Source organism: Palleronia aestuarii (genome assembly GCF_003253995.1).
Lineage (GTDB): Bacteria > Pseudomonadota > Alphaproteobacteria > Rhodobacterales > Rhodobacteraceae > Palleronia > Palleronia aestuarii.
This window is the reverse complement of record NZ_QKZL01000001.1, coordinates 275,422-333,092: the sequence shown is the minus strand read 5'-3', so window position 1 is coordinate 333,092 and position 57,671 is coordinate 275,422. Positions and strand designations below refer to the sequence as shown.

Below are 57,671 nucleotides of genomic sequence, written 5' to 3'. Positions count from 1 at the left end.
ACGGGCGCCATGGGCGGTTGGCTTCGTCGTCCTTCACCTGCCGCAGACGGTCCTCCCCGATCGCCGCGCGCACGGCACGCAGGACATCCGTCAGCCCCTCGCGGCTCACGCCCGACATCATCAGGACGGGTCCCGCGACCGCCTCGAGGGCGGCCTTCGCCTCCGCGCGCTCCTCGTCGTCGAGCGCGTCGATCTTGTTGAGCGCCGTCACCCGCGTCTTGTTTGCGAGTGGACCTCCATAAGCCTCGAGTTCGCCCATGATGGTGCGCCAATCGGCCACCGGATCCTCCGCAGTACCGTCGACGAGGTGGAGGAGAACGGCACAGCGTTCGACATGGCCGAGGAACCGGTCCCCGATGCCGCGCCCTTCATGCGCGCCCTCGATGAGGCCCGGAATGTCGGCCATGACGAATTCCGCGCCATCGACACCCACGACACCGAGATTGGGGTGCAGCGTCGTGAAGGGATAATCCGCGATCTTCGGCCGCGCATTCGAGGTCGCGGCGAGGAAAGTCGACTTCCCGGCATTGGGTAAACCCAGGAGCCCCGCATCGGCGATGAGCTTCAGCCTCAGCCAGATCGTCCGCTCCACCCCGGGCTGTCCGGGATTGGCTCGGCGCGGCGCCTGGTTGGTGGACGACTTGAACCGCAGATTGCCCCAGCCGCCATTGCCGCCTTCGGCGAGCACGACGCGGTCGCCTTCGGTGGCGAGATCGGCGATCAGAGTTTCCTCGTCCTCGTCGAGGATCTCCGTCCCCACGGGCACGCTCAGGACGACATCGTCGCCACCTGCACCGGTGCGCTGCTTGCCCATGCCGTGCTGCCCGTTCCCGGCACGGAAATGCTGCTGGTAGCGAAAATCGATAAGCGTGTTGAGACCGCTCACCGCCTCCACGATCACATCGCCGCCGCGTCCGCCATCGCCGCCATCCGGCCCGCCGTACTCGATGTACTTCTCCCGCCGGAACGACATCGCCCCTCCGCCGCCGGAGCCCGATCTGATATAGACCTTGGCGAGATCGAGAAACTTCATGGTGCGGCCTTCCGGGTTGACGCTAGAGGCGATAGAGCAGGAACCCTGCGGGCTCAAGCCGCCCCGCGCCCGTCTGTCCCACCGGGCTCAGCGCGGTTTCAGCGAATAGGTCCAAGTCGGAACCAGAACGCCCCGCGCGACGCAGAACGCCTCTGCATCGCCGAGCCAGCGGAACCCGGCATTCGTGACCACGCGCGCGGAGGCCGGATTGTCCTGGAATACCACGGCGAAGATCGTGTTCGCGCGGTAGGGATTCGCATCGACCAGCGCTTGAACCGCCTCCGACGCGATCCCGAACCCCCAGGCATCGGGCGCCGTCCAATAGGCGATCTCGGATTGCCCGCGATCGAGTTCCTCCAGCGTCAGGACACCGACGAGCGGCGGGCGTCCCATCGCCGTTCCGTCGATCGCCCAGCAATCGGTAACGCGATCCTCCGCATGGGCCGCTGCATAGACGGCCTCGACCGCACCGGGCGGCAACGGATACGGGATCGTCTGAGTCGCCTTTGCCACGCGGGCATCGCCCATGTAGCGCTCGAGATGGGGAATGTCCGTTCGTTGCAGCGGTCTAAGCGACAAACGTTCGGACCTGATGACGGCCTGCGCGTTCCTGACCATCATCCGCGGGACTCCGGCAATGCGGTTTCTAGCGCGGTCCGGCCGGCGATCGCGGCGTCGCCCGATTGTGCCGGGCGCCCCGCCCCATAACGAAGGGGAAATATTCGCATCGGTCCTCCCTTTCCGAAACGAATAAGGGACCGGTCACTTGGACCGATCCCTCGATTTACTCGCGGTGATCGCGCCCGAGGCTTACTCCGCGGCGTCCGCCTGCGGCAGGACGGAGATGAAGGTCCGCCCTTTCAGGCCCTTGCGGAACGTGACGCGCCCGCCGGTCGTGGCGAAGATCGTGTGATCCCGGCCCAGTCCGACGCCTTCGCCCGGCCACCACTTCGTCCCCCGCTGGCGGACGATGATGTTGCCTGCGAGGACTTCCTCGCCACCGAACTTCTTCACGCCGAGGCGGCGCCCGGCGGAATCGCGACCGTTGCGGCTGGAACCGCCTGCTTTTTTATGTGCCATGCCTCGTTACTCCTTTTCGGCTTCGAACTGCTTGGCCTGATCGACCCAGCCCTCGCGCTCGATGCGGCCCTTGAAGGACAGCTTCTCGTCCCACTCCGCGATGTCGGCCTCCGTCCACGCGGCGATCTGCGCGAAGGACGTGACCCCGGCCTCGAGAAGCTTCTTCTCGAGCGCGGGTCCGACACCGGACAGTTTCTTGAGGTCGTCGCCGGATGCCGGAGCGGACGCGGTCTCCGCGGACTTCTCCTCCGCCCCACCGGTGGCGACGCGCTTCTTCATCTCCGACTTCTCGTCGCGGTTCTTGGCGTACTGGCCCTTGTCGGCCGCCACGCCCGTGTAGCCCGCGATCCCAGCGCCGATGGCGGCCTTCACGCCGCTGTCGCCCGCGCCGGATTCCAAGATGTCGCCGATCCGGAGCAGCGTGAGCTGCTGGCGATGCCCCTTCGTGCGCTTCGAGCCGTGCTTGCGGCGGCGCTTGACGAAGTGGATGACCTTCTTGTCCTTGATCTGCTCGATCACCTGGGCCTGTACGCCGGCCCCGTCCACGAGCGGTGTGCCGATCGTCGAGCCCACCATAAGGATATCGTTGAATTGAACCGTTTCGCCGGCATCGGCTGCGATCTTCTCCACGCGGAGGACATCCCCCGACTGGACCCGATACTGCTTGCCGCCGGTCTTGAGAACCGCGAACATCTTGTCTTCCCTCTCTATCCGCATCCTGCGGTCCGCGGCCATGTGCCACGCGTCTCGGGGACCAAGCCCCACCTCGGACAGCGCGCCCTGTCTCAGGGCGATGATTCCGCCGCCCCGGGGCGACGATTCGACGATCCCGCACGGACGCATCCGCCGGGTCGGCGGTGTATCGTCGCAAGGCGGCGTTGTGTCAAGCCCGAACGCGGGGTACGCGCGGCCCCTGTCAGAGGTCCTCGCCGATCATGAAGCCCGCGGCACGCTGACCGAGCTGGCGCGATATGTCGGCATACATCGTATCGAATGCCGCGAAGAGCGCGTCGTTCAGCGCCTCGCCCTCCGGGGTTTCGCTCAGCGCGATGTAAATGTCGAGATCATCGTCATCGAGCGGTTCGTAGGCAAGCGCGAGATAGCCGTAGACCCAGTCGATCGTGTCGGCCCGTATCTCGGGTTCCTGCGACCAGACATCGGCGACGATTTCGTCCTGCGCCGGCGCGTCGCCGAGGGCACCGCCGTCGATCAGGCCCTGGTAGAAGGCGTAGTTCGAGTTGAGTGCACCGACGACGTTCTCCTCGACGAGGTCGTTGGCGTCGACGAAGGCGTCGAGCCTGTCGATCCGCGGATCGCCCTCCGCCCGCATCTCCCGCGCCCTCGCCTCGGCCGCCGTCTCGAGCGCCTCGTTGCGCAGGGCGCGGCGCGCCTCGATCTCGAGCGTGACGATCCGGCGCCCGCGTTCGGATGCGAAGAATGCCAGGAGCGGTTCGACGTGCGCGCCATCGAGCTCCGCCGCGAACGTGGCCGAGATCCCATCCTGCATCACCGCGCGACCGTAGATCTCCTCGACCACGGAGGCCCATGCGCGCCCGCCCTGCCCGGGGAAGAGCTCCGTCTCCAGATCCCGTGCATAATCGAGCCCCTCCTCCCGCATCACGGCGATCACGTCGTCGAGGCGCAGCGCGTCGTAGAGATCTTCGACCGCATCCTGCGACGCTACCGGCATTGCGAAGCTCGCGGTCGCGGCGACGGCGGCGAAAGAAAGGCGGAGCATAAGGTGATCCTTCACGGCAGAACCCGTTGGCAACAGCCCCCTAGGCTAGGCGAGGCCCGGCGCCTTGCCAAGCGGCGAGCCCGGGTCGATTGAGGGGGCAAGAGACCGTCGACGGAGCGATCAGATCGAATAACGGCTTGCGCAATCCGGCGTCACCGACTAGGTGGCGGCGTGCCACTTTCGCGGAGAGGTGCCGGAGTGGTCGAACGGGGCGGTCTCGAAAACCGTTGAGGGTGCAAGCCCTCCCAGGGTTCGAATCCCTGTCTCTCCGCCATTTCTCTTGAGCTAATGAAAGTCATACGACCGTTTGAAGGTTAGCTCGGGGAAAGCTCGTCGTATGGGCGAGGTAGACCTCGACGTCGCCTCTTCCCTAGTCAATTGCAGAGCGTCCTCGGACCCTGTTCGTCATGGCGGTCTGCGCAGTAGCGTAAGTCCTCCACATCCGCGCCATATTACCGCCTCGGCCACCGATCGGCCATGCAACGTCGACACGTCGAGCTTACCGGAGCTTCGAGACGACCTCCCCCAGTTCGGAAACCTGCTTGAGGAAGGGCCGCGCTTCAGGCGGAGATCGGATCTATTCGCTTCGAGATCAGGTCAGCCACGCGCAGCGCGTTGGCGATGATCGTCAAGGTCGGGTTCACCGCGCCGATCGACGGGAAAAAGCTCGCATCCGTGACGTAGAGATTGTCGATCCCATGGGCGCGACAATCCAGGTCGAGGACGCTCGTCGCCGGATCTTCGCCGAAGCGGAGCGTGCCCGCCTGGTGCGCGGTTCCGCCGACTGGCGTGTCCTTCCCGAGATAGAGCTTGCGGTCCATGAGATGCGGGTGGATCGCGGCCTTGTCGCAGATGGTGCGCAGCATCTCGCGCAGGGCCCGATGCCCGTCCATGTTGGTTTCCGTCAGGTCGAGATGCACGTCGCCGTTTCGGTAGAAGATGCGGTTCTTGGGCCGGGGCAGGTCTTCCGAGGTCAGCCAGAAGTCGATGGAATGCCGCGCGATCCAGTCGAAAGGCTTTTCGGGCAGCCAGTGCAGGAAGTCCGGCAGGCCCTCCGCCTCGATCTGCATGCCGTCGGACTTTCCCACCATCTGAATGTGACCGAGCGGAAACGGGTGCGGGTTCGCCGGCGACTTGTCGTGCGCATGGTAGAAATCGTTGAGGCCGAGCGTCTTCTGGAACTCTGTCGGATTGGGATCCTTGGAAATGGCGAGCACGGTCGCATTGTTGTGGCGCATGTAGTTGCGCCCGACCTGTCCCGAACCGTTGGCGAGCCCGTCCGGATGGCGGTCGCTCCCCGAGCGCAGGAAGAGCAGTGCCGAGGAAAGCGCCCCGCAGGCTACGACCACGATATCGCCCCTGATCGTATGGCGTCGCCCCTCGATCACGGTCTCGATGCCAACGACGCTTCCGCCCGACGCATCGGTGACGAGCCGCTCGACATAGGCGTTCGTCAGGAGCGTCAGGTTCGAATGGTCGCGGAGTGCGGGATCGACGCAGATCACCTGCGCGTCCGACTTGCCGTTGGTCAGGCTCGGATAGCCGTCGAACGGATCGCAACGCAGGAGCGGCGAATGCGGCGTCGCCGCGCCCGTTTCGTCCTGATCGAGCAATGCGCCCACCGGCAGATGGAACGCATGAAGCCCCTCGCGTGCCCAATCGTCGGAGAGCGCCTGGATCCGCGGCTCGTGGCGGATCGCCTCATGTGCATAGGGCTTGGACGAAGGCGGCTCGGTCGGGTCCTCCCCGCGGACGCCCCGCACCTCGAAAAGCTCTTCGGCGGCCTGATAATACGGCTCGAACGTATCGTATTTGACGGGCCATTCGGGCGCGATGCCGTCGGGGTGGCGCACGGCGTCGAAATCCTCCAGCCGCAGGCGCAAGAGTACCCCGCCATAGACCTTTGAATTGCCACCGACGTAATAATGCAAACCCGGCCGGAACGTCTCTCCGCCGGAGGATCTCCAGGTTTCCTCGGCCTGATAACGTCCCTTGGCGAAGACCTCTTCGGTACTCCAGTTTTCCCGCTCGCGCTTCAGATAACCGCCGCGCTCGATCAGGAGCACGCGCTTGCCGGTCTGGGCCAGCTTCCACGCCATGGTGCCACCGCCCGGCCCCGAGCCGACGATCACGACGTCGTAGCGATCCTCGATCATCCTCGGGGTGCCTCCCTTCCGTGTGGCAATGCGGCTCAAAGCGGATCCGCGTCCGATCGTTCCACCATCCCTGCGCCGCCCGCGCGAATTCGCGGCGGGGCCGGAACACTTGCCGCTGCCGGCGCTTCATCACCCGAACGTGCAACTGGGACCGCCGACCGCGATGACATTCGAGATCGTCCTCACCTTCCTTGTGCGCCTGTCGCTCGTTCTCCTGTTCCTGCCGTTCAGCGCGCTCGACAAGGTGCTGAACTTCGACGACGCGACGAAGCAGGCGAGCCAGGCGACGAGCCGTCCCGCATTCGCCAGGGCGCTGATCCTAACAGGCCTCTTCATCGAAGTCGTGATGTCGCTGGGCGTCCTGACCGGCGTCGCGGATCGCCTCGCCGCCCTCGTCCTCGCCGTCTACTGCGCGACGACGGCACTCCTGTTCAAGCAGTTCTGGCGCGCACCCGATTTCCGAATGCTCGGGCCCTCGAGGGGGCGCGAGACGATGTGGGATTTCCTGAAGAACTTCGCGGTCGCTGGCGGCTTTCTCCTTATCACCTTCGGCACGACCGCCGGATCGGTCGGCAATTTCTTCCACGCTCCCCTTTCCTCGACGAACCCCTATACGATCGGGACCACGAGATGAGCGTCGAGGGCGAATGGCTTCGAAGCGAACATGACGAGGCCAAGAAAGGCGTCTGACGCGAGCTTCACTTGTTGATCGACGGGGCGACGAAAATTCCAGCGCCGTGGAGAGTTCACCGGCGTTAACCATTAGGCGTTAAAACCAATCGAACAGCAGCCGCATCGGCGATGCGCCAGTGCTACCAGACATCCATAGCCAAATCACTCGGCGCGAGGCTACGGGCGCCCTTATTGCGGACATTGCCCACGATACATACCGACAGGCCACCAAACTCCGAGCCCGCATCGCAATTCTCGACCATCACATCGCCCCGGATTTCCCGCCACCCGGACCGCCGCCTGCCGAGGGAAGACGCGCCAACCGGGATCACGCGGCGGCTGGCGTTTCCGCGATCGCTGCCGTTAGTTGCAGTCGGGACGACCCGACAAAAAGGATGCTTGGGATGACGATCGGTGTAGGCGGATCGACGGCGGAAGCCGAACTGGCGGCGATGGACGTCATGTCGGCGGAGGCCAGGCCCATCGACGACGCGGAATATGCAAGGCGCGTGGAAAAGGCCCAGTCGCTGATGGCGGAACAGGGGATCGACGCGCTCTATCTCGATGCGTCGCCCAACCTCTTCTATTTCACCGGCCTGAGCGTGAAGCCGTCGGAGCGCCTGCATGGCGCGATCCTGCCTCGGGAGGGTCCGATCGTGTATCTGAGCCCCAGCTTCGAGGAACCTAAGACCCGCTCGATGCTGCGCGACAAGGAGGCGCCCATCCGTGTCTGGGAGGAGGATGCCGACCCGACGTCGCTCGTCATCGCGACGGTCGCGGACCTGACCTCGCAGCAAGGGGTCCTGGCCATCGATCCGGCCACGCCCTTCTTCCAGGTCGACGGCATGCGCCGCGCGGGCAACAGGTTCGAGCTGACGAACGGCGCGTCCGTCACCGCCGCATGTCGTTCGGTCAAGAGCCCGGCCGAAATCGAACTGCTTCGCCATGCCAACGCCGTGACGCTCGAGGTACACAAGGCGGCGGCCCGCATCATGCGCGAAGGAATCACGAGCACCGAGGTGGAGGATTTCGTCCTCGCCGCGCATGCGAGACTTGGCGCGACGCCACCGGGAAGCAGGCCGCTCGTCCTTTTCGGCGAAGCCTCCGCCTACCCGCATGGCGTGGACTACCCGCAGACGCTCGAGGACGGCGACATGGTCCTGATCGACGCGGGCGGGTTCGTGAACGGCTATCGTTCGGACATCACGCGCAGCTACGTGTTCGGCAGCCCCTCTCCCCGGCAACGCAACGTATGGGAACTCGAACGGACCGCCCAGCGCGCCGGGTTCGAGGCGGCGGTTCCCGGCGCTCCCTGCGGCGATGTCGACCGGGCGGCGCGCGACGCCATCTCGGGCGCGGGCTTCGGCCCGGCCTACGCCCTTCCCGGCCTGCCGCACCGCACGGGGCACGGGATCGGGCTCGAGGTCCACGAGGAACGCTACATGGTCGCGGGAAACCCGACGCCTCTGGAAACGGGCTTCTGCTTCTCGATCGAACCGACGATATGCATCTATGGCGAGTTCGGCATCCGTCTGGAGGATTGCGCCTACATGACCGACAACGGCGCGGCCTGGTTCACCGAACCCTGCGGCAGCGTCGAGGATCCCTTCAACCTCGGCTCTGCCTAATCTTCCGGCGGTTCGTGTTGCGCCTCCCCCGCCGATGGTCCCCCGCGGCCTTTAGCTCTTGTGGCCGCCGGAACTGGGCGATTAACCTGTCGTCATGCCGCGGGTCCGGCCCACGCAAAGATCCCAGATGGAGGCACGGTAAGTCGCAGTGACCCAGTTCCTGTTCCGCAATTTCCACCTGCTGGATCCCGAACGGGACGAGGTCGTTCCCGGACACGAGTTGCTGGTCGAGGACGGTGTCATCCGCGAGGTCTCCGAGGGCCCCATCCGGATGCCGGAGGCAAACGTGATCGACTGCGCCGGCGGCACGCTGATGCCGGGGCTGATCGATTGCCACGTCCACGTCGTCCTGAGCGAGGTCTTCCTTCCGAAGCTCGAGGCCGTTCCGCTCACCCTGATGACGGCCAAGGCGATGGTCTCGCTCCGCGCGATGCTCGATCGCGGCTTTACGACGGTGCGCGATACCGGCGGTGCGGATTGGGGGATCCGCCAGGCGGTTGAGGAAGGTCTGATCGCGGGGCCGCGCCTCTTCGTCGCCGGCCGTTCCGTCGGGCCGACCGGCGGGCACAACGATGGCCGGCGGCGCACCGATTTCGGCACGAGATGCCCCTGCTGCGACGCGTTGTCCTTCGTGACATCGCTCGCGGATGGCACGGCAGAGGTGCGCAAGGCCGTTCGGGAAGAGATGCGACAGGGCTGCGACCACGTTAAGATCATGATGTCGGGCGGCGTCGCCTCCCCCTACGATCCGCTGGACTCGCTGCAATTTTCGATGGGCGAGGTGCGCGCGGCCGTCGAGGAGGCCGAGGCGTTCGGCCGCTACGTCTGCGCGCACGCCTATTCGCCCGAGGCGATCACCCGGGCCGCGGAGGCGGGCGTGCGCACGATCGAGCACGGCAACCTGATCGACGAGGCGTCCGCAGGGCTGATGGCCGACAAGGACATGTTCCTCGTGGCCAACCTCGTCGCCTACTACGCGATGAAGGAACGGGCCGCGGAGTTCGGCATGTCGGGCGAGATGCTGGAGAAGAACGACGCGGTAATCGAGGGGGGCTTGCGGTCTCTCGAGATCTGCCAGCGCGCGGGGGTTCCCGTCGCCTATGGCAGCGATCTCCTCGGCCAGCTTCAGGCCGACCAGAGCCGTGAGTTCCGGATCCGCTCCGAGGTGGTGTCTCCGATCGAGATCATCCGGTCGGCCACGACCATCGCCGCGAAGGTCCTGCGGCAGGAGGGCAGGCTCGGCTGCCTGCAGCCCGGTGCCCATGCCGACATCCTCGTCGTGGAAGGCGATCCCCTTGGGAACCTCGATCTCCTGGCGGAACAGGGACGGCACATGAGCGTCATCATGAAGGGCGGGACCATGCACAAATGCACGCTCGACGGCGCAAAGGTGGCCGCGTGAGCGCCCCGCTCCTCTTCCGCAACCTGCGTCTTCTGGAGCCGTCGTTCGACGAGGTTCGGGACGGCTACGAGATCCTCGTAGAGGGCGACCGGATCCGCGAGGTCTCGGACACGCCGATCGGCAGCCCGTCGGCCGACGTTGTCGATTGCGGCGGCCGCGTGGTGATGCCCGGCCTCATCGACTGCCACGTCCACTGCATGCACAGCGAAGTCTACATGCGCCGCATGGAGGACGTACCGCTGACGCTGGCTGCCGCACGCGGCGCCAGGCGCCTGCGCGAAATGCTGGATCGCGGCTTCACCACCGTGCGCGACACCGGCGGCACCGACTGGGGCATGAAACAGGCGGTCGAGACCGGCCTGATCCCCGGGCCCCGTCTGCTGATCGCCGGCCGTTCGATCGGGCCCACCGGCGGTCACAGCGATGCGCGGTCGCGCACGAATCCCGACTATGCCTGCCCCTGCTGCAACGGCCAGGCCTTCCTGCGCGTCGTGGTCGATGGTGAGGACGAGGTGCGCAAGGCTGTGCGTGAGCAGATGCGCCAGGGCTGCGACCACGTAAAGATCATGGTATCGGGCGGCGTCGCCTCGCCGAACGATCCGCTGGATTCGATGCAGTTCTGCGTGGCCGAGATCGACGCGGCGGTCGAAGAAGCCGAGAATTTCGGCCGCTATGTCTGTGCCCACGCCTATTCCGCACCGGCGATCACCCGCGCGGTGGAATGCGGCGTGCGCACGATCGAGCACGGCAATCTCATCGACACCGACGCCGCCGCACTGATGGCCGAACGCGGCGCGTATCTCGTGGCCAACCTCGTCACCTACGTTGCGATGGCCGAGCGCGCGGCCGAGTTCGGCATGCCGCCCGCCATGCTCGAGAAGAACGCGGCCGTGCTCGAGGGCGGGTACCGTTCGCTCGAGATCTGCCGCGACGCAGGCGTGAAGGTCGCCTACGGGTCCGACCTCCTCGGCCCGCTCGCCGAGGAGCAGAGCCGGGAATTCGCGATCCGCGCCGAGGTGCAGCCCGCCATCGAGGTCATTCGGGCGGCGACCACCATCGCCGCCGAGGTCATCCGCCGGCCGGGTCGCCTCGGCACCATCGCCGCCGACGCCTGGGCCGACCTCATCGTCGTGGACGGCAATCCGCTGGAGGACATCACGCTCCTGGAGGGTCAGGGCCGCCACCTGTCGGCGATCGTTCAGGGCGGACGCTTCCACAAGAACTTCCTCGATCACGCCGCATGACGAAGGCGATCGCCTCACAGTCGGGCCGACGGGGCCGCGCCCTGATGGATCGCCGCCGCCTTGGACGCGCAGCCATGCTGGCCACCGGCGGCTTCGCGTTCCTCTACATCCTCGTGCCGCTCATCTTCGTCACGTGGCTTTCCTTCTATCGGCAGGAGATCCCGTCCTACCCGCCGGAGGGCTATTCGCTCCGATGGTACGGCGCCGCGGCCGCGAACGAACGTTTCATCGACGCCTTCCTGGTGAGTATCCAGCTTGGCGTGATCTCGACGGCGATCGGCCTGGCCGTCGCCCTTCCCGCCGCGCTCGGCATCACGCGGCTGCGTTTCCGGGGGCGGGGCGCGCTCGCGAACATGCTCCTCCTTCCCCTCATCGTTCCCGGCATCGTCCTGGGCTTCGCGCTCTACGTCTTCCAGGTGGAGATCGAGATCGCCACCAGCCTGCCGCTTCTCGGCTCGCTCGGCGGGCTGGTCTGGGGGCATGTCCTGCTCGTGATCCCGTGGGCGACGCGTCTCATCACCGCCAGCCTAGAAGGGTTCGACCGGACGTTGGAGGAGGCCGCGCAGAATCTCGGGGCCAACCGTCTCACGACGTTCAGGCGGGTCACCATGCCGATGATCCTGCCCGGCATCGTGGCGGGCGCGATCTTCGGTTTCGTGTCCTCCTTCGGCAATCTCGAAGTCAGCCTGTTTCTCGTCGGGCCGGGACGCACGACGCTGCCCATCGCGATTCTTCAGTACCTCCAGTGGAAGATCGATCCGACCATCGCCGCGATCTCGGTGCTGCAGATCACGATCATCGCGGCGGCCATGCTGGTGACCGACCGTTTCGTCAAGATCAGCAGGGTGGTCTGAAACTCATGGCGAGACTACAACTCGAAGGGCTGAGCAAGCGGTACAACGAGTTCTACGCCGCGCGCGACATCCATCTCGACGTGGCCGAGGGCGAGATGCTGGTGCTGCTCGGGCCCTCTGGCTGCGGCAAGACCACGACGTTGCGGATGATCGCGGGCTTCGTCGAGCCGTCCGAGGGCGTGATCCGGATCGGCGGGGAGGATGTGACCTGGCATCCCCCCTGGAAGCGAAGCACCGGGCTGGTGTTCCAGAACTATGCCCTGTTCCCGCACCTGACCGTGGCCCGGAACCTCGCCTTCGGCCTCGAGATGCGGCGTGTTGAGAAATCGGAGATCGACCGCCGCGTCCATGACGCGCTTGCGATGGTGCGGCTCGACCATCTGGCCGACAGGCTGCCGCGCCAACTCTCCGGCGGACAGCAACAGCGCGTGGCGCTGGCGCGCGCGCTGGTGGTGCGGCCCGACGTGCTGCTCCTCGACGAGCCGCTCTCGAACCTCGATGCCAAGCTGCGGGAGGAGGTCCGGATCGAGATCCGGGCCCTGCAGCAACGACTGGGGATCACCACGGTAATGGTGACGCACGACCAGGAGGAGGCGCTCAGCATGGCCGACCGACTGGTGGTGATGAAAGAGGGCGAGGTCCGCCAGATCGGCAGTCAGCAGGAACTCTACGAACGACCGGTGGACCGGTTCGTGGCGAGCTTCGTAGGCCGCAGCAGCTTCCTGCGGGGCCGGCTCGCAGACGGCATCCTGCGCACCGAAGGTGGACTGGAGGTGCGCTGCAGCGACGGGCCGAACGGTCCGGCCGCCGTGGCCATTCGCCCGGAGCGGGTTACCGTCGCACGCGAGGCGCCGTCGGCGGAGAATGTCTTTCCCGGCGAGGTCGAGCATGTATCGTATCTCGGCGGTTCGATCGACGTGCGCGTCCGCCTGTCACCGAAGGATGTCGTGGTCGCGCAGATGCCCAATGTCGAGGGCGGCTGGCTGCCACAGGCCGGAGACCGCGTTCATGCCGGATGGTCGGCCAGCGCGAAGGCGTTCGCCGACACGGAAACGGAAGAGGGAACGGCGCAGGTCAGTTAGGGCAATCGCGTCGAAGAACCCCTGATACCAGCGAGGAGTTGACGACATGACGAAGTATCATCGGACCCCCCTGATCGGGCGGCGGAACCTTCTGAAGGGCGCCGCCGGCGGTGCGGCACTGCTCGCGGCGCCGTCGGTGTTGCGGGCGCAATCGGCCGGCACGGTCGTCGTCGGAACCTGGGGCGGGGATTACGCGCGACTGCTCAACAAGAATATCGAGCAGCCGTTTCTGATCTCGAACGGGTGGGAGGTCATCCAGGACCAGGCGGGCGATCCCGAACGTCGGGCCAAGATGCTGGCGGAACGGCGGCTGCCGCGCGGGACGACGGACCTGCAGGGCCTCAACGGGCCGAACATGTACCAAGTCTACGAGCTGGGGATCACCCAAGCGATCGACTACGATCAGATCCCCAACGCCGCGAACCTGCTGCCGTCGATGAAGTACGAATACGGGATCGGGCATATCTACTCGGGCATGGTGCCGGTCTACAATCCCGACCTGGTCGAGGCGCCGACGAGCTATGCCGACGTGTTCGACCCGGCTTTCGGCGACCAGCTCGGATTCATCGACATCCAGTACCAGTACACGATCGTGGCCGCCGCGCTGGCCGCGGGCGGCGGCGTCACGGATGTCGAGCCGGGCAAGGAGCTGCTGCTGAAATGCCGCGAGGCGGGCGCGCGCATCTACCCGACGAACGAGGCGTTCGCGCAGGGGCTCGAGACCGAGGAAATCTCCATCGGCATCATGTGGAAGGCGCGCACGGTCCAGTGGCAGGATGCCGGCATCAACGTCGAGTCGGTCGCGCCCTCCGAAGGGGCGCTGTCCTACGTGTCGGGCTTCGTCATCCCCGCGAACGCTCCGCATCCCGAAGGCGCCTATGCCTATCTCAACGCGATGCTGGAGCCCGCGGCGCAGGAGGCCTTCGCCGAGGACATGGGCTACAACCCGACGGTCACGAACGCAGAGATCCCCGAAGAGCTGAACCAGCGGATCGGCTTCTCACAGGCCGATATCGAGAAGCTCAACGACATGGACTACGAGTTCATGCTGGAAAACGACATGGATCTGAAGAACTGGTGGGATCGGGAGTTCAAGGGGTGAGACTGCCCGATGTTCAGGTGATCGACTGCGCGCGCCACGCGGCGCGCGCCGAGCGCGCGCCCCGGTGAGCGACGCGGGTGCAGGCGGCCGGGCCGACCGGCCCTCTACGCTGTTCAGCGCGTCCACACTGATCGGACCGGCCACCCTGCTTGTCGCGATCGGGATACTGGCGCCGATGCTCTTCCTGGCGCGCTACAGTCTCAATCTCTACGACCCGCGGCTCCTGATGATCGAGGCGTTCTCGCCCGCGAACTACATCGCGTTCTTCAGCGATCCGTTCTATCTCGGCGTCTTCTTCACCACTTTGCGGGTGTCGTTCGTCTGCACCGCGGTCTGCATCGTGCTGGGCTTCCCTCTGGCCTATCTGCTGGCTCGGACGGGATCGCGGATGAAGAACCTGATGATCATCGGCATCGTCATTCCGCTCTTCGTCGGAAACGCCGTTCGGGCCGCGGGATGGATGACGTTTTTCGGCAGCCGCGGGCTGCTGAGTGTCACGCTGATGGATCTCGGGCTGCGCGACGGGCCCACCGAGATCATGTTCACCGAGACGGCGGTCATCATCGGCATCATCGCGGTGAACCTGCCCTACATGGTCCTGACTTTGCAGAGCGTTCTCGAAGGCATCGACCGCAACCTCGAAGAGGCGGCGTTCAGCCTCGGCGCGCCGCCATGGACGATGTTTCGTCGCGTGCTCTGGCCACTGGCCTTGCCGGGAATCGCGGCCGGTACGATCCTATGCTTCATCCTGGCGATGAACGCCTATGCGACGCCGGTCCTGCTCGGAGGCCCGCAATTCCGGATGATGGCGCCGATGGTCTACAACCAGTTCCAACTGAACAACTGGCCGCTCGCCGCCGCCCTAGCCTTCATCCTGATGGCGACGACGCTGGGTCTGACCGTCGTCGCGGGATTGATGACACGACAATCGTTCCGCGGCTAGGCGTCGACTCCGCAGGGGCCCAGGAGGTCGGAGAGCCAGTTCTCCTCGAGAGTTCCCGGCCGACCGATCGCGACGACGCTGCTCCGCGCCGGCAAGGCCGCGTCGGCCTCCGGCGTAATGCGGATACGCTTGCCGACCCCCTGCAGGACGATCCGTCCACCCATCGGCGCGCGTAGGATACCCTTCACGCGCAGCACATCGTGGGGAAGGCGTCGCATGGCGCTGCGGAGGCGGGACATATCGACGGTACCCTCGTGCGACCAGGACCATGTCGAGAACTCGTGGTCATGGTCATGGTGGGCGCCATGGTCATGGTGATGAGCGGCATGCCCCGAAGGTCGGTCGGTTCGGTCGAAGGCCGTGTCGAAAAGTAGGGCGCGCGGCAGGTCGCCCTCGATCGTGCGGATCAGCCGCAATCGTGGGATCGGCCCCGCAAGGGTCGCCTCGATCGCCGCGAGCGCGGCCTCGGATGCGATATCGGTCTTGTTCAGCAGCACGACGTCCGAACCCGCCGCCTGCTCGATCGCGAGTTCGGTCGCCGCGAAGTCGAGGCTCCCGAACCCTTCGCCGTCGATCAGGCAGAAGATACCGTCGAGCGCCGTGCGATCCGAAAGGGCATCGTCGTCGAGCGCGTCGGCGATCGGCAGCGGCCGCGACACGCCGCTCGCCTCGATCACGATCCGGTCCGGCGCGGGCTCGCGATCCAGGAGCCCGGCGATCGCCCCGATCATGTCGTCGCGGATGCTGCAGCAGACGCACCCGTTCTGCAAGGAAACGCTTTCGCCGGTGCTCTCGGCAATGAGATCGGCGTCGACGTTGATCGCGCCGAAATCGTTGACGAGGACACCGATGCGCATGCCCTGCGGATCGGCCAGGATACGCTGCAGCAGCGTCGTCTTGCCGGCACCCAGAAAGCCGGTGAGGATGGTGACGGGAACGCGCGCCGTCCGGTTCATCGCGTGGCACCGAGCGGTTTCGGCGGGCGCTCCGCCAGCAATCCCTCGGGACGCAGTCGCATGATCACGATAAGCAGGACGCCGATGGTGATTTCGCGCAGGGCGGCGGCACCGGCACCGGACATCGCGGGCAGGATCGCCTCGGCGAAGCGGCTGCCTTCCAGGATCACCACCACGATGACGGCGCCCAGCACCGCACCTGTCGGATTGCCCGTGCCGCCCGCGGTGAGCGACAGGAAGATGTAGATCGTCAGCAAGGGGCGGAACACGTCGGGCGCGATGTAGCTGGTGAAATGCGCGTAGAGGACGCCCGCGAGGCCCAGAAGCGCCGCGCCCAGCGCGAAGGCCTGGACCTTCATCGCGCCCACCTTCTTGCCGGCCACGGCGGCGGCCGTCTCGTCCTCCCGGATCGCGCGCAGGGCGCGCCCGTACGGACTACGGCGCAGGCGCTCGGTCAGGGCCCAGCAGAACGCGACGGCGAAGACCGTGATGGCGGCGAAGAGTGCATTGAATTCGAGCGGGGAGAGCGAACTCCGGAACGGTCCGGGGATGCCGGGAATCCCATCCGAGCCATTTGTTAGCCATATCTCGTTCGCGGCGATCAGGCGGATCAGTTCGCCGAAGCCCAGCGTCACGATGGCAAGATAGTCACCGCGCAGTTTCAACGTCAGCCGCGCGGTCAGTGCGCCGGTGACTGCGGCCGCCGCGATGCCGATCGCGGCCCCCACCAGGATGGGTAGGCCCGCCGCGGTGGTCAGAAGGGCCGAGGCATAGGCACCGACGGCGAAATATCCGGCCAATCCGAGATTGATCATCCCGGTCATGCCCCAGATCACGTTCAGACCCAGGGCCAGCATTCCGTAGATGCCCGCAAAGGTCAGCGTGGCCAGGAGATAGCTTAGCATCAATAGGCCCTTTCGCCCAGAAGCCCGCGGGGCCGGAAGGTGAGGACGAGGACGATGGCCATGAAGCCCACGGCGCTCTTGTAGGCGGGCGAAAGAACCAGGAGCGCGACCTCCTCGCCAAGGCCGACCACCATCGCGCCGAGCGCCGCGCCGGGGATCGAACCGAGCCCGCCCACGACCGCGGCGGCGAAGATCGGCAGGATGAAGCGGAATCCGGTTAGCGGATCGATCGAGGTGCCGAGCCCCAGGAGCATGCCGCCCGCGCCGACGAGGCCCATGCCGAAGAACGCGGTCAGGCGCCCGATGCGGACCGGGTCGATCCCCTTCAATTCGGCCAGAGCGGGATTGTCGGCCACGGCCCGCATCGCCTTGCCGATCCGGCTGAAGCGGAGGGCGGCGAAGACGACGGCCATCAGGATCAGCGCGAGAGCGAAGTTCTCGATCTGCTGCGGGCCGATCCGGATGTCCCAGACCCGCCAGTCCCGCACCAGCGGTAGATCGTAGCCCCGCAAACCGTTCCCGAAGATCAGCCGGACGACGTTCTCGAGCACGATCGTCAGCGCGATCGACGCGATCGCCGTCGTCAGCGCCCCGTAGGGACGGAGCGGCCGCAACGCGATCTCGTCCGAGACGACGCCCACGAGGCCCGCGACGAGGAACGCCGCGACGAGCGACAGCTCTGCCGGCAGACCCAACCAGACATTCGCCGCGTAACCCGCGAACGCACCGATCGTCGCATGAGAGGCGACGGCGAAATTCGGGAACCGCAGCACGGCGAAGATTGCGGTGAAACCGATCGCCGGGATCGCCAGCAGGGTGCCGGTGATGATCCCGTTGACCAGGAGTTGCGGCAGGATATCGAGCATCAGACCCGCTCGAACTCCACCGGTGCGCCGTTCTCGAAACGCTTGAAGAGGAACTGAGTGCCGGTGATGTCGCCGATTTCGTCGAAATCGCAGGGTCCGCTCGCCCCGTCGTAGTTTACGTCGCCGGGCAGGACGCCCAGTCCGCTCACGGCGCTTCCCGTGGCCTGGCCGCTGCCCTGGCTGATCTCGCGCAGGTGGTCGTGGATCGCCTGCCCCGATGACGCTCCCGCCTTGCCGATGGCGAGCATGGCGAGGTTGGCATGATCGTAGGTCTGGGCCGAATATGGGTCCACGGTCTCGACGCCGAGGATTTGCTGCACGTTGGCATAGGCTTCGCTGTCGATGGCGGGCGCGCCTTCCCAGGTGAAGACGCCCTCCAGCACCTCGGCCGGCAAAGCCTCGACGACGGAATCGTTGACCGCGTAGGCCGGGCCGATGATCATGCCCTCGTAGCCCGCCTGCCAGAGATCGCGCAGCAAAACCGTGCTGTCGGCCGCGTAACCGCCAAGCTGGATGAAATCGGGATCGCTGCGCAGGATCGTGTCGACCTCGGAGCGATACGTGCTCTTCTCCGCCTCGTAGATCAGGCTCTCGACCTCGATGCCGGCCTCCGCCGCGACCGCGGTGAGGATGTCGATCGAACTCTGGGCGAAGGGCGTCTGCGGTCCGATCCACGCGAAGGAGGTCCCGCCCTGATCGACCATGAACCGGCTCGCGACCTCGATCTGCAACTGTGAGTTCGGTTGGGTCCTCGCGATGAAGCCTTGGTGGGGAAGCTGGGTGATGCTGTCCGCGCCCGAGACGGTGAAGAGCATCGTTTTGCTCTCCCAGCATAACGGCGCGACGGCGGTCGTCACCGAAGAGGCCCACGTGCCCATGATCGCCGCGACCCCGTCGACATCGATGAGCTTGCGCGCGGCCCGCACCGCGGCTTCGGGCGATGTCTGCGTATCCTCGGAGACGATCTGGATCTGACGACCGAGCAGGCCGCCATTCGCGTTCACCGCCCTCACCGCGCCGATGACGGCATCACGCATGGCCGGTCCGTAGGTGCCGCCGGTGCCGGTCAGCGGCGTGAGCGTCCCGAACCGGATGGCCCCCTCCTGCGCGCGGACGATCGAAGGCGCGGCGAGCGCGGCGGCAAGCCCCGCAAGCGCGGCGCGGCGGGTCGGTCTGCAAGTGCCAATCATCGCTGGTCTCCCGTTTGGCGGCCGCCCAGGAAGGTGCGGCGGATATCGGGATCGGCGGCCAGATCGGCCCCCGTCCCTTCGGTATGGTTCTGTCCCGCGGCAAGGATGTAGGCGCGGTCCGCGAGATCGAGCGCATCGAGGGCGTTCTGCTCCACGAGGACCACGGCCACGCCGCCATCCGCGATCTCGCGAATGGTCGCGAACATGTCCCGCGCGGCCACCGGCGACAATCCCGCCGACGGCTCGTCGAGAAGCAGGACCCGCGGCGCGACCATCATCGCAATGGCCATCGCGAGGAGCTGTCGCTGCCCGCCCGACAGGGTCCGTGCCGCGTCGCGGGCCTTTTCACCCAGAACGGGAAAGCGTCGGAGCGCGGCGTCGATCCGGTCGCGACTGCCCGCGGCATCGACATAGCCGCCGATCTCTAGGTTCTCCCGCACGGTCATCGTCGTGAAGACGTTCTGCTCCTGCGGCACGTAGGCCACGCCCGCCGCGGCGACGTCACGCGGGCGCAGGCCAGTGATCTTGCGCCCGTCGATCGAGATATCGCCCTTGGCGACGTGGACCTGTCCGGCCGCGGATTTCAGGAGGGTGGACTTGCCCGCGCCGTTCGGGCCGATGATCGCGACGATCTCGCCAACCGCCGCGGTCACCGTCACGCCCTTCAGGATCATGTCGGTGGGGCTGTAGCCCGCGACGACATCGCGCGCCTCGAAAAGGCTCATGCGGTGCGTCCCAGATAGGCGTCCTGCACCGTCCGGTCCTGCATGATCTCGTCGAACGTCCCCTCGGTCAGATGCCTGCCCGCCGCCATGACGATGACGCGGTCGCAAAGCTGGGCCACGATCTCCATGTCGTGCTCGACCACGAGAAAGCTCAGATCCGGCCCCGCGAGTTCGCGGATACGGTCCGCGATATCACGCCCGAGGCTCGGGTTCACGCCGGCCACCGGCTCGTCGAGCAGCACGAGCTTGGGACGCCCCATGAGCGCGCGGCCGATCTCGAGGAGCTTCTTCTGACCGCCCGACAGATCGGCGGACAGATTGCCGATCACGTGATCGAGCTTCAATCGCCTCGCGATGTCATGTGCGCGATCCGTCAGCTCCTGCTCGCGCTCGCGCGCCCGGCCCGGCCGCAGAAGCGCGATGCCGAGGCGCTCGCCGGGCTGGTCGTCGCCATGCAGCAGAAGCGTCTCGAGCACCGTCAGTTTTGGAAAGCCGCGCGCGATCTGGAAGGTACGAACGAGACCCCGGCGGCTGATCGCGTCGGGCGACCAGCCCGTGATATCTGTCCCGTCGAATTCGATCCTGCCCGATTCCGGAGGAATGACGCCGGAGATGCAGTTGAACATCGTGGTCTTACCGGCCCCGTTGGGACCGATCAATCCCGTGATGCTGCCGGCGCGGACATCGAAACCGGCCCCATTGAGGGCGTGAACCCCGTAGAAGCTGCGCGCGACGTCACGGACCTTCAGCAGTTCAGTTTTCATGGCCGCGCCATCGTCATGTCGTGAGAGAGTTCCCCGCCCGAGCCTCTAACAGCGCCTCGGGCTTGGCAACTCCAATCCGGCCGCGGCGACGATCAGGATCTCAACGCCTCGAAAAGGAACGCCGCCGCCCCCGGAAGCTTCAATTCCTCGCTCGCGCGAACGCGTTCGGGCGTGTAATGCCCCGCCTCGTGAAGGCAGTTGACGAGACCGAGAACCCGGCCCCCGACCACGACCGGCACGTTGATGCAGGACGCGCAGCCGAGTGAGGCGATCAGCTCGTGGTCCGAGAACACTTCGGCGACCTCGGCCGCATCGTTCATCACCGCCGTCTCGCCATGATCGAGAACCCGCGCCGTCCAGTCGTTGTCGAGGATCGGCTTGGTTCCCGAGGTGGGATAGGCGTCCGGCTCGTTGCTATGGATCCGCCGGACGAGACGCGCCTCGGTATCGACCTTCAGGAGGGTGAAGAGCCGAAACCCCACTATATTCGCCGCGAGAGACTGGAGGCCCGCGAACGTCGCGTCCGGCTGATCGTCGCCCAGCGCCAGGGCCGAGATGAAATCGTTTGTCATGTCCGCCTTATAGCCCCGGCCGTCGTGCCGTCGAACGAAAAACGCCACGGGCCCGCGGGGTGCGCGCTCGACAATCGGCAGGTTCCGCGCCACCGTCGCGAACGAAGCAGAGCGGGGCCGGAGCGGGCTCGCGAAGAAGGACAGACGATATGCCCGTCACATTGTTGAAAAATGCCCGCATCGTGGACGGAACCGCCCCGGAGCCGACCGATCCGGTCACCATCGTGATCGAGGACGGGCGGATCCGCGATGTCGGACCGGATGCCGGCATCGCGGAGGCCGACGTGCTGGATATGGACGGGTTGACGGTGATGCCAGGCCTCATCGATTGTCATGTCCATGTCATCGCGACGACCGCCAATCTGGGGCTGAACGCGGCGCTTCCATCCTCGCTGGTCGCGGCACGCAGCAGTCTCCTGATGCGCGACATGCTCATGCGCGGGTTCACCACCGTTCGCGATCTCGGAGGCGCAGATCGCGGATTGCAGATCGCCGTGGAAGAAGGAGCATTCCTCGGACCCCGCCTGGTGATCTGTGGAAAGGCCCTGTCGCAGAGCGGCGGGCACACCGATTATCGCGGCCCTTACGACAGCCGCGACGTCGGCTGGTATGCCCAGAGCCTGGGCTCGATGGGTCGGATATGCGACGGCGTGCCAGAGGTGCAGCGCGCGGTGCGTGAGGAACTGAAGAACGGCGCTCAGTTCGTGAAGGCGATGGCCGATGGCGGCGTGTCCTCGCCGTCCGATCCGGTCGGCTACCTCGTCTTCTCCGTCGAGGAACTCAAGGCGATGGTTGAGATCGCCCGCGGCTTCGGCACTTACGCTTCCGGCCATCTCTATGCCGACGAGGCGATCGTGCGGGCGCTCGATTGCGGTTTCGAGTGCATCGAGCACGGCAACCTCATGTCGGACGCGACGATCGCCCGGGTGGCGAGGAAGGGCATTCCCGTTGTGCCGACCAACATCACCTACGACGTCCTCGCGAGGTCCGGAGCGGAGTTCGGCCTGCAGCCGGAATCCGTGGCGAAGATCGAGGACGTGCGGGAGGCCGGGCTCGAACGGCTGGAGAAAATGCACGCGGCGGGTGTCCTCATGGGATACGGCTCGGACCTGCTCGGGGGGATGCAGGCCGAGCAATCGGGCGAATTCCCGCTGCGCGGCCGCTTCCTGCCCGCGGACGCCGTCATCCGCTCGGCGACGGTCGACGCGGCGCGCGTGCTTCGGATGGAGGGGCAGATCGGAACCATCGCGCCGGGCGCCTTTGCCGATATCGTCGCCGTGGACGGCAATCCGCTTGCCGATCTCGATCTCCTGACGGGACAGGGAGCGCACATGCCGCTCATCATGAAGGACGGCGCCGTGGTGAAGAAGGCGTCCTCGCTCTAGTCGTCGCGGTCGGGGACGATCGATCCCGACCATCTCGGCAATTGCAAAATCGTCGGAGGGGAGGACGGGGCAAGATCGAGACGACGGTACCCCGTCATCTCCCGTTTCCGTATCACGGGCCTCCGCCCCCGCCCGAACTCATCCGAATTCCTCGTGACGATCGGCAACCCCCAGGCCGATGGGCGCGCAACGATCGGGTGGTCGGAACGAGCGATCAGCGCCCTGTGATGCAAGGCGCTCCCCGACGCGCCCAGCAGTCGTGGCGTTTCTCGCAGTGAGCGGGAAGACCGACGGGCTCTCGTCGCGGTATGGCGCCTCCGGTCAGCTGCTCATTCGACCCGCCAGCCCCTGGACTTCCGCCCAGATGTCGTCGTCCACGCGGACGCCATTCGCAAGCTGATCCTCCCGTGTCCGCATGGTATTCTGGCCCGGATAGGTCACTCCGCGGCCAGGCGACGCGGGCGTGGAGCCGTTCACGAATGCGGCCATTCCGTCGACGATTTCCTGGACATGCTCTGCGGTGCCGAGCCTCTCGGGATCGAAGGAGATGAAGATCTGCGAGCATCCGGTGGAACTTCCCCGGTCCACCTCGTCGATCTGATGCGTCGCCAGCCCTTCCGACAGCGCCGCGGCCAGCACGTCGAGCAGGATCGCGAGACCGGAACCCTTCCAGTATCCGGTCGGCAGAATGCGCCGCGTCGCCTCGATCGCGCCGGGATCGGAGGTCAGTCGTCCCTCCGCGTCGAAGCCGCCGGGATAGGGCAGTTCGTCACCCGCGAGCCGCGTGGTCTGCAGCTTGCCGTACGAATATTGCGACATCGCCATGTCCAGCACCAACGGCCCATCGGGACGCGGCACCGCCATCACCAGGGGATTGTTGCCCACACGCGTATCCGTGCCGCCCCAGGCCGGCATGCAGGATTCGGTGTTCGTCCAGGCGATGAGGATCTTGCCACGCTCCGCGGCCCGCCAGCCGTAGGACCCGCCCCGCATCCAATGCGTCGTGTTGCGCATGGCGATCAGCCCGATCCCGTGCTTCGCGGCCAGTTCCATGGCCCTGTCCGTGGCATGGAGGGCATTCAGGATACCGGGGCCCTGCTGCCCGTCCAGAACCTCGATCGGCCCGATCTGGCGCACCGAGACGGGCTCGGCCTCGGGTGTCACCCAGCCCTTGCCGAGGTATTCGACGAAGCGCGGAACCCGGTTCAAGCCGTGCGACGAGATACCGTCCCGGCTCGACTCAGCATGGACGCGGGCGCTGGTTCGGGCCTTGTCGGCTTGCATTCCCGCCCGTTCGAAGGCCTCCGCAATGACGTCCTCCAGGTCCTGATACGATACGTGTCCCATTCGCCGTCCCTCCATTCGAATTCCCAATCGTCGGTCCGCGTCGGGAACCGGGATGACCCGATGCACGGAAACGGTGCCCGACGAACCGATATGCGCAGGTCACGGTCGAGACTTCACGTGGGACCGTACAGCGCAGAACGGGTATCTTCACCATTGTCGCAAGGGAGGACAATGTTTCGGCCGTCTTATCGTCACCCGGAACATCGAACCTATTTCGCCTGCGTACATTGAACTCCCGGTGAGCGAACGGCACGTGTGAGCTCAAACACCGAGGACTGATTTCATGCTGAGAACGATCGTTGCCGCTGCAATCGCGGCGGCAGGCCTATCCGGCGCGGCCATCGCACAGGACGATGATGTCCTGCGTGTCGGAATGTCGGGCGGATACTTTCCCTTCACCTTCGTGCGACAGGACGAGCTGCAAGGTTTCGAGGTCGACGTGATGAACGCGGTGGGCGAGGAAGCCGGCCTCGACATCGCATTCGAGACCATGTCCTTCTCGGGCCTCGTCGGGGCGCTCGAAGCGGGCCGCATCGACACGATCGCCAACCAGATCACCATCACGCCGGAGCGCGAGGCGGCCTTCGCCTTCACGCAGCCCTACGTCTTCGACGGCGCGCAGGTGGTCACGAAGGATGGCAACGAAGAGATCGGGGGCGTGGAGGATCTGCGCGGCAAGACGGTGGCGGTGAACCTTGGCTCGAACTTCGAGCAACTCTTACGCGACCTTCCCTTCGCGGACGAAATCGACATCCGGACCTACGAATCCAATATCGAGCAGGATACCGCGCTTGGTCGCGTCGATGCCTTCGTGATGGACCGCGTCTCCTCTGCGCAGGTGATCAAGGAAAGCCCCCTGCCCCTGCAACTCGCCGGTGAGCCGTTCTCGGAGATCGAGAACGCCCTTCCATTCCGCGACGACGAGGACGGCCATGTCATGCGGGACCGGGTGGATACCGCGCTCACCGCGCTCAAGGACGATGGCACCCTGCGGGAGATCTCGCAGAAATGGTTCGGCAGCGACATCACCACATCTGCAACGGAGTGATCTGACCGATGCGGGGGCTCGACCTTGATTACATGCTGGGGCTGGTACCCGTCATCCTGAGCTACGTCCCGCTGACGCTCTTCATGGCGGTTGTGGCCATGGTCTGCGCGCTGGTCCTCGCCTCGCTCCTCGCGGTCGAGCGGGTGATCCGCGTGCCGGGGCTCGACTGGCTGGTGGTCCTCTTCATCAGCTTCTTTCGCGGCACGCCGCTCCTCGTGCAGCTTTTCCTGTTCTATTACGGACTGCCCCAGGTGCTGGCGTTCCTGACGCAGATCAACGGGGTGACGGCGGCGATCATGGGTCTTACGCTGCACTTCTCGGCCTACATGGCCGAGGCGATCCGGGCCGCGATCACCGGCGTCGACCGCTCCCAATGGGAGGCCGCGCAATCGATCGGCATGACGCAAGCGCAGACGATGCGCCGGATCGTTCTGCCACAGGCCGGTCGGATCGCGGCGCCGACGCTGGTCAATTACTTCATCGACATGATCAAGGGCACCTCGCTGGCCTTCACGCTCGGCGTTACCGAGATGATGGGCGCGACGCAGAAGGAGGCGTCGGGGAGCTTCCTCTATTTCGAGGCGTTCCTGGTCGTCGCGATCCTCTACTGGATCATCGTGGAGACGCTGAACCAGGGTCAGAAGCAGCTCGAAATCCGCCTCAACAGGGCATATGCGCGATGATCTCCGTCCGCGATCTCACCAAGCGTTTCGGCGACACCACGGTCCTCGACGCGATCGACCTCGACATCGCGGATGGCGAACGCGTCGTGATCATCGGCCCCTCGGGCACCGGCAAGTCCACTTTGCTGCGCTGCCTGAATTTCCTCGACCGACCGGAAGCGGGCCGCATCGAGATCGGCGACGTGCGCGTCGACGCCGCCCGCGCCTCGAAGCGCGACATCCTCGCGCTGCGCCGCGCCACGGCCTTCGTGTTCCAGAACTACGCCCTCTTCGCCAACAAGACGGCGAAGGAGAACATCATGGAAGCGCTCGTCACCGTTCAGGGCCATCCGCGGTCGGACGCGGAGCGCCGCGCGCTCGAGGTCCTGGGCCAGACGGGCCTCGCAGATAAGGCGGAAAGCTACCCTGCCGCGCTCTCGGGCGGGCAGCAGCAGCGCGTGGGCATCGGCCGGGCGATGGCGATCGGTGCCGATCTCATGCTCTTCGACGAACCGACCTCCGCACTCGATCCCGAATGGGTCGGAGAAGTGCTCGATCTCATGCGGCAGGTCGCCGAGCAGCGTCAGACGATGCTCATCGTCACCCACGAGATGCAATTCGCCCGCGAGATCGCCGACCGCGTGCTCTTCATGGAAGGCGGGCGCATCGTCGAGGAAGGCCCCCCAGACGCCCTCCTCGACGCGCCGCAGGACGAACGCCTCCGACGGTTCCTGCGCAGGGTTGCCTGATCCGGGCCGGTTGCGACGCTTTCGGATGACGACGAGCGACTCCTGCGGGTGTCGCAGGCGTCATCTGCCGGCACAGTGCCGATCGACTGCCATGGCGTGAGCTACCGGCAGCACGGGTCCGTCACCGCTGGGGCTGGAGTGAATCCGACCGCGCGGATGTCCGATATGACGAGATCCATAATCAAATGCACCTTGGGTGATTGGCACCGGTCCCACGTTCCATCTGAACCTGGTGTGCGCATCGTCGGTTCTCCTAGCGACAACGCATTGGCGCGTGCGCGAACGCCACCGGATCGGAACGCATGGACGTCGCCGGGGCCACGGCCTTCAAAGATAACGCAATCCTATCGATCAGACTGGCAGAGCTCGGCGCAACTTATATCATGGTAGCCTGTCTTGAGGTACGCCTTGGCCTGGCGCCCGACCGGTCTGGGCTCGTCCAACTTCCAATGTTTTGACGATTGCACGGTCCGGGACCCGTCAGGCGTCGCGATTACCTAACCCGATTGCGGCCCCGGCACCGCGCCATCGGCATCGAGCGCGGACTGCGGATCGGAGGGGTCCCGCGCCTCCTCCGGATCGCCCTGAAGGAGATCGTAGAGGACCGGCGTGAGGAACAGGGTCATCAGGGACGCGCCGAGAAAGCCGCCGATGATGACGATGCCGATGGAGAACCTGCTTTCCGCCCCCGCGCCGCTCGACAGGATCAGCGGCACGGCGCCGAGGATCGTGGAGGCGACCGTCATCAGAATCGGCCTCAACCGCACGGCGGACGCCTCGATTACCGCCTCCCGCACCTTGTGGCCACGCTCCCGAAGCTGATTGGCGAATTCGACGATCAGGATGCCATTCTTCGCCGTCAGCCCGATCAGCATGATCATCCCGACCTGGGTATAGATGTTCACTGCCTGATCGAGTGCCAGCAGCGTCAGGAGTGCGCCGGCCGCGGCGAGCGGCACGGAAAGAAGGATCACGACGGGCAGCACGAAGCTTTCGAATTGCGCGGACAGAACCAGAAAGACGACGAGGAGCGCCAGTCCGAAGATCACGCCGATGCCACCCGATGTTTCCTCGTAACTCTCCGCCTGCCCGGAATAGGCGATGCTCATGTCCGTCGGCATCTCGGCCGCGATCCGCTCGACCTCCGCGATGGCCGTGCCCAGATCGACGCCGTCGGCCAGGGAGGCGGAGATTTCCACCGAGGGCTGGCGGTTGAACCGCGTCAGCTCCCGCACCGTGGCACGGCGCTCGAGTTCGACGAGGCCGTCGAGCGGCACGAGGCCGCCGGATCCGGTCCGCACGTTCAGCCCGCGCAGATCGTCGGGAGAGGCGCGCAGGTCGTCGGGGGCCTGCAGGATCACCGGATACTGCCGGTCCTGTGCGATGAAATCCGTCACTTCGGCCGAGGCGAGGAAGAACCTCACGGTATCGGAGATCGCCTGGACATCGACGCCGATCTGCCGCGCCAGGTCGCGATCGACGGTGATGTCGTATCCGGGCGTGTTCGGCGCGTAGGACCGTCGCACGCCGGTAAGATCCGCGCTCGCGCGCAGGCGATCCTCCATCTGTGCGGAGTACTCGGCGACCGCGTCGAAGCTCGGGGCGGTCACGATGATCTCCAGCCCCGATCCGCTGCCCGCATCGAGGCCCGAGGGCGCGAAGCTGCGGATGTCCGCCAGCGTGATCGCGTCGAAACGTGGCCGCAATTCGGAGATCAGTTCCCTAGGACCGATATCGCGGTCGGACCACGGGGGCATGTTCACGACGACGAAGGCTTGGCCCGTTTCGCCGTACCGGCCGACGATGGAGATGACATTCTCGACGAGGCCCTCGTCCACGTAGGGCTGGAGAAGCGCCTCCACCTCCTTCGTCGCCGCATCGGTCAGCCCGAGGGCCGATCCGGGCGGCCCCTCGATCGAGACGAAGAAGGTCCCTCGATCGGCCTCCGGGACGAGCTGCGAGGGGAGGTGCTGGTAGAGCGCCCAGGACATGCCCGAGAGCGCCGCCGCAATGCCGAGAACGACATAGGGCATCCCGATCGCCCGGGTCAGCACGGACCGGTAGGCGTTCGTGATGCGCCGCGTCGCGCCCCTTACGAGCCTCGTGAAACGGCCCGGCGTCTTGTCATGCGCCAGCACGAAGCTCGCGATGACCGGGCAGAGCGAGAGGGCCACGAAGGTCGACAGCGCCACGGCGATGGCGAGCGTCACGCCGAACTCGCTAAAGAGCCGACCGATCTCTCCGGGCAGGAACGACAGCGGCACGAAGACGGCGATGAGGGTCGCGGACGTGGAGACCACCGCGAAGAAGACCTGGTTCGCCCCGGTGATCGCCGCCTGCCGCGGCGGGTCGCCCTCCTCGATACGGCGTTCGATGTTCTCCAGCACCACGATAGCGTCGTCGACCACCAGCCCGATCGCGAGGATCAGGGCGAAAAGGGTGAGGACGTTCACCGAATAGCCCGCGATCCACATCCCCGCGCAGGCCCCGAGAAGCGCCACGGGGATGGTGACGGCGGGCATGATCGTCGCGCGGACCGAGGTCAGGAACAGGTAGATCACCGCGAGAACGACGACGACGGCGATGCCGAGCGTGCTGAGCACCTGGTAGATGGAGGCGCGAATGTATTCGGCATCGTCGGAGACGACCTCGATCTCGGTCCCCCGCGGGAGATCCCGTCGGACGTTCTCGAGCTCGGCCCGGACCGCGTCGGATATCTCGAGCGTGTTGGCCGCGGATTGACGCAGCACCTCCATGCCGATGGCGGTCTCTCCGGTCGAGCGGAAGAGGCTGTCGTCGTCCTCGACCCCGAGTTCCACATCGGCCACGTCCCCGAGGGTGATCCGCCCTGCATCGGTCTGCGCCACGATGAGGTCCTCGAACTCGGCGACGTCGCCAAGCCGCGTTTCCGTCCTAAGGAGATAGGTGCGCGACGCGCTTTCGAGCCGACCGGCGGGCAGACGCAAATTGTTGGCCTCCAGCGCATCGGCAATGTCGCCGGGCGTCACGCCACGCGCAGTCATGGCGTCGGGCCGCAGGCGAATGCGCATCGCATAGGGGCGGTCACCGTTCAGCGAGACCAGAGCGACGCCGGCCAGCGTCGCGAGCCGGTCGACGACGAACCGGTCGGCATAGTCCGTCAGGGCGGGCGCCGACATTGTCTCGGAGGTCAGCGTCAACCTCATGATCGGACTGCCTTCGGAATCGTTCTTCTCGACCTCCACCTCCTCGGCCTCGTCCGGCAGGTCGCCGATGACGGCCTGAACCGCGGCGCGCACGTCGGCCGCCGCCTGGTCGATGTCGCGCCCCTGGAGGAAGGTGATGACCGTTCGAAGACCGCCCAGTTCCGAGGATGTGGAGATTCGGTCGACACCGGCCACGGACGACACCGCGCCGTCGATCACCGTGGCAAGCTCGCTGTCGACCACGTTGGGGCCGGCGCCGGTATAGGGAACGGAGACCTCCACCTGCGTGGAGGCGATCTGCGGCAATTCCCGCACCGGCATCCGAAGGAGCGCCGCGATGCCCGCGACCACGATCAGGATCGACAGGACCGTGGCGAGAACCGGCCTTCGCACGCAGAGGTCGGGAAGGGTCATTCGAGCTCCCCTCCCGCGTCATTCCCGTCGATGGTCACCTCGGCGCCGTCGGACAGGCCGTCCCAACCGGCGACGACCACCTGATCCTCGGCCGACACCCCTTCGACGATCTCCGTCATCTCGCCCAGCGACGCGCCGATCCGGACGTCCTGACGCCGGGCGGTGCCGTCCTCCACCACGAAGACATAGCTCGTCAGCCCCTCGCCGATGATCGCATCGTCCGGCACGACGAGCCCTTCCGACGACCCCAGGACCAGTGTCGCGTCGGCGAACATTCCACCGGCCAGCCGCCTGTCGGCATTGTCGATCACTGCCCTGATGTCGAAGGACTGCGAAGTCCGGTCGATCTCTGGCGATCTGACGCTGAGCCGGCCTTCGAAGGTCCGGCCCGGATAGCTCGGCACGACGACCCGCAGGATCTGCCCCGGCGCCGCCTTGTCGAAATGCCTTTCCGGGATCGAGGCATCGACCTCGACGCGGCTGACATCGACCAGCCGCATGACGACCAGACCGGCCTCGACGAAGGCGCCGGGTTCCAGATCGACGATGCCGAGAATTCCGTCAAAGGGCGCCTCGATCAGACGGTCCTCGAGATCCGCCCGCGCGGTCATGACCCCGGCCTCGGCACGTCCGTAGGCCGCCTCGGCCGTCTCGAGCCGCGTCTCCGCGATCGTGCCCTCGCTCGACAATTCCCTCTGTCTCAGGACGTCCTGGCGCGCCGCCGAGAGCGTCGCCTCCGCGTCCCTCAGCGCCGCGCGTTCCGCCCTGTCGTCAAGCCTGATCAGGACATCGCCGGACGCGACCGCCTGGCCGGAGCGTACGGGCACCTCCGTCACGCGGCCGGAGACGGACGGCGCGATATCGACCGCCCTGATGGGCCTGATCGACCCGACCGTATCGACGTCGTCATCGACCATCCGGACGTCCGGCGACGCCACCCTGACGGGCGTGGGATCCCCGCGGCGATCCTCTTCGGCCTCGGCAGAGCCGCTCCGGGACAGGAGATAATCCGTCCCGTAGAGCCCTCCGGCACCAAGCGCCGCGGCCACGATCAATCCAACGGCGGCTTTCAGGGTCGGTGTCATCGTGAGGAACTCCGGCACGGGGGACGCCGTGAAAGCTTAGGTTCATTCGCGCCGATGTCGCCATCGAAGGAAGCGGCCGTCGGTCACCATCGCGGCACTACTGCTTTTCTGCCCAGCAATCCTGTGTTCGAAAATCGGTCTCCGCCGACAATCAATCGCGAACCGCGTCGGTCTGCCAGCGGGTGACCGGACGATACTTGTTCCCCAGAACGCTTGATGCCGGCGAGATCGGCCATCCTTTCGAACGAACGGCGCTTCGTCGGTTCCCAAAATCATAGCCAGAACGTCCTAGGCAGAACTCCAAGGTGGGATTTGCGCGGCCTGCCGGACCTTTCCTCGCGCAGTACGGGTGCCAGCGGGCCGTGTCGTATCGCGCGTGAACGGCCCATGCAGCGGTGCGTTGCCGCCCCTTGGAAGCGCGATCCGTGGGCCGAAGGCGGAACAGAGATGGCGGAGGCCACGTTGCCGCGTCACAATGGGCAGTTGCAAGACGACGGGAAAGGACCGGGCATGCCGCCGCGCAAGAATGACACCGGACGAGATCTGAAGGATCTGGCGAAGAGCCGATTGGTGATCGAGGCGATATCGCCGCGCATCGACGCGGGGCGTTTTGCGGCGAAAGCCGTGGAGGGCTGGCCGTTCGCCGTGGAGGCGGACATCTTTTCCGACGGCCACGAGGTCATCGGTGCGGCAGTGCGGGGAGCGGATGGCGCCGAAACGCGCATGGCGTATCTCGACAACGACCGCTGGGGCGCGGAAATCGCCTTCGCACAGGCCGGCCCCTCCTCCTACTCGGTGATCGCCTGGCGCGATCTCTGGGGGAGCTGGGCGCGCGACACCCGCAAGAAAGTCGATGCCGGGCAGGACGTGACCGTGGAAATCGAGGAGGCACGCCAGATCCTTGCGGCGACCAAGGCGCCCAAGGATCGCGCCCCGGAACTCAAGGCGCTGCGGCAGGCCGCGAGCGCAGGTGAAATCGAGACGCTGCTCGCGACCGAGAGCGCGGTCGTGATGGGGGAAATCGGTCCCCGGGCGAACACGACGAGTTCCGCGCCCGTTCCGATCTGGGTCGACCGCGAGCGGGCGGCATTCTCCGCCTGGTACGAGCTCTTTCCCCGCTCCACCGGGCCGGAAGGGCAACATGGCACCTTCCGCGACGTGATCGAGCGTCTGCCCTATGTCCGGGATCTCGGCTTCGACGTACTCTACTTCCCACCGATCCATCCGATCGGCACGACGAACCGAAAGGGCAAGAACAACTCCCTGAAGGCGGAGCCCGGCGATATCGGGTCGCCCTACGCGATCGGCTCGCCCGAGGGCGGGATGATGGCGGTCCATCCCGAGCTCGGCACGCTCGAGGATTTCGACGCCCTCGTTGCGGCGGCATCCGAGCACGGTCTCGAGATCGCGCTCGACATCGCGCTCAACGCGTCCCCCGACCATCCCTGGATCGAGGAGCATCCCGACTGGTTCGAGCGTCGGCCCGACGGGTCGATCAAGTTCGCGGAGAACCCGCCGAAGAAGTACGAGGACATCGTCAACTTCCGCTACTACAACGACAACGGCACGCCGAATGCCCCCTTCTGGGAGGCGGTGCGCGACCTCTTCCTCTTCTGGGCCGGACACGGCGTGCTGAGTTTTCGGGTCGACAATCCCCATACGAAGCCGTTCCCGTTCTGGGAGTGGATCATCGCGGAAGTGCGGGCGCAGTATCCGGGCGCGATCTTCCTCAGCGAGGCCTTCACCCGGCCCAAGGTGATGAAGCGGCTCGCAAAACTGGGCTTCAATCAGAGCTATACCTACTACACCTGGCGCAACACGAAGTCGGAGCTGACCGATTACCTGACGGAGCTTACGACGGAGGAATGCCGCGACTACATGCGGCCGAACTTCTTTACCAACACGCCGGACATCAATCCGGTCTTCCTTCAGACATCGGGCCGTGCCGGGTTCCGCACCCGTCTCGTCATGGCGGCGACGCTCGCGGGCAATTACGGCATGTATTCGGGGTTCGAGCTCTGCGAAGGCGCGGCGCTTCCCGGACGCGAGGAATATCTCGATTCCGAGAAATACGAGCTGCGCCACCGCGATTTCGACGCGCCGGGCCACATCAAGACCGACATCCGGATGATCAACCATCTGCGGCAGACGGAACCGGCGATGCGGGACTTCCGCAACCTGCGCTTCTTCAACGCCTTCGAGGATCGCGTGCTCTATTACGCGCGGTTCGACCCCGCCTCGCGGAACTACCTGCTGTTCCATGTGCTCATCGATCCCCTGAACCCGGCGGAGTTCCAGTTCGAGGTGCCGCTGTGGGAGTTCGGACTGCCCGATGACGCCGCGATCGGGGTGACCGACATGCTGCAAGGCAATTCCTTCGACTGGTGGGGCAAGTTCCAGACGTTGCGCCTCCATCCCGAAGAACGGCCCTATGCGATCTGGAAACTGACGCCCGGAGAGACGATCTGATGACCGAGATGGACAAGGGGCTCACGGCCTCGGAAACGATCACCAAGGCGGACTGGTACAAGGACGCGGTGATCTACCAGCTCCACATCAAGGCCTATCAGGATTCGAACGGCGACGGGGTGGGCGATTTCCGCGGGCTCATGCAGCGGCTCGACCACATCCAGGAACTGGGCGCGACCGCGATCTGGCTCCTGCCTTTCTATCCCTCGCCGCTCCGCGACGACGGCTACGACATCTCCGAATACAAGTCGATCAACCCCTCCTACGGCACGATGGAGGATTTCGAGACGCTGGTGGAGGAAGCCCATCGGCGGGGCCTGAAGGTCATCACCGAGCTCGTCATCAACCACACCTCCGACCAGCACGAGTGGTTCCAGCGCGCGCGGAACGCGCCGAAGGACAGCCCCGAGCGCGACTTCTACGTCTGGTCGGACGATCCGACGAAGTGGATGGACAAGACGCGGGTGATCTTCAACGACACCCACGACAGCAACTGGACGTGGGATCCGGTGGCGGGCCAGTTCTTCTGGCACCGCTTCTTCGACCACCAGCCCGACCTCAACTTCGACAACCCCGCCGTGCTCGAGGCCGTGCTCGATGTTATGCATTTCTGGCTCGACAAGGGCGTGGACGGCCTCAGGCTCGACGCGATCCCCTATCTCGTGGAGCGCGACGGGACCAACAACGAGAACCTGCCGGAGACGCACGAGGTTCTGAAGGCGATCCGCGCCGATCTCGACAAGCATTACGACGGCAAGATGCTGCTCGCGGAGGCGAACCAGTGGCCCGAGGATACCCGCCCCTATTTCGGGGAGGACGGGGACGAGTGCCACATGGGCTTCCACTTCCCGCTGATGCCGCGGATGTACATGGCGGTCGCGCAGGAGGACCGCTACCCGATCACCGACATCATCCGCCAGACGCCCGCGATCCCCGACCAGAGCCAATGGGCGATCTTCCTGCGCAACCATGACGAACTCACGCTCGAGATGGTGACGGACCGGGAGCGCGACTATCTCTGGGACTTCTATGCCTCGGACAAGCGCGCGCGGATCAACATGGGGATCCGCCGCCGCCTTGCGCCGCTGCTCCAGAACGATCGCCGCAAGATCGAGCTTCTGAACTCTCTCCTGCTCTCCATGCCCGGAACGCCGATCATCTATTACGGCGACGAGATCGGGATGGGCGACAATTACTATCTCGGTGATCGCGACGGTGTGCGCACGCCGATGCAATGGACGGCGGACCGCAACGCGGGCTTTTCGCGTGCGCTCCCGCAGGAACTCTATCTCCCGACGATCCAGGATCCGGTCCACGGCTATCAGGCGATCAACGTGGAGGCGCAGCAATCCTCCTCCACCTCGCTTCTTAACTGGATCAAGCGGATGATCGGCGTGCGCCAGCGCCACGAGGTCTTCGGTCGCGGCGAGATCGAGCTTCTCTATCCCGCCAACCGCAAGGTCCTCGCCTATCTGCGGCAATCCGGCGACGAGACCGTCCTCTGCGTCGCCAATCTCTCGCGCCAGGCGCAGGCCGCGGAAATCGACCTTTCGGGCTATGCCGGACGGGTGCCGATCGAGATGACGGGCCAGTCGGCCTTTCCGCCCGTGGGCTCGCTGCCCTATCTGCTGACGCTGCCCGGCTATGGCTTTTACTGGTTCCTGCTGGCGGACGAGGAAGTCGCCCCATCATGGCATACGCCTCGCACCCAACCGCTGCCTGATTTCCTTACGCTCACGACGCGCGACGGCACATTGTCGGGCGCCCTCGCGGACCGCTCCGCGGCGCAGTTCGTGTCGCAGACCCTCCCCAATTATCTGCCCCGCCAGCGCTGGTTCGCCGCCAAGGACGCCAAGATCGAAGGGGTGGAGCTGCATCAATTCGCCGAGATGGGCGAAGGACAATACCTGCTCGCCGTGGCCGACGTCACCGTCGCGGGGGGAATCCAGCGCTATTTCCTGCCGCTCGCTGCGGTCTGGGGAGAGGATGCGCTGACCGCCACGTCGCGCCTCCCCGCGACGCTCGCGAAGCTCCGGCGCGCCAATCGCGTCGGCGCGATCCTCGACGGGACCGTCGACGAGGCGATGGCAAACGAGCTTCTCGATGCCCTGCGCGAGGGCCGGACGATCGAGTCCGGTGATGGCCGGATCGCCTTTGCCCGTACCGACAGGAGCACGGAGATGCTGGCGGAACCGGGCGAGCCGCGGCTGATGTCGGCGGAGCAGTCGAATGCCTCGATCGCCTTTTCCGATAAGGTCATCCTGAAACTCTACCGTCGCCTGCAGGAGGGCGTGCAGCCAGATATCGAAGTGGCGCGCTTCCTCACCGAAAAGACGGACTTCACCGCCAGTCCCGCGCTCCTCGGCACGATCGACTGGACGCGCGACGACGGCACGACGACCACGCTTGCGGCCGCCTTCGAATTCGTCCGCAATCAGGGCGACGCCTGGACGTACGTGACCGAAGCCCTCGACCGCGATCTTGAACGGCGCGGGATGGGCGGTCACGATACCGATCCCTCGGCACAGGAAGATCAGCCGCTGCTCGGCGGCCCCGTCGATATCGGCGAAGTCCTCGGACGTCGCACCGCCGAACTGCACCGCGCCCTGGGCAGCGGGGAAACGGGCAGCGCCTTCGCCGCGGAGCCGCTGACCCGCGACACCCTGACCGAACTCGCAGACACTGTCCGCGACGAGGTCGCCGGGACGCTCGACCAGCTCGAGACGCATGCCGACTCCCTCCCGCAGACAAGCCAGGAGCTCGCGCGGGAACTCCTCGAGCGGCGAACCGAGCTTCTGGCGAAGCTCGACGATCTGCGTGAGGGCACTCCGTCGGGCGGCATCAGCCGCATCCACGGCGATTATCATCTCGGCCAGGTCCTCGTAGTCGAGACCGACGTGATGATCATCGATTTCGAGGGCGAGCCGGCGCGATCCCTTGCGGAGCGGACCGCCAGGACCTCGCCGATGAGGGACGTCGCGGGGATGCTCAGGAGCTTCGACTACGCGCTCTGGACAGCCTATCGCCGCCGCATCGAGTTCGGCAGCGACCCCGATCGCACGCTCGCCCATATCGAGACATGGCGTACGGCCACGCAGGAGACGTTCCTCGCCTCCTATCGGGCGACGATGGAAGGCAGTCCGCTGCATCCCGCGGATCCGGAATTCGAGCGTGCCCTGCTCGATCTCTTCCTGATCCAGAAAGCGGCTTACGAGGTAAGCTACGAGATGGCGATGCGGCCGGACTGGATCGCGATACCGCTGCGCGGGCTCCTCTCCCTGCTTGATCGCGGTCGCAGCGACGCCTGAGGATCCTGGTCCCGCACGGGACCGCTCTTTCCGGTCGGAACGAACACCCGGCGCGACGACGCGCCGGGTGTTCGTGTGAGTCTCCACCCAGCAAACCCAGCGAACGGGTCGATTCCGGAACATCCGGCCCCCTGCCGCTGCGGAAGCCAACAAATTCGTGACCCACGAATGTTGCAATGCCGGTATGCAGTGAGGTTCTGTCTCGACACCGGCCGACCCCGGACCTCATTCCCGGTCGGCCAGAATTCTGGAGGAGCACATGAAGACTCAATTCACGATCGCAGCGGCCTGCACCCTCGCAGCCGGTTTTGCCACCGCACAGGAAGCGGACCGCTCGGACTGGCCGTCGAGCTTCACCGTCGGCACGGCGAGCCAGGGCGGAACCTATTTCGCCTATGGCTCCGGCTGGGCGAACCTCGTCGGCGACGAGCTCGGCATCTCCGGCGGGGCGGAAGTCACCGGCGGACCCATGCAGAACATGGCACTCGTCCATACCGGCGATCTCGCCTTCGGACTGACGACGCTCGGGCCGGCACGCGAAAGCATGGAAGGGCAGAACCCGATCGCGCCCGGCCTCGCCATGGACAATGCCTGCGCCATCTTCCCGATGTACCAGACGCCGTTCTCGGTGACCGCCCTTTCCGCATCTGGCATCGACAGCATCGAGAGCATCCCCGACGGCGCACGGATCGGCTTCGGCCCCGCAGGCTCGACGTCCGACACGTATTTCCCGCGGATGCTCGAAGAGCTCGGCGTGAGCTACGAACGGCGCAACGGCGGCTGGTCCGATCTCGGCGGCCAGCTTCAGGACGGGCTCCTCGACGTCATCGCCTTCGCGGCGGGCATCCCGATCCCGGCCGTGAGCCAGCTCGAGGTGCAGACGGATGTGAACATCATCCCCTTCACCGACGAGCAGCAGCAGCAGCTCATCGACACGTTCCCGGTTTCCGAGTTCGAGATCCCGGCGGAAACCTATTCGTCGCTGAGCGAGCCGGCGAATTCCGTGGCGATGTGGAACTTCGCTATCGCCAATTGCGACCTGCCCGAGAGCCTCGTCAACGCCGTCGTCGACGTGGTGATGTCGGACAACGAGCGGATGGTGAACATCCATCGCTCCGCGCAGGCAACGATCCCGGAGAATGCGAGCCAGAACACCGTCCTGCCCTGGCATCCGGGCGCCGCGCGGTGGTTCCGGGAAAACACCGATGTCGAGATCTCCGACGACATGATCCACGGCGGCTGACGCAAAAACTTGATCCGGTTCGGGTCCCGGCGCCGCTTGCCGGGGCCCGTCAGACACTAGGGAGGGCGCGATGGCCGACAGCCAGCGAATAGAAGAAGAACGCGTGATCGCAGAGGGCGTGGACGAGGAGGCGATCGAGGACAATCGTCGCCTGTTCGAGGGCTGGCAGCTGATCGCGATCTCCGTTGCCGCGGGGCTCTACGCCGCGTTCCACATGGCCGCCCTGACCGGCGTGTCGATCTCGAGCATGACGGGGATCTCGATCCCCTTCTTGCCGACCTTCCCGATGGAAACCTGGAACTTCCGCATCGTCCACGTGGCCGGCGCCCTGATCCTGGGCTTCCTGCTCTACGCGCCGAACGCGTTCCCCGACCATGAGGAGGGCGAGACGCGGGTTCTCGGCATGATCGCACTCGTGCTCGCCGCGCCAGCGCTCCTGTCGCTCGGCGTCGCGATCTGGTTTGCCCTGCAGATTTCCGGCGGCGTCATGTGGAACGGGATGGACGCCTCCATCCGCTTCAACGAAATCTGGCTCTACGGTGTCCCGCTCTGGGTCGCGACCGCGGGCGCGACGGCGCTCAGCTGGCAGCATCGGCGCATCCGGTCCGGCTTCGCTGTCCCCGATCTGGTGCTCTGCATCTGCGCCGTGGCCGTGGCCGTCTACCTCATCACGATCTTCGGCACGCTGATGCGCAACTCCACCGGCACGCCCTTCGCGCCCATCGGCATCTCGATGGCCGCGGTGGCGGGATCCGTGCTCATCATGGAGATGACGCGCCGCGTGGCGGGCCTCGCCCTCGTCGTCATCTCGCTCGTCTTCCTCGTCTACGTCTTCACCGGTCAGTACCTGCCGGGCTTTCTCAACTCTCCGCCCATCGAGTGGGGCCGCTTCTTCAGCCAGCTCTATACCGATGCCGGGATCCTCGGGCCGACGACGGCGGTCTCCTCGACCTACATCATCCTTTTCATTATCTTCGCGGCCTTCCTACAGGCCTCGAAGGTCGGCGACTACTTCGTCAACTTCGCCTTCTCGCTCGCCGGAAAGGCGCGGGGCGGCCCGGCCAAGGTGGCGATCTTCGCCTCCGGCCTCATGGGCATGATCAACGGCACCTCCGCAGGCAACGTCGTGGCCACGGGCTCGCTCACGATCCCGCTGATGAAGCGCGTGGGCTACAAGCCCAAGACCGCGGGCGCGATCGAGGCCGCGGCCTCCACCGGGGGACAGATCGTGCCGCCGATCATGGGCGCGGGCGCGTTCATCATGGCCGAGATCACCGGCATCCCCTACACCGAGATCGCCATCGCCGCGATCATTCCTGCGATCCTCTACTTCGTCTCGGTCTACTTCATGGTCGATTTCGAGGCGGCGAAGCTGGGCATGAAAGGGATGCCCGAGGATCAGATCCCGCAGGCCCGCAAGCTGGTGAAGAGGATCTTCCTCTTCATCCCGATCGTGATCCTGATCATCGCGCTTTTCATGGGCTATTCGGTGATCCGTGCGGGCGTCTACGCCACGCTTGCCGCGATGGTCGTCTCCTGGTTCACCGTGCACTGGATGGGACCGAAGCAGGTCGGCAAGGCGTTCGAACTCGCGGGGATCATGTCGATCCAGATCATCGCGGTCTGCGCCTGTGCGGGCATCATCGTGGGCGTCATCAGCCTCACCGGCGTCGGCGCGCGCTTCTCCTCGGTGCTGCTGAACCTCGCCTCGACCTCGCAGCTTCTGGCGCTGTTCTTCGCGATGTGCATCTCGATCCTTCTCGGGATGGGGATGCCCACCACGGCGGCCTATGCCGTGGCGGCCTCCGTCGTGGCGCCGGGGCTCGTTCAGCTCGGGATCCAGCCGCTGGTCGCCCATTTCTTCGTGTTCTACTTCGCGGTTCTCTCCGCGATCACGCCGCCCGTGGCGCTCGCGAGCTATGCCGCGGCAGGTATCTCGGGCGCGAACGCGATGGAGACGTCGACAGCCTCGTTCAAGATCGGCATCGCGGCCTTCATCGTGCCGTTCATGTTCTTCTACAACGCGGCCATCCTGATGGACGGTACGATCCTCGAGATCCTGCGGGCCGCAGTGACCGCGATCATCGGCGTCTACCTGCTGTCTTCGGGCGTGCAGGGATGGTTCATCCTCGGCCGGTCGGGCTGGATCACGCGCATCGCACTGATCCTCGCGGCACTGTCGCTCATCGAGGGCGGCATCCTGAGCGACCTCCTGGGCATCCTTCTCGTAGCCATCGCCTATGGCACGCACCGGATGATGGACGCGAACATCACCGCGCGCGAACTTCTCTCAAAGAACGCCGGCGAAAGCGCGAGCTGATCGCGCCGAGCCTTTGCACGGGCCCCTCTCCCCGGGGGCCCGCGCGTCATTCGGTCGGACCGGCAAAATCCTCGCGCCGCAGACCGTGTTTCTGCAGCTTCTCGTATAGCGTCTTGCGGCCTATCCCGAGCCGCTCGTAAGTCGCCTTGAGATTGCCGCCGTGAATGGCGAGCGTACTCGCGATGATGTCGCGCTCGACCCGGTCGAGCCGCGCGGCCAGCGTCTCCACCTCTCCCGTCGCCCGCGCACCGCCGTCGAGGCCCAGCACGAAAAGTTCGGCCGCATTGCGCAACTCGCGCAGATTGCCGGGCCAGTCGCGGCTCGACATTCGCAGCAGGAGATCGGGCGATATTTCCGGTACGTCCCGCTCCAGCCGCTCGGCCGCCTCGCCCACGAAAGCCGTGAAAAGGTAGGGAATGTCGCTGCGCCTCTCGGTCAGGTCGGGCACGTGCAATGTCACCGGATTGAGGCGGTAGAGCAGATCGTCGCGGAACCGACCGTCGGCCGCCTGCTCCTCCAGGGAAATGCGGCTCGACGTGATGAATCGCGCGTCGAGCGGCACCGCCTCGCTCGCCCCGATCGGCGTCACCGCCCGTTCCTCGAGCACGCGAAGGAGCTTTGCCTGCGTGGAGAGCGGAGCGGAGCTGATCTCGTCGAGGAGGATCGTGCCTCCCCTGCCATGCTCGAGACGGCCGATCCGCGCCCGGCTCGCACCCGGAAAGGCGTTGCTGACGAAACCGAAGAGTTCCGTCTCCACCTGATCGAGGGGGAGGGCCGCGAGATTGATCGCGACGAAAGGCCGGTGGGAGGCGTCGGAGAGCGCATGGATCGCGCGGGCCACTCGCTCCTTCCCGGTCCCGGTGGCCCCGACGATCAGCACGTCGAGATGGCTCGCGGCGATCGTCCGGATCTTCTGGCGCAACGCCTCGATCTCCGGCGTCCGGCCGAGCACCATGCCCTCGAGCGGCCCCGCGTCCGTCGCGCCGCGACGCAATGCGCGCAGTTCCAGCGTCATGCGACGCTTGTCGAGCGCACGCTCCACCGCGCCGATCAGTCGATCCTGCGCAAAGGGCTTCTCGATGAAATCGTAGGCCCCCCGCCCAAGCGCCTCGACGGCAAGGGCGACCTCCCCGTGCCCCGTGATCAGCAGGATGGGCAGGTCGGCATCGCGGCCCAGCGCCGCGTCGAGGAACGCCATGCCGTCCATCCCGGGCATCCGCATGTCGCACACGACGATCCCCGCGAAATCCGGCCCGATCCGCTCGAGCGCGGCCTCTGCCCGCGCGAAGCCCGTCGCCTCGAATCCACGCATCTCGAGCGTCTGGACGACGGAAATCCGCACGTCCTCGTCGTCGTCCACGAGGAAGACCTGACCGCCGCTCATTCGGCCGCCAGCCGCTCGGCGGGCACGGAGCGGAGCAGGACCACCATCCGCGTTCCGCCGCCGGGGCGAGGCTCCGCGCGCATCGTGCCGCCGAAATCCCTCACGATATTAAAGCAGATCGACAGCCCGAGGCCCAATCCCCGGCCGACCTCCTTCGTCGTGAAGAACGGGTCGAAGATCTTGGGCAGCGTCTCGTCCGCGATCCCGGTACCGTCGTCGCAGACCGATATTTCGACATCCGCGCCGTGTCGCGCCACGTCGATCTCAATTTCTGGCGTCGCATCGGGCCGGGCCGCATCGATCGCGTTTGTGATAAGGTTCATCAGCACGTGCTGGAGACGGACGGCACCGCCGAGCACGACGACGTCCTCGGTTCCCGTCACGCAGACGCGCGCTCCCGACCGTCCGATCCGTGCCGCGAGAAGACCCAGCGCCTCCTCCACGATCGGAGCGAGCGCCGTGGGCGTCACGTCGTCGCCGGAACGCCGCGCGAACCGCGTCAGGTGCTTGGACAGCTGCGCCACCCTTTCCGTCAGCCGCAGGACCCGCGCGAGATTCTCCGCCGCGCGGTCGCCGCGGCCCGCCTCGTAGAAGGCGGCGGCGTTCTCCGTGTAGGTGCGGATCGCCGTCAGCGGTTGGTTGAACTCGTGGCTCAGCGCCGCTGACATCTGACCCAGCGCCGCGAGCTTTCCGGCCTGCACGAGTTCGTTCTGCGTCCGGCGCAACGTCTCCTCCGCCGTGCGGCGTTCGACGACCTCGGCCTCGAGCCGGACATTCGCCGTGGAGAGTTCGCGGGTCCGCCGCTCGACCCGCCGGGCAAGCTTCGCACGGTCGCGTTCGCGGTCTGCGAGCCGGTCGATCAGCCTCTGCCGCCGCTGCAGGGCCAGCATGACGAGAGCTATGACCGCAACGGCGCTCGCCGCGATGGCCGCTCCCACGGACCAGAGCCGGCCACGGAAGGCGCCGAGATCGTAGAGGAGCTGCAACCGCCAATCGTCGATCTCCAATTCCCGCGACAGGCTCAGATGCGTACCCATCATGTCGGGATCGGCGGCCATCGGCGCATGGGAGAGCACGTAACCGTCCGCCCAACGCCCCGCCACCTCGAGAGGCGCCGGGCCGATCTCGGCGAGATCGTAGCGCCGGGTCCGGTCGATCACCTGCTGCTCTTGGGCGTCTACGGGCCCCGTCGCCGTCATCCGCAGGACCGGATTACCCGAAATGATGGCGACCCCCGCCGTGTCGGTGACGAAAATCGAATGAGGCGCGTAATCGAGTGCCTCTTCGAGGCCCAAGATCGGGATCTTGAGAACCACGACCCCGAGGATCCGCCCGTCGCGCACCACGGGCGCGGAGAGAAAGTAGCCGCGCAGCCCCGAAACCGTCCCGAGCCCGAAGAAGCCCGTCTCCCGGCCGGAGATCGCTTCGGCGAAGTATGGCCGGAACGCGTAGTTCTGGCCGACAAAGCTCTGGTTCTTCTGCCAGTTGGACGCGGCGACGGCGGTCCCGGCGCGGTTCAGGATATAGGTGTCGAGCGTGTTCGCGACGTCGTTCCAGGCGGCGAGTTCCCGGCTCACCGGATCGAGCGTGCCCGGCTGCGGATCACCGGCGAGCGCGTCGATGATGCGGGGGTCGCGCGCGTAGAGGGCGGGAAGCGCACGGTACCGGTCAAACCAGTTGTCGAGCGTGACCCGCGCCCGGTCGAGCATCGCCTCGGCCTCGTCGGCAACATTGTCGCGCGCGTGCTGCGCAAAGCTGAAAAAGGCGAGCGTCGCGACCGCAAGGACGACCGGCAACACGAACGTCACCGGATAGCGCCTGCCGATGGCAGCCAACCTCCCCATGCCACTGCCGATCATGCCCCTCCCCGCGCCGTCTGCCCTACCTGATACCTTTTACCGCGCTAGAACGGCAGAGGATCGCGCCAAGGTACACGGGCCCATCCCGGTCCAGCAAGCGCGATGCGGCACGATCGGGCCCGCGCCCTCGTGCCATGGCCGCCGGCATCGTCACCGACCGTTCTACCTCAGCGGGTCCTTCCCTCGCGCGGATCGATGTGCCGTAGTGGCTTTTGCGGCCACGGGCCGCATTGTCGATTGGGAGGAAACATCGATGCGCACGACCTTCATGCTGGCCGCCATGATGGCCCTGGCCACGCCGGGCCTGGCCCAGGACGCTCCGGCCCCCGATAAGACGACGCTGTCGGAGGAAACACCCGAGCGGATCCTCTTCGTCGGAAACAGTTATCTCTATTATGGGGACTCCGTTCACAACCACGTCGTCCGCCTGGCCCGCGAAGCCTATCCGGATGGCGATTTCAGCTACAAGTCCGCGACGATCTCGGGGGCCTATCTCGATCAGCACGACCTCTCGGTCCTTCTCGAGCCCGGGCACCTGGGGATCGACGAACCGTTCGACGTCGTGATCCTGCAAGGCCATAGCACCGCGGCCACGACCGAGGAGAAGCGCGAGCGCTTCGCCACCGCTGTCGAGGAGGATGCCGGGCAGATCGAGGAGCATGGCGCCGAGGTCGCGCTCTACATGACGCCCGCCTATACCGAGGCCAACGATTCGTACGATCCCGAGATGTTCTCGATGATCGACCGGACCTATACGGAGACGGGCAACGAGGTGGGTGCCCTCGTCATCCCCGTGGGCCTCGCCTTCGAGCTCGCCTACGAGGCGCGGCCGGAGATCGAGCTGCACAAATCCTTCGACGGCAGCCACCCGACGCTCCTGGGAACCTATCTCGCCTCGGCCACGGTCTATGCGGCGCTCTACGACAAGTCGGTCGTTGGCAATGCCTACGATTACTACGGCGCGATCCCGTCCGAGGACGTCGCGTTCCTTCAGGAGATCGCGGAAGAGGCCGTCTCGACCTATACCGGGCGCTGAACGATACGTGTCGCACGCGGATAGAAAGCGCGGCATTCCGGTCGAACAGTGACATTTTCCTCGGCGACCTTTTCGCGAGGGAAAACCACGTCGGTCATCACCGGCCTGTTACAAACCGCTCCTAGAACCCGGCGAAGGTTGCGCGCCCGGAGGCCGCGACCTTCTGCCGTGATCGAGGAAAAGCCAGACATGACCGAACATTCACGTCGATTCTTTCAGACCAGCCAACTCGAAGCCGCCGATGGACCCGGAACGAATCCGTCGAGCAACCGGACGATGGGAGAGATCATCGCCGCCCGTTTCACCCGCCGGGGATTTCTGAAAGGGTCGATGGCGGCGACGGCGATCAGCGCGACGGTCAGCCCCGCGGCGCTGATGTCGGCCCGGCCCGCCCAGGCCCAGCAGGGATCGGCCTTCGACTTCTCCGAAGTCGTGGCGGGCGTCGACGAGACGCATCACGTCGCCGAGGGCTACGACGCGGACGTGCTGCTGCGCTGGGGCGATCCGATCTTCGCCGACGCGCCGGACTTCGATCCGACGAACCAGAGCGCGGCCGCGCAGGAACGGCAATTCGGCTACAACAACGATTTCGTGGGATACATCCCGATCGATGGATCGTCGGAGCACGGCATCCTCGTCGTCAATCACGAATACACCAATGAACACCTGATGTTCCCCGGCATCGTGACGATCCGCAACGCCCAGACCCCGCCGGCCGTCGCACCCGACGAGGAGACCGCGGAGGCTGGCGAGCAGACGTCCACCGAGGCCGAGCTCACCCCCGCCGAACCGGTCGAGCCCGAGGTCGTGGTCGCACCCGCCGACCAATGGCGCGCGGACGTGGAGATGGCCGCGCATGGCGGCACGATCATCGAGATCCGCCGCGACAACGGAGCGTGGACGCCGGTACTCGACGGCGCGCGCAATCGGCGCATCACCGCGAAGACGCCGATGGAAGTGACGGGCCCCGTCGCGGGCCATGCCCGCCTGCAGACCTCCGCCGATCCGACCGGCCGCGAGGTTTTGGGGACAATCAACAATTGCGCTGGCGGCGTAACGCCCTGGGGCACCTACATCATGGCCGAGGAGAACTTCCACGGCTACTTCATCGGGACCCTCCCCGAAGGCCATCCCGAGACCGCCAATTACGAGCGCTACGGCGTGCCGGGCGAGAGCTACGAGTGGGGCCGGTTCCACGATCGCTTCGACCTCTCTGCCGAGCCCAACGAGCCGAACCGCTTCGGCTGGGTGGTCGAGGTCGATGTCGAGGATCCGCAATCGACGCCGAAAAAGCGCACCGCGCTCGGCCGCTTCAAGCATGAAGGGGCGGAAAGCATCGTCGCGCCGGGCGGTCAGGTCGTCTTCTATCTCGGCGACGACGAACGGTTCGACTATGTCTACAAGTTCGTCACCGCGGGCACCTACAACCCCGACGATCGCGCCGCCAACATGGACCTCCTCGACGACGGCACGCTCTACGTCGCGCGCTTCGAGGAGGACGGGACGGTCGCATGGCTGCCGCTCACCCACGGCGAAGGTCCGCTGACGGCAGAGAACGGGTTCGAGAGCCAGGCCGACGTGCTGATCGAGACGCGCCACGCGGCCGATCTTCTCGAGGCCACCCCCATGGATCGGCCCGAGGATATCGAGCCCAACGGCGCCAATGGACGCGTCTACGTCATGCTGACGAACAACACGCGGCGGGAAGAGGCCAACGATGCCAATCCCCGCATCGACAACGCCTTCGGCCACATCGTCGAGATCGCCGAGGAGGGCGGCGATTTCGCCGCCACGTCCGGGACCTGGGAAATTCTCGTGCAATGCGGCGATCCGTCCATCGCCGAAGTGGGGGCGACCTTCTCGACCGCGACGACCGAGAACGGCTGGTTCGGCATGCCCGACAATTGCGCCGTGGACAGTGATGGGCGGCTCTGGATCTCCACCGACGGGAACTCGCCCGCGGCGACGGGGCGGACCGACGGTCTCTGGGCGATGGATACGGAAGGCGAAGCCCGCGGGACCTCGCGGCTCTTCTACCGGGTACCGATCGGGGCCGAGATGTGCGGTCCCTGCCCCACGCCCGACCTCGCCACCTTCTTCGTCGCCGTGCAGCATCCGGGCGATGGCGGCGAGGATTGGGAGCCGTTCGGCCGCCCGAGCTATTACGAGGATCTCTCCACCCGCTGGCCGGATTTCCGCGATGACATGCCGGTCCGCCCGGCCGTCGTCGCGATCACCAAGCAGGGCGGCGGTCGCATCGGCTGATCGCTACGGAGAAACGGCCGAGGCGAGGCGGCGATCTAAATTCGCGGCCTCGCCTCTCTTCGCAATGTTGCGATGTGACGCGGTCGGCCTATTCGCCGATCGCGCTTTTCGCTTTTCCCTCTAGCTCGTCGATCTCCGCCATCGCCGCGCGGATCCGCGGCTCCTCTTCGGTCGGCAACGGCAGGATCGGGCGGGGCGGTTCGGCCTTCGTCAGGTCCAGCATCCGCGCCATGGCATAGACCACGCGAAGGCTGCCATGCTGGCGGAAGAGATCCCATGTCGAACCGAGCCGGGCATCGATCTCGTGGACCGTCGCGGCATCTCCGTCTCTCGCGGCCGCGACGATCCTCATGGACGTGCGCGGGAAAAGACCGCCGAGAACACTGAACCAGGCATCCGCCCCCTCAAGGAGCGCCTCGGCGCAGCCCCAATCGCCGCTATAGCCGATCGCGAAACCGTCGGGCACGCGCCCGCGCAGCTCCACGATTTCGTCCGCGATGGTCCGACCCGCGGGCAGCGGCATCTTAATTGCAACGATTTCGTCGAGCGCCGCAAGACGGGCGATCAGCTCCGTCGTGAAGATGAAATGCGTTGTCGATGGATTGTTGTAGAGGCAGAGCGGCAACCCCCCGGCCTCCGCAACGGCCCGGACATGGACGAAGACCTCATCCTCGGTCAGGGGCGTGTAGGATACCGGCGCGAGGAGCAGGCCGTCCGCACCGGCCGCGCGCGCATCTTGCGCGAGCGCCATCGCTGCATCGGTGCGCAGCGCTCCCACCCCCACGACGAGCGGCACCCGTCCGGCGAGGTGTCCGGCCGCCGCCTCGACCGCGCGGCGCCGCTCGGCGCGATCGAGATAGGCATAGCCCCCCGTGCTGCCCAGCAGTCCCACCGAATGGACCTCGGCCGCGACGAGCCGGTCGAGGATCCGGCGAAGACTGTCGGTATCGACGCGGCCATCCATATCGGTGGGCGTAAGCGGGAAGGCCGAAAGTCCATGGAAAAGGGGCATTTCCGTTTCTCCTGGGGCAGAAGGATCGCGGCGGGCGTCCGGACGGCATAGGGCGCAACGATTGACACCGCAACGCGCCGCAGGGGGCGAACGTGCGCAGGAGCCTCACTTGCACGACCGCGATTGCAAAGTCGGATCCGCCGGTCGCGTTCCCGAAGACCATCTGCAACCATGTCGGAAAAAGAAGCACGGGACAGGGACCGCTCGCTGGACCGGAGATGCAAGTCGACCGCGACCTCGCGTTTTTCCTAGCGGTAGAGAAAGCGTTTTCCTGCCCGCCTCGGAGAATAAATCACGGGCATTCCACCCGAAGAAAGGGCGACCGCGGCCCGATGGGTCTTGACCCCAGACGACATTCCGCAGGAGCGTCGGGGGGATGTGGTTCCCTCGGATTGACGGACACCACCGAGTGAAAGGAAGAGACTGTATGCGACAGATCGCGATGACGGCAGCCTGCCTGACGGTGTTGGCAAGCGCTGCGGGCGCGCAGAACTGGCAATTGTCGGCCGATGCGCCGGAGGGCAATTACCTCACCCAGAACCTCATCGAGTTCGCGGACGACGTGTCGGAGGCGACGGATGGCGCGTTCCAGATCGACGTCGTCGGCAACAGCGTCCTTCTCGGCCGTGCCGAGCTCAAGCGCGGCGTGCAGCGCGGGATCGTTCCGATCGGGGAGGTCCTGATCTCTGCTCTCGCGAACGAAAACGCCCTCTATGCCGCCGATGCCGTGCCGCTCCTGGCGACCACGTTCGAGGAAGCCCGCACGCTCTGGGACGCGACCCGACCGATCTACGAGGAGATGCTTGCCGAGGAGGGCCTCATGCTGCTCTTCGCGGTGCCGTGGCCGCCGCAGGGCATCTACATGGAGAACGAGGTCATGGACGCGTCGGCCTTCGACGGGATCAGCTTCCGCGCCTACAGCCCGGCCACGTCGCGCTTCGCGGAACTCCTCGGTGCGGTACCCACGAACGTCGCGGCGCCCGAAGTCGCGCAGGCCTTCTCGACCGGCGTGATCGACGGCATGCTGACCTCGCCTGCGACGGGCGTGGACAGCCAGGCCTGGGATTACGTGGACTACTACTACGACGTCCGTGCCTTTATCCCGAAGAACATGGTGATCGTGAACCAGGGTGCCTTCGACGGTCTCGACGAAGCGGCGCAGACAGCTTTGACGGAGGCCGCCGCGACCGCGCAGGAACGCGGCTGGCAGATGGCGCAGGACCAGACGCAGGCCTATACCGACGAGCTTGCCGAGAACGGCATGACGGTCTCGGAAACGCCCCCGGGTATCGAGGACATGCTGCAGAGCATCGCCGACACGATGCGTTCCGAATGGCTGGAAGATACCGGAGAAGAAGGTCAGCAGGTCGTCGACGCGCTGAACTGAGTTCCCCGCAATCCCGCGCGACGAACCATCCGTCGCGCGGCCCGTTCATCCGCCAAGGATCCATATGCCCTTTTCCCGTCTCGTGTTTCGCGTCTGCGGCTGGCTGGCCGGCGCGGCGCTCTTCATGATCGCGGCGCTGATCCTCGCGCAGATCGCCCTCCGCCTCGTTGGGCGGCAGATCCCGTCGGCCGACGATTTCGCCGCCTGGTCGCTCAGCGCGTCGATCTTCCTCGCTTTGCCGATGGCGCTGACCCACGGCGATCACATCCAGGTCACGTCCCTGCGGCAGCTCCTGCCGCCGCGCATCGACCGCGCCGCCGATCTCGTCGCTTCCGCGCTGGCGCTCGGCATCATGGGATGGGGCGCATGGACGATCATTGGCTACGTGATGGAGAGCTACACCTACGGTGACGTGAGCCAGGGCATCGTCGCCACGCCCCTTTGGATCCCGCAATCGGCCATGGCGATCGGCGCGACGCTCTTCGCGCTCGCCTTCGCCGAGCGCCTGGTGCGGCTTTTCCTCGGGCTGCCCGTCGAAGTCGGACACGAGGCCGACGGGCCGGAGGGGCTCTGAACATGGATATCCTGCTGCAATCGCTGACGCTCGCGGGCGTCCTCCTCGTCCTTCTCGCACTCGGCGTCTGGGTGGGCGTGGCGCTCATCGCAACGGGCCTCGTCATCATCGCGGTGTTCACGTCGAGCCCGGCGGACGCCGTCTTTCCCACGACGATGTGGAGCGACAGCGCGAGCTGGACGCTGACCGCGCTGCCGCTCTTCATCTGGATGGGGGAGATCCTCTATCGCACGCGACTGGCCGAAGACCTCTTCAACGGTCTCTCGCCTTGGCTCGGGCGCCTGCCAGGCGGCCTCGTCCACGTCAACGTGCTCGCCTGCGGGGTCTTTGCGGCGGTTTCCGGGTCCTCCGCGGCCACTACCGCCACGATCGGGCGCATCTCGCTACCCGAGCTCAAGGCGCGGAACTACGACGAGCGCATCTCCATCGGCTCGCTCGGCGGTTCCGGAACGCTGGGCCTCCTCATCCCCCCCTCAATCGTGATGATCGTCTACGGCGTGGCGGCACAGGTCTCGATCAACCGTCTCTTCATCGCGGGCATCCTTCCCGGGCTGCTCCTGATGGTGCTGTTCTCGACCTACATCGCCATCGCCTCGAGCCTCGACAGAACGGCCAATCCGATGGTGGAGGCGGAACTTGGCCTTGCCGAGAAATTGCGCCGCATGCGTCTCCTCATCCCGGTCATCGGCCTGATCGTCGCGGTCGTGGGGTCGATCTACGCGGGCATCGCCACCGCGACGGAAGCCGCAGCCGTCGGCGTCGCGGGCTCCCTCGCCATCGCGGCGATCGGCCGCTCGCTCACATGGGAAAGCTTCAGCGCCGCCCTTCTCGGCGCCACGCGGACCTCCGCGATGATCGGCTTCCTGATCCTCGGGGCGGCGTTCCTGACCGCGGCCATGAGCTTTTCGGGACTGCCGCGCGGGCTTGCGGGCATCATCAGCGAGAGCGGCCTCTCGGCGAACGGGCTGATCGCGGTGCTGACCGTCTTCTTCATCGTCCTGGGCTTCTTTCTCGACGGGATCTCGATCGTCGTGCTGACCACCTCCGTCATCATGCCGGCGATCGCCGCGGTCGGGATCGATCCGATCTGGTTCGGCATCTATCTCATCATCGTGGTGGAAATGGCCCAGATCACGCCGCCCCTGGGGTTCAACCTCTTTGTCATCCAGGGCCTGACGGGGCGCGGCATCTTCGAGATCACGCGCATGGTGATCCCGTTCTTCCTGCTCCTGCTCCTCGCGGTGGTCCTGCTCACCCTCTTCCCCGGCCTCGCGACCTGGCTCGTGGTCCAGACGCGCTGACGGGACGATCGCGGTAAGCCTTTGTCAGCGCGAGGTCCGGACCGGTCTTAAGCGGATCGAAATCCTCACTATCTATGCTATCGGCAATCAGGGGATGCATGAATGATCCACGACACGATCGACCGAACCGCCGAGTTCATCCTGACCTTCACCGGGGTCTCGATCCTGGTGAGCTTCGCCACCGTCGCGCTGGCTGGCGCCGCCGCCGGCGCGGTCATCCTCGCGCGCTGGCGCCGGAAATAGCGTCGCCCGATCGCCAGGCGGATTTCACGCGATGGTGGAATGGTGCCCGAGGAGGACATCACACCCGCGTAGGCTAAGGTTGCGCCGCGCGTCAGATACCCCAACAAATACTGGACGATTCGAGTGCTGCCTGTCGCTCGATGTTGCACCAGGAAGCACCGCAGCGCGACGCTTCTTGGGGGACTGGCTGGGGGACTGAGTGCGCAAACTAACCGCGATCGCCGTAAAGAACGCGCCGGCTGGAAAGCTGTTCGACGGCGGCGGCTTGGCCCTCGTGAAAAAGGGCGCGACCGGCAAATGGGTGTTCCGCTATTCCCACATTGGCAGACGTCGAGAAATGGGCCTCGGGCCTTGGCCAATCGTGACGCTCGCGGCGGCGCGCAAGAGGCGCGACGAGTGGGCGGCGGTCCTCGCGGATGGCCGTGACCCTTTGAGCGAGCGGGATGCGCGTAGAGCGGCTGAGAAGGCCGCTGCAGCGCGGTTCGATCCCAAGCTATCTGACGCCGTGACGCGAACGCTTGGGCGTATTGGCCACAAGCTGCGAGACGGCGGCGGCCGTGGCCGGTGGACTAGCCCTCTCGACACCCATGTCCTCCCGCGCTTGGGGCGCCGGCCAATCTCGATCATCGCAGCGTCCGATCTCGTCGACGTCCTGCGGCCGATCTGGACCAACAAGCCGAGCGTCGCCACGAAGGCGATTAATCGGCTGCGGATTATCTTTCGGGAGATGCGGGCCGAAGGCGCGCTCTGTGACCCGGCGACCGCAGACACTGCGAAGGATATGCTGGGTCCGCTGATTTACGTGGCCAAACCAACACCCGCGACGCCTTGGCAAGAAATCCCCGCACTGTTCCGCGCCTTGTCGGAGCCGAACGTCTCGGACGATTGTCTGCGATGGATGATCCTGACTGTGGTGCGCCTGAATGGCTGTTCGGGGGCTCGGTTGTCTGAGATCGATGGAACGGTCTGGACCGTACCGCAGGACCGCATGAAAGGCGGCGTGGATCACGTCACGGATTTCCGCGTGCCGCTTTCCAGGCCGTGCCTCGACATGGTCCAAGAGGCCGGGCGCTTCCCCAGCGATCTGATGTTCGCCAGCTCGACGGGACGAGCGATCAGTTCCGCGGCCCTCGAGAAACGATTGCGGACCTTGGGTGAAGACGGGCGGCCACACGGTTTTCGGACCAGCTTCCGGACTTGGGTGCAGGATACGAACGCCTGCGATTACGAGGTCTCCGAAACGATCATGGCGCATAAGGTCGATCAGAAGGTGCAACGATCCTATGCTCGCTCGGACCTCCTCGAACGGCGCACACCCGTCATGCAGGCGTGGGCGGATTTTGTGACAGGAGCGGCTGCCATGCGAGCAGACATCGTTGACCGTAGTCGTTAATAATTGATCGAGAGCCGTCCTTCGAACCTGACGCCACGAATGACCAATGCAGCGAAAATCCGGTGATAGCACCAAAACTGCGGCCAACCGGGTTCTACCTCAGAGCGGCCGGTAGCGCGCGTGAACAGCATCGTCGAGACAGGTGGGGATAGAGTTTGCAGTATACCTAGAAGACCTCAAGCAAGAAAACCGCAAGGCCACCAGCGCAACCACCATCCGAAGCGGAACAAGTCGTGTCCCCATCCATCAAATCAGCAGTAAACGACGCCCGGAAAGTTAGCGGTGCACCTGACACGTTGGTCTGGTTATGCCGTAGCGGGCAAATACGGCCTATTCATCGCGCTCGTCTAACTTGCCAAAACAGCGCATCGAATCAACTACAGTTAGCATTTCGTTCCTAGGCCGTACACGATGATAACCTCTTATAAATCTGTTCCGCCTCAAAATTCTCGTCTCTCACCTCGTACACCATCAGTTCAATCTTCCCGATTCGATCGTACTGGGCATGCCGCCTGACCAGTAAGGACCACTAGGGCAATGCCTTCGCGATTTAACACTAGATGTAGCTGCTGCTAGGAGACGAGCAACACATCGTGGGGAAACAACGATGACTCTTCTTTTCACCGCAGTCGATCGTTAGATATAGACAAAACGCACGGTCCGCAGCGCGTGTACGCTTTCGCCGCGAGTCGACCTAAGGGAAGAATTTATGGCTTGGAACGTTCAAGAGCTTCAGATTGCAATATTTGCACCATCTGCAACAGATGTTTCGGCCACCGCATGTTACGAGGCCCTGCTCGGGGAGGAGTGTATCACCTCCCAAACCAATAAATTTGCACGCCCAGATAAGCCATTTTTAGCCCAAGCGAGCGGCCAAATTGGTGAAACGGAAGTTACCGTTCAAACACAAGACGGCCGCCTAGACATTTTTTTTCGAGCTCGCTCAAGTCAAAATTTCCCAACGTTACTTCCTTTCCTGGACGCGGAGACGTTCATGGAAAAAGTGTTGAGCAATTTTGAGTTTCTTTCGAAAGCGACTCCTGATTGCTATAGACAGGCGATCGTTATAAATGATGGAGTCGAATTTAAAAACGAAAGGAAAGCGATTGACGCCTTTTGCGAATACACTGGCCTTGGTATTGACCGCAGTGGCCTAATTGCTACCGACCTTAATCTGCAATTCAACTCCCGCATTAGCCTCGAAAGTGGCGCGCAGATCAATCGGCTTAAAAGGATCGGGGTTGATGTTATGTCGCTTTACCAAGCTCCCCCTCCTTTTTTCTTAGTTGGGCAAACCGACATGCATCAAAAACCGATAAAGCAATCGTTCATACTGAACACGGTCTCTGACTATAATTCGGTGCCGACTGGAGTGATAAGTTCATCACAACAGAGGGTTAGATTTTCGGAGATGTTTGGCATGATGAAAGAGGCTGAAGCTAATGGTTAACATGTCAAAGGCGACCAGCACTTCAAGTGTAGGCAGTTCGCCAAGCCGATCACCGGCAAGCGCGAATTCGTCAGGATTGCCAACAAGATTTGAGATGTGGCATTCCCATTTCGGCCACAGTGAAAGTCAATCGTACGATTTTGATAAGTTTGCGTCTGAATGTGACTGGACTAACCACGGGCGACGGTTCTCGAACAAGTTCTCTAGCGACTTATTCGAAATCTATCGCTCACTTTATTCGATGAGCAAGCTGCCAGAAGACCATGATTACTTTCTCCCTGATGAGATTGCGAAGGGCGCGAGGAACTGCTTGGCTCTAATCGTCCAGAATACTGAAGTTGAGATTCCCAAAATTTTGAATAGGGGAGGCGAGGCTCTTGCATTTACTTGGGAAGTTTCCGGCGGGAAATGCTATCTGAATATCGATGAAGCCGACGTCGACGCGTTTATGATCACCAATGATGGTGATGAATTTGAGGAAAAATATACGGATGGCGAGGCATTCGACGCTAATAAGTTTCTACAAGCTCTAAGTGATAGGTTCAATGCGGACATCCCAAGATAGCGGTGTCTATGGTGAGCATCTCTTTGCGCGCTGCGCGGTGTTCCCGAAGTTCATCTCCAGAGAAACACACACCTTCGATTCAGAGCAACTGTTTGAATTCTCTGAGGTAAAGAGAACGGATGAGAAGGGTCGCAGGAAGGGCACTGGGGTCTACGCGCTTTCGATATGTACTGTTAGCCTTCTGCCAAGTGAGTTTGAGGTGCACCGGTATGGGCAGGGAGTAGCGCAGGTCCAAAACGACGCCTACTTTGAACTCAGAGGAACTGACCCAGATCCGCAATCAACATATCTTGCCCACTATTGCATCGATGGATCTTCAGCTTACCACTTCGAAGCCCAACACCACACTATCAAAATAAGGTGGGTGGAGGAACATGGGGCCAGCTGTCATTTTCAGGTTGAATTGGTTCCACACCCGGACACACCAAAAGAAAAGCGCCGAAACGAACGAACAAGGCTTACGCGCAACTTGATTAGATGTGTTCTTTCCTTAAACCGCCTGCCAGAAGATTTTTACATTGATCGCGAGGAAGAGCTTCAGAGTCATATTTTGGAGCCGGATGAGCTTCGCGCCTCTATACGCATTAGTTAACCAATATGATTATCATCTATAAGTTTATGAATATTCTTTGTAAGAGCTAATGAACTGTATTCTCTGCATGATTAGTTGTCTAAATATGAGCTATGGGCACTTTCATTTTTGCAGGCTGCGCCAACATTGTTCGGAGTTTGGGTCATTCTGCGACGCTGAAAGCGGGTGTTAAGTTTGCGCGCAAAAGGCCACCTCACAGTGCTGCTGAACCGCGATGTGGCCCCATTCCCCATGCCGCAGCGACATTCAATCCAGACCCTATGCATCGACTGATGAGGTAGGCGGCGGGACTTCCGTGCCAAGGTCAGCGTGAATGAAATGTGAAGCCGTCTGACATCTCTTTCCGAATCGTTAACGCTTCGTCACGGTTGGCGGGTCGAGTAATGAGGAGAGCGGTATGCGGATGATGGCGACGGTCGCAGCAGCGGCGATGATGGTGGGTGGAAGTGCGAGCGCGGCGCTGATCGACCTGACGTACACGATCACGGGGGAGGTGACGGAAGCTTATCGCGCCACAATTAGCGGAATCGATCCGCTGGAATACAAGAACGGGACCTACACCGGTCCAGCGGTCGGTGACATTGTAGAACTTTTATTGCCCGTGACAGCGGATAATGAGACCGGGTTCTACGAAAACAACGGGCTTAGCTATGCGCGAGAGCAGTTCGAAGTTGATTTCACAACGGGCTCGCTCTACGCCTACATAATGCCGGATGACGACAGCGCGTATTCCTACACGCTGAACGCAGACGGCACGGGCGAAATCTTCATTCAGACCACAATCCTGCCGGAAGGCGCCAACGGCGACCTGTTCGATTCGATCAAGTACAACGTGCTGTCGTGGTCGGTGGATGGTCTCCCCGACATGGCAGAAGTCGCTCCCGTTCCCCTGCCCGCCTCTTTGCCTCTCTTGGCGCTCGGTATCGCAGGCTTTGGGTGGATGGCGAGACGGCGGCCTGCATAGACAGGTCGTGATGGCGGCGGTCCGGAGATCGCCGCCATCGTTATTAGGCCGTGGAATCGACGACGGGGAAGTCTGGGTTGCCGACGTGGTACGTCAGGGACCCAGCCGTGCCCGGGCTGCCGCCACCCGCCGCCATGCCCTTCGCATCGCCGTCGAGGTTCAGCACCGGCACATCCATGTCTTCCCAGAAAACAGTCCGGTGTTTCGGCGTGCCGTCCGGGTTCAGGACTTGCCCGGCCGCAAACATGGCTTCGACGTCCGGGAACTGGGGTACGCCCGTCCAGACGGCCCCTTGATGCCAGAGGACGAAGTTGACCCCGGAACCGCTCGGCGACGACATGAAGTGATGCGGAACCCCGTAGACCGCGAGCCGCCCGCCGTTATTCTCGACGCTGACCTTCTGGAGCGCGCCCCCCTCGACGGAACAGTAGACATCCGAGCGAACGCCCCGTTCATGCAGAACGAGAACGAAGACGTACCCGTTGCGCACGATGTTGTTGAACAGGGCTTGGCGCCCGCGGCGGACCCCGTCGTCGTCCAGCACTAGGTAGTTCACTGCGAGCTGTGTCGTGCCGTTGGTAATCAGGATGCCGCTATTGTCGCCCGCGTTGTAGAAGTACCGGGTGCCGGACGACGGGATCTTGCAGCACATGAGGATCGCACCGCGCTCCCCATCCGTGCCCGATAGCGGGCTCATGCTCCACCGGGCCGTTTGGGTGCTGGTCCGCAGAGAAACCTCCGTGGCCCCCGATCCAGCGCCGCCGCCGCCAGCCACGAGCCCCGGCGGCTTACCGGAGAACGCACCGGGTGTCTGCGGACCTTCGGGGAGGAAAACGCCCGCCGCGTCCCAGATACGTGCGACGGACTTCGTGACACGGCCGATCAGAGGGCTGTCCGGCTCCGGGTAGTAGAATGCGATCGCGTCGTCGGGGCTCCGGTAGCTCGTATCGAGGGTGTCGGCCTTTCGGAGACGGTAGCCCTCCGAGTGCGGAGGCCGGAGGACATCCTTGATGAACTGGCCTTCAAAATCGTCGCGCGGCGTGGGCAGGTTCGGCTGGTAATACGCAATGGTATCCTCGTCGATCCAGGAATTGCCCGCCGAAACGGTCCCGTCCGGTGACTTGTTCGGGAAAGCGTCACCCTTGTCGATCAGCGTGATGAACTGCGCGGCCCGGCTCCGACGGCCCGGCTCCGATTGACGGTTACTCCTGCCGTCGCGGTCACGGAACCCTTCTTCCTCGCCGATATAGGCATCTACCGCAGGCTCGCGTAGCCGCTTGCCCTCCGAGAGACTTAGGAGCACGTTTTCGATCACGCTCCCCTCCTGGTCGGGTCCGAAGAAACGATGGGTCGCGTAGTCGCCGAAGGCCGCAAGGCTGGTGATGTAGTGCCAGCCCCACCGCTTGATCCAGCCGCCCGCGCCGCCGCCGTAGGCGAACATGGACCAGCCGCTTTCGCCGACGTGGTTCCAGACGGACGTGATGGACATGGGGAAGAGACCCGACGCGCCCAAACGGCC

The 57,671-nt window shown here is 64.9% G+C and carries 48 protein-coding genes and 1 tRNA gene (3 of these 49 cut by a window edge); 28 read left to right on the top strand and 21 right to left on the bottom strand.

Translation table 11 applies throughout. From position 1 onward, the window contains the following. A protein-coding gene (proB, locus tag LX81_RS01680; RefSeq protein WP_111535537.1) for a glutamate 5-kinase crosses the window boundary here: on the bottom strand, nt 1-11 show its beginning. Its footprint begins 1,108 nt before the window's first position; the window shows 11 of its 1,119 coding nt (coding positions 1-11); its start codon is at nt 9-11; its stop codon lies beyond the left edge, outside the window. Continuing rightward, on the bottom strand, nt 1-1,033 hold the 5' portion of the coding sequence (obgE, locus tag LX81_RS01675; protein WP_111535536.1) for a GTPase ObgE. It extends 2 nt beyond the left edge of the window; only the first 1,033 of its 1,035 coding nucleotides appear in the window; it begins with the start codon at nt 1,031-1,033; only part of the stop codon is in view: it crosses the left edge, with 1 base visible at nt 1. The genes proB and obgE overlap by 13 nt, the downstream gene beginning before the upstream one ends. Nucleotides 1,034-1,120: 87 nt before the next feature. Further along, nucleotides 1,121-1,654, bottom strand: coding sequence for a GNAT family N-acetyltransferase (locus LX81_RS01670; protein ID WP_111535535.1), 534 nt, complete (start codon nt 1,652-1,654; stop codon nt 1,121-1,123). Nucleotides 1,655-1,843: 189 nt separating this feature from the next. Then, a complete protein-coding gene (rpmA, locus tag LX81_RS01665) occupies nt 1,844-2,113 on the bottom strand; it encodes a 50S ribosomal protein L27 (protein WP_111535534.1) in 270 nt (89 codons plus the stop codon). A 6-nt stretch (nt 2,114-2,119) separates the two neighbouring features. Then, nucleotides 2,120-2,806: a 50S ribosomal protein L21 gene (locus LX81_RS01660; RefSeq protein ID WP_111535650.1), complete on the bottom strand. Its 687-nt coding sequence runs from the start codon at nt 2,804-2,806 to the stop codon at nt 2,120-2,122. Nucleotides 2,807-3,029: 223 nt separating this feature from the next. Further along, the gene (locus LX81_RS01655) at nt 3,030-3,851 is read right to left on the bottom strand and encodes a DUF2059 domain-containing protein (protein WP_111535533.1); all 822 of its coding nucleotides are present in this window, start codon (nt 3,849-3,851) and stop codon (nt 3,030-3,032) included. 184 nt (nt 3,852-4,035) lie between these two features. Here LX81_RS01655 and LX81_RS01650 point away from each other — a divergent pair. After that, nucleotides 4,036-4,125 (top strand) — tRNA-Ser (locus tag LX81_RS01650). 286 nt (nt 4,126-4,411) lie between these two features. On the opposite strand, the gene LX81_RS01645 is transcribed toward LX81_RS01650, so the two are convergent. Further along, a complete protein-coding gene (locus LX81_RS01645) occupies nt 4,412-6,007 on the bottom strand; it encodes a GMC family oxidoreductase (protein WP_111535532.1) in 1,596 nt (531 codons plus the stop codon). Between the two features lie 28 nt (nt 6,008-6,035). Between LX81_RS01645 and LX81_RS01640 the strand changes: the two genes are divergently transcribed. The 8 genes from LX81_RS01640 (at nt 6,036) to LX81_RS01605 (ending at nt 14,934) form a co-directional block, all read left to right on the top strand. Further along, nucleotides 6,036-6,641 (top strand): DoxX family protein, encoded by a 606-nt coding sequence (locus tag LX81_RS01640; RefSeq protein WP_211322684.1) that lies wholly within the window; start codon nt 6,036-6,038, stop codon nt 6,639-6,641. Between the two features lie 442 nt (nt 6,642-7,083). After that, entirely contained in the window at nt 7,084-8,307 is a 1,224-nt protein-coding gene (locus tag LX81_RS01635) for a M24 family metallopeptidase (protein ID WP_111535531.1), read from the top strand. A gap of 148 nt (nt 8,308-8,455) precedes the next feature. Further along, entirely contained in the window at nt 8,456-9,709 is a 1,254-nt protein-coding gene (locus LX81_RS01630; RefSeq protein ID WP_111535530.1) for a metal-dependent hydrolase family protein, read from the top strand. Beyond that, nucleotides 9,706-10,953, top strand: a complete 1,248-nt coding sequence (locus tag LX81_RS01625) for a metal-dependent hydrolase family protein (RefSeq protein WP_211322683.1) — start codon at nt 9,706-9,708, stop codon at nt 10,951-10,953. The genes LX81_RS01630 and LX81_RS01625 overlap by 4 nt, the downstream gene beginning before the upstream one ends. Further along, nucleotides 10,950-11,807, top strand: coding sequence for an ABC transporter permease (locus LX81_RS01620; protein WP_211322682.1), 858 nt, complete (start codon nt 10,950-10,952; stop codon nt 11,805-11,807). The genes LX81_RS01625 and LX81_RS01620 overlap by 4 nt, the downstream gene beginning before the upstream one ends. A 5-nt stretch (nt 11,808-11,812) precedes the next feature. Further along, nucleotides 11,813-12,889: an ABC transporter ATP-binding protein gene (locus tag LX81_RS01615; protein WP_111535528.1), complete on the top strand. Its 1,077-nt coding sequence runs from the start codon at nt 11,813-11,815 to the stop codon at nt 12,887-12,889. Between the two features lie 46 nt (nt 12,890-12,935). Next, the gene (locus tag LX81_RS01610; protein ID WP_111535527.1) at nt 12,936-13,991 is read left to right on the top strand and encodes an ABC transporter substrate-binding protein; all 1,056 of its coding nucleotides are present in this window, start codon (nt 12,936-12,938) and stop codon (nt 13,989-13,991) included. Between the two features lie 64 nt (nt 13,992-14,055). Further along, nucleotides 14,056-14,934, top strand: a complete 879-nt coding sequence (locus tag LX81_RS01605) for an ABC transporter permease (RefSeq protein ID WP_234822447.1) — start codon at nt 14,056-14,058, stop codon at nt 14,932-14,934. Here LX81_RS01605 and LX81_RS01600 read toward each other — a convergent pair. The 7 genes from LX81_RS01600 to LX81_RS01570 form a co-directional block, all read right to left on the bottom strand. Beyond that, the gene (locus LX81_RS01600) at nt 14,931-15,890 is read right to left on the bottom strand and encodes a CobW family GTP-binding protein (RefSeq protein ID WP_111535526.1); all 960 of its coding nucleotides are present in this window, start codon (nt 15,888-15,890) and stop codon (nt 14,931-14,933) included. The genes LX81_RS01605 and LX81_RS01600 overlap by 4 nt on opposite strands. Then, nucleotides 15,887-16,795, bottom strand: a complete 909-nt coding sequence (locus LX81_RS01595; protein WP_111535525.1) for a branched-chain amino acid ABC transporter permease — start codon at nt 16,793-16,795, stop codon at nt 15,887-15,889. Before LX81_RS01595 ends, LX81_RS01600 begins: the two co-directional genes overlap by 4 nt. Further along, the gene (locus tag LX81_RS01590) at nt 16,795-17,661 is read right to left on the bottom strand and encodes a branched-chain amino acid ABC transporter permease (RefSeq protein WP_111535524.1); all 867 of its coding nucleotides are present in this window, start codon (nt 17,659-17,661) and stop codon (nt 16,795-16,797) included. Before LX81_RS01590 ends, LX81_RS01595 begins: the two co-directional genes overlap by 1 nt. Next, nucleotides 17,661-18,851, bottom strand: a complete 1,191-nt coding sequence (locus tag LX81_RS01585) for an ABC transporter substrate-binding protein (RefSeq protein WP_111535523.1) — start codon at nt 18,849-18,851, stop codon at nt 17,661-17,663. Before LX81_RS01585 ends, LX81_RS01590 begins: the two co-directional genes overlap by 1 nt. Next, on the bottom strand, nt 18,848-19,576 hold the full coding sequence (locus LX81_RS01580; protein WP_111535522.1) for an ABC transporter ATP-binding protein: 729 nt from the start codon (nt 19,574-19,576) through the stop codon (nt 18,848-18,850). Before LX81_RS01580 ends, LX81_RS01585 begins: the two co-directional genes overlap by 4 nt. Further along, nucleotides 19,573-20,340, bottom strand: coding sequence for an ABC transporter ATP-binding protein (locus LX81_RS01575; protein WP_111535521.1), 768 nt, complete (start codon nt 20,338-20,340; stop codon nt 19,573-19,575). The genes LX81_RS01580 and LX81_RS01575 overlap by 4 nt, the downstream gene beginning before the upstream one ends. A gap of 92 nt (nt 20,341-20,432) precedes the next feature. Further along, nucleotides 20,433-20,912 carry a GAF domain-containing protein gene (locus tag LX81_RS01570; protein WP_111535646.1) on the bottom strand — a complete coding sequence of 160 codons (480 nt, stop codon included), beginning with the start codon at nt 20,910-20,912 and terminating at the stop codon, nt 20,433-20,435. A 149-nt stretch (nt 20,913-21,061) separates the two neighbouring features. On the opposite strand from LX81_RS01570, the gene LX81_RS01565 reads away from it, so the two are divergent. Continuing rightward, nucleotides 21,062-22,297 carry a metal-dependent hydrolase family protein gene (locus LX81_RS01565; protein WP_111535520.1) on the top strand — a complete coding sequence of 412 codons (1,236 nt, stop codon included), beginning with the start codon at nt 21,062-21,064 and terminating at the stop codon, nt 22,295-22,297. 321 nt (nt 22,298-22,618) lie between these two features. Here the strand turns inward: LX81_RS01565 and yiaK are convergent, their stop codons facing one another. Then, on the bottom strand, nt 22,619-23,644 hold the full coding sequence (gene yiaK / locus LX81_RS01560) for a 3-dehydro-L-gulonate 2-dehydrogenase (RefSeq protein WP_111535519.1): 1,026 nt from the start codon (nt 23,642-23,644) through the stop codon (nt 22,619-22,621). 283 nt (nt 23,645-23,927) lie between these two features. On the opposite strand from yiaK, the gene LX81_RS01555 reads away from it, so the two are divergent. From LX81_RS01555 to LX81_RS01545, 3 genes are read left to right on the top strand one after another with little or no spacing between them, the layout of a single operon-like run. Next, nucleotides 23,928-24,692, top strand: a complete 765-nt coding sequence (locus tag LX81_RS01555; protein ID WP_111535518.1) for an amino acid ABC transporter substrate-binding protein — start codon at nt 23,928-23,930, stop codon at nt 24,690-24,692. Nucleotides 24,693-24,700: 8 nt separating this feature from the next. Continuing rightward, nucleotides 24,701-25,375 (top strand): amino acid ABC transporter permease, encoded by a 675-nt coding sequence (locus tag LX81_RS01550; RefSeq protein ID WP_111535517.1) that lies wholly within the window; start codon nt 24,701-24,703, stop codon nt 25,373-25,375. Next, nucleotides 25,372-26,103: an amino acid ABC transporter ATP-binding protein gene (locus tag LX81_RS01545; protein WP_111535516.1), complete on the top strand. Its 732-nt coding sequence runs from the start codon at nt 25,372-25,374 to the stop codon at nt 26,101-26,103. The genes LX81_RS01550 and LX81_RS01545 overlap by 4 nt, the downstream gene beginning before the upstream one ends. A gap of 497 nt (nt 26,104-26,600) precedes the next feature. On the opposite strand, the gene LX81_RS01540 is transcribed toward LX81_RS01545, so the two are convergent. Further along, nucleotides 26,601-29,702 carry an efflux RND transporter permease subunit gene (locus LX81_RS01540; RefSeq protein WP_111535515.1) on the bottom strand — a complete coding sequence of 1,034 codons (3,102 nt, stop codon included), beginning with the start codon at nt 29,700-29,702 and terminating at the stop codon, nt 26,601-26,603. After that, nucleotides 29,699-30,787 (bottom strand): efflux RND transporter periplasmic adaptor subunit, encoded by a 1,089-nt coding sequence (locus tag LX81_RS01535; RefSeq protein ID WP_146259377.1) that lies wholly within the window; start codon nt 30,785-30,787, stop codon nt 29,699-29,701. Before LX81_RS01535 ends, LX81_RS01540 begins: the two co-directional genes overlap by 4 nt. A gap of 510 nt (nt 30,788-31,297) precedes the next feature. On the opposite strand from LX81_RS01535, the gene LX81_RS01530 reads away from it, so the two are divergent. The 4 genes from LX81_RS01530 (at nt 31,298) to LX81_RS01515 (ending at nt 40,127) form a co-directional block, all read left to right on the top strand. After that, nucleotides 31,298-33,256: an alpha-1,4-glucan--maltose-1-phosphate maltosyltransferase gene (locus LX81_RS01530; protein ID WP_111535513.1), complete on the top strand. Its 1,959-nt coding sequence runs from the start codon at nt 31,298-31,300 to the stop codon at nt 33,254-33,256. Then, nucleotides 33,256-36,564 carry a maltose alpha-D-glucosyltransferase gene (treS, locus tag LX81_RS01525; RefSeq protein ID WP_111535512.1) on the top strand — a complete coding sequence of 1,103 codons (3,309 nt, stop codon included), beginning with the start codon at nt 33,256-33,258 and terminating at the stop codon, nt 36,562-36,564. The genes LX81_RS01530 and treS overlap by 1 nt, the downstream gene beginning before the upstream one ends. Nucleotides 36,565-36,823: 259 nt before the next feature. Continuing rightward, nucleotides 36,824-37,807, top strand: a complete 984-nt coding sequence (locus LX81_RS01520; RefSeq protein WP_111535511.1) for a TAXI family TRAP transporter solute-binding subunit — start codon at nt 36,824-36,826, stop codon at nt 37,805-37,807. A gap of 70 nt (nt 37,808-37,877) precedes the next feature. Continuing rightward, nucleotides 37,878-40,127 (top strand): TRAP transporter permease, encoded by a 2,250-nt coding sequence (locus LX81_RS01515; RefSeq protein ID WP_111535510.1) that lies wholly within the window; start codon nt 37,878-37,880, stop codon nt 40,125-40,127. Between the two features lie 46 nt (nt 40,128-40,173). Here LX81_RS01515 and LX81_RS01510 read toward each other — a convergent pair whose 3' ends face one another. Both LX81_RS01510 and LX81_RS01505 read right to left on the bottom strand, forming a co-directional pair. Then, on the bottom strand, nt 40,174-41,511 hold the full coding sequence (locus LX81_RS01510; protein WP_111535509.1) for a sigma-54-dependent transcriptional regulator: 1,338 nt from the start codon (nt 41,509-41,511) through the stop codon (nt 40,174-40,176). After that, entirely contained in the window at nt 41,508-43,370 is a 1,863-nt protein-coding gene (locus tag LX81_RS01505; RefSeq protein ID WP_111535508.1) for a sensor histidine kinase, read from the bottom strand. The genes LX81_RS01510 and LX81_RS01505 overlap by 4 nt, the downstream gene beginning before the upstream one ends. Before the next feature lie 253 nt (nt 43,371-43,623). Here LX81_RS01505 and LX81_RS01500 point away from each other — a divergent pair, with 253 nt between their 5' ends. After that, entirely contained in the window at nt 43,624-44,406 is a 783-nt protein-coding gene (locus tag LX81_RS01500) for an SGNH/GDSL hydrolase family protein (protein ID WP_111535507.1), read from the top strand. Nucleotides 44,407-44,595: 189 nt separating this feature from the next. Continuing rightward, complete coding sequence (locus tag LX81_RS01495) at nt 44,596-46,671, top strand: PhoX family protein (protein ID WP_170133817.1); 2,076 nt, start codon at nt 44,596-44,598, stop codon at nt 46,669-46,671. Nucleotides 46,672-46,759: 88 nt separating this feature from the next. Here the strand turns inward: LX81_RS01495 and LX81_RS01490 are convergent, their stop codons facing one another. After that, nucleotides 46,760-47,683, bottom strand: coding sequence for a dihydrodipicolinate synthase family protein (locus LX81_RS01490; protein ID WP_111535506.1), 924 nt, complete (start codon nt 47,681-47,683; stop codon nt 46,760-46,762). A 427-nt stretch (nt 47,684-48,110) separates the two neighbouring features. On the opposite strand from LX81_RS01490, the gene LX81_RS01485 reads away from it, so the two are divergent. The 9 genes from LX81_RS01485 (at nt 48,111) to LX81_RS01455 (ending at nt 56,152) form a co-directional block, all read left to right on the top strand. Further along, nucleotides 48,111-49,070: a TRAP transporter substrate-binding protein gene (locus tag LX81_RS01485; RefSeq protein WP_111535505.1), complete on the top strand. Its 960-nt coding sequence runs from the start codon at nt 48,111-48,113 to the stop codon at nt 49,068-49,070. A 64-nt stretch (nt 49,071-49,134) separates the two neighbouring features. Beyond that, nucleotides 49,135-49,644 carry a TRAP transporter small permease gene (locus tag LX81_RS01480; protein ID WP_111535504.1) on the top strand — a complete coding sequence of 170 codons (510 nt, stop codon included), beginning with the start codon at nt 49,135-49,137 and terminating at the stop codon, nt 49,642-49,644. Between the two features lie 2 nt (nt 49,645-49,646). Beyond that, nucleotides 49,647-50,945: a TRAP transporter large permease gene (locus LX81_RS01475; protein WP_111535503.1), complete on the top strand. Its 1,299-nt coding sequence runs from the start codon at nt 49,647-49,649 to the stop codon at nt 50,943-50,945. A gap of 102 nt (nt 50,946-51,047) precedes the next feature. After that, nucleotides 51,048-51,188, top strand: coding sequence for a hypothetical protein (locus tag LX81_RS22070; RefSeq protein ID WP_170133816.1), 141 nt, complete (start codon nt 51,048-51,050; stop codon nt 51,186-51,188). A 199-nt stretch (nt 51,189-51,387) separates the two neighbouring features. Beyond that, nucleotides 51,388-52,581, top strand: a complete 1,194-nt coding sequence (locus LX81_RS01470; RefSeq protein WP_111535502.1) for a tyrosine-type recombinase/integrase — start codon at nt 51,388-51,390, stop codon at nt 52,579-52,581. A gap of 709 nt (nt 52,582-53,290) precedes the next feature. Beyond that, a complete protein-coding gene (locus tag LX81_RS21810) occupies nt 53,291-54,031 on the top strand; it encodes a hypothetical protein (protein ID WP_146259376.1) in 741 nt (246 codons plus the stop codon). A 241-nt stretch (nt 54,032-54,272) separates the two neighbouring features. Next, on the top strand, nt 54,273-54,596 hold the full coding sequence (locus LX81_RS22465) for a hypothetical protein (RefSeq protein WP_111535500.1): 324 nt from the start codon (nt 54,273-54,275) through the stop codon (nt 54,594-54,596). Beyond that, entirely contained in the window at nt 54,577-55,188 is a 612-nt protein-coding gene (locus LX81_RS22460; protein WP_211322681.1) for a hypothetical protein, read from the top strand. Before LX81_RS22465 ends, LX81_RS22460 begins: the two co-directional genes overlap by 20 nt. A 397-nt stretch (nt 55,189-55,585) precedes the next feature. Next, nucleotides 55,586-56,152, top strand: coding sequence for a VPLPA-CTERM sorting domain-containing protein (locus tag LX81_RS01455; RefSeq protein WP_111535499.1), 567 nt, complete (start codon nt 55,586-55,588; stop codon nt 56,150-56,152). Nucleotides 56,153-56,195: 43 nt separating this feature from the next. On the opposite strand, the gene LX81_RS01450 is transcribed toward LX81_RS01455, so the two are convergent. Continuing rightward, nucleotides 56,196-57,671: the final stretch of a hypothetical protein gene (locus LX81_RS01450; protein ID WP_111535498.1), read on the bottom strand. It continues 2,649 nt past the right edge of the window; the window shows 1,476 of its 4,125 coding nt (coding positions 2,650-4,125); its start codon lies beyond the right edge, outside the window; the stop codon is at nt 56,196-56,198.

Excerpts from the sequence above, each read along its gene's own strand:
- LX81_RS01480 (WP_111535504.1), top strand. The coding sequence starts at position 49,135 with ATGCCCTTTTCCCGTCTCGTGTTTCGCGTCTGCGGCTGGCTGGCCGGC.
- LX81_RS01570 (WP_111535646.1), bottom strand. The coding sequence starts at position 20,912 with ATGACAAACGATTTCATCTCGGCCCTGGCGCTGGGCGACGATCAGCCG.
- LX81_RS01640 (WP_211322684.1), top strand. The coding sequence starts at position 6,036 with ATGCGGCTCAAAGCGGATCCGCGTCCGATCGTTCCACCATCCCTGCGC.
- LX81_RS01555 (WP_111535518.1), top strand. The coding sequence starts at position 23,928 with ATGCTGAGAACGATCGTTGCCGCTGCAATCGCGGCGGCAGGCCTATCC.
- LX81_RS01575 (WP_111535521.1), bottom strand. The coding sequence starts at position 20,340 with ATGAAAACTGAACTGCTGAAGGTCCGTGACGTCGCGCGCAGCTTCTAC.
- LX81_RS22465 (WP_111535500.1), top strand. The coding sequence starts at position 54,273 with ATGAGCAAGCTGCCAGAAGACCATGATTACTTTCTCCCTGATGAGATT.
- LX81_RS01515 (WP_111535510.1), top strand. The coding sequence starts at position 37,878 with ATGGCCGACAGCCAGCGAATAGAAGAAGAACGCGTGATCGCAGAGGGC.
- rpmA (WP_111535534.1), bottom strand. The coding sequence starts at position 2,113 with ATGGCACATAAAAAAGCAGGCGGTTCCAGCCGCAACGGTCGCGATTCC.
- LX81_RS01615 (WP_111535528.1), top strand. The coding sequence starts at position 11,813 with ATGGCGAGACTACAACTCGAAGGGCTGAGCAAGCGGTACAACGAGTTC.
- LX81_RS01490 (WP_111535506.1), bottom strand. The coding sequence starts at position 47,683 with ATGCCCCTTTTCCATGGACTTTCGGCCTTCCCGCTTACGCCCACCGAT.
- treS (WP_111535512.1), top strand. The coding sequence starts at position 33,256 with ATGACCGAGATGGACAAGGGGCTCACGGCCTCGGAAACGATCACCAAG.
- LX81_RS01580 (WP_111535522.1), bottom strand. The coding sequence starts at position 19,576 with ATGAGCCTTTTCGAGGCGCGCGATGTCGTCGCGGGCTACAGCCCCACC.
- LX81_RS21810 (WP_146259376.1), top strand. The coding sequence starts at position 53,291 with ATGGCTTGGAACGTTCAAGAGCTTCAGATTGCAATATTTGCACCATCT.
- LX81_RS01540 (WP_111535515.1), bottom strand. The coding sequence starts at position 29,702 with ATGACCCTTCCCGACCTCTGCGTGCGAAGGCCGGTTCTCGCCACGGTC.
- LX81_RS01550 (WP_111535517.1), top strand. The coding sequence starts at position 24,701 with ATGCGGGGGCTCGACCTTGATTACATGCTGGGGCTGGTACCCGTCATC.
- LX81_RS01595 (WP_111535525.1), bottom strand. The coding sequence starts at position 16,795 with ATGCTAAGCTATCTCCTGGCCACGCTGACCTTTGCGGGCATCTACGGA.
- LX81_RS01610 (WP_111535527.1), top strand. The coding sequence starts at position 12,936 with ATGACGAAGTATCATCGGACCCCCCTGATCGGGCGGCGGAACCTTCTG.
- LX81_RS01600 (WP_111535526.1), bottom strand. The coding sequence starts at position 15,890 with ATGAACCGGACGGCGCGCGTTCCCGTCACCATCCTCACCGGCTTTCTG.
- LX81_RS01545 (WP_111535516.1), top strand. The coding sequence starts at position 25,372 with ATGATCTCCGTCCGCGATCTCACCAAGCGTTTCGGCGACACCACGGTC.
- LX81_RS01535 (WP_146259377.1), bottom strand. The coding sequence starts at position 30,787 with ATGACACCGACCCTGAAAGCCGCCGTTGGATTGATCGTGGCCGCGGCG.
- yiaK (WP_111535519.1), bottom strand. The coding sequence starts at position 23,644 with ATGGGACACGTATCGTATCAGGACCTGGAGGACGTCATTGCGGAGGCC.
- LX81_RS22070 (WP_170133816.1), top strand. The coding sequence starts at position 51,048 with ATGATCCACGACACGATCGACCGAACCGCCGAGTTCATCCTGACCTTC.
- LX81_RS22460 (WP_211322681.1), top strand. The coding sequence starts at position 54,577 with ATGCGGACATCCCAAGATAGCGGTGTCTATGGTGAGCATCTCTTTGCG.
- LX81_RS01530 (WP_111535513.1), top strand. The coding sequence starts at position 31,298 with ATGCCGCCGCGCAAGAATGACACCGGACGAGATCTGAAGGATCTGGCG.
- LX81_RS01590 (WP_111535524.1), bottom strand. The coding sequence starts at position 17,661 with ATGCTCGATATCCTGCCGCAACTCCTGGTCAACGGGATCATCACCGGC.
- LX81_RS01500 (WP_111535507.1), top strand. The coding sequence starts at position 43,624 with ATGCGCACGACCTTCATGCTGGCCGCCATGATGGCCCTGGCCACGCCG.
- LX81_RS01670 (WP_111535535.1), bottom strand. The coding sequence starts at position 1,654 with ATGATGGTCAGGAACGCGCAGGCCGTCATCAGGTCCGAACGTTTGTCG.
- LX81_RS01520 (WP_111535511.1), top strand. The coding sequence starts at position 36,824 with ATGAAGACTCAATTCACGATCGCAGCGGCCTGCACCCTCGCAGCCGGT.
- LX81_RS01475 (WP_111535503.1), top strand. The coding sequence starts at position 49,647 with ATGGATATCCTGCTGCAATCGCTGACGCTCGCGGGCGTCCTCCTCGTC.
- LX81_RS01485 (WP_111535505.1), top strand. The coding sequence starts at position 48,111 with ATGCGACAGATCGCGATGACGGCAGCCTGCCTGACGGTGTTGGCAAGC.
- LX81_RS01565 (WP_111535520.1), top strand. The coding sequence starts at position 21,062 with ATGCCCGTCACATTGTTGAAAAATGCCCGCATCGTGGACGGAACCGCC.
- LX81_RS01585 (WP_111535523.1), bottom strand. The coding sequence starts at position 18,851 with ATGATTGGCACTTGCAGACCGACCCGCCGCGCCGCGCTTGCGGGGCTT.
- LX81_RS01655 (WP_111535533.1), bottom strand. The coding sequence starts at position 3,851 with ATGCTCCGCCTTTCTTTCGCCGCCGTCGCCGCGACCGCGAGCTTCGCA.
- LX81_RS01510 (WP_111535509.1), bottom strand. The coding sequence starts at position 41,511 with ATGAGCGGCGGTCAGGTCTTCCTCGTGGACGACGACGAGGACGTGCGG.
- LX81_RS01455 (WP_111535499.1), top strand. The coding sequence starts at position 55,586 with ATGCGGATGATGGCGACGGTCGCAGCAGCGGCGATGATGGTGGGTGGA.
- LX81_RS01505 (WP_111535508.1), bottom strand. The coding sequence starts at position 43,370 with ATGATCGGCAGTGGCATGGGGAGGTTGGCTGCCATCGGCAGGCGCTAT.
- LX81_RS01495 (WP_170133817.1), top strand. The coding sequence starts at position 44,596 with ATGACCGAACATTCACGTCGATTCTTTCAGACCAGCCAACTCGAAGCC.
- LX81_RS01635 (WP_111535531.1), top strand. The coding sequence starts at position 7,084 with ATGACGATCGGTGTAGGCGGATCGACGGCGGAAGCCGAACTGGCGGCG.
- LX81_RS01620 (WP_211322682.1), top strand. The coding sequence starts at position 10,950 with ATGACGAAGGCGATCGCCTCACAGTCGGGCCGACGGGGCCGCGCCCTG.
- LX81_RS01660 (WP_111535650.1), bottom strand. The coding sequence starts at position 2,806 with ATGTTCGCGGTTCTCAAGACCGGCGGCAAGCAGTATCGGGTCCAGTCG.
- LX81_RS01645 (WP_111535532.1), bottom strand. The coding sequence starts at position 6,007 with ATGATCGAGGATCGCTACGACGTCGTGATCGTCGGCTCGGGGCCGGGC.